This is a genomic window from Xanthobacter aminoxidans, from assembly GCF_023571765.1.
In the GTDB taxonomy this organism is placed as follows: domain Bacteria; phylum Pseudomonadota; class Alphaproteobacteria; order Rhizobiales; family Xanthobacteraceae; genus Xanthobacter; species Xanthobacter aminoxidans.
In genome coordinates, this window is sequence record NZ_JAMJXC010000002.1 from 336,837 (window position 1) to 393,441 (window position 56,605).

49 protein-coding genes and 1 other RNA gene (2 of these 50 only partly in view) are annotated in these 56,605 nt (G+C 69.6%); 23 read left to right on the forward strand and 27 right to left on the reverse strand.

Going from position 1 to position 56,605, the window contains the following annotated elements; genetic code table 11:
- Positions 1-242, forward strand: partial view of a gamma-glutamylcyclotransferase gene (locus EJ105_RS04360; RefSeq protein ID WP_250165421.1) — the 3' end only. It extends 427 nt beyond the left edge of the window; only the last 242 of its 669 coding nucleotides appear in the window; its start codon lies off the left edge, out of view; its stop codon occupies positions 240-242.
- Between the two features lie 11 nt (positions 243-253).
- Here EJ105_RS04360 and EJ105_RS04365 read toward each other — a convergent pair whose 3' ends face one another.
- The 5 genes from EJ105_RS04365 to ftsE form a co-directional block, all read right to left on the reverse strand.
- Positions 254-685: a hypothetical protein gene (locus tag EJ105_RS04365; protein ID WP_156026268.1), complete on the reverse strand. Its 432-nt coding sequence runs from the start codon at positions 683-685 to the stop codon at positions 254-256.
- Between the two features lie 33 nt (positions 686-718).
- A complete protein-coding gene (locus EJ105_RS04370) occupies positions 719-1,525 on the reverse strand; it encodes a lysophospholipid acyltransferase family protein (protein ID WP_250165422.1) in 807 nt (268 codons plus the stop codon).
- A gap of 43 nt (positions 1,526-1,568) precedes the next feature.
- Positions 1,569-2,312, reverse strand: coding sequence for a YdcF family protein (locus tag EJ105_RS04375; protein WP_250165423.1), 744 nt, complete (start codon positions 2,310-2,312; stop codon positions 1,569-1,571).
- 109 nt (positions 2,313-2,421) lie between these two features.
- Positions 2,422-3,399, reverse strand: coding sequence for a cell division protein FtsX (locus EJ105_RS04380; protein WP_250165424.1), 978 nt, complete (start codon positions 3,397-3,399; stop codon positions 2,422-2,424).
- Positions 3,386-4,045: a cell division ATP-binding protein FtsE gene (gene ftsE / locus EJ105_RS04385; RefSeq protein ID WP_024276652.1), complete on the reverse strand. Its 660-nt coding sequence runs from the start codon at positions 4,043-4,045 to the stop codon at positions 3,386-3,388. Before ftsE ends, EJ105_RS04380 begins: the two co-directional genes overlap by 14 nt.
- A 213-nt stretch (positions 4,046-4,258) precedes the next feature.
- Between ftsE and hpt the strand changes: the two genes are divergently transcribed.
- Positions 4,259-4,795 carry a hypoxanthine phosphoribosyltransferase gene (gene hpt, locus EJ105_RS04390; RefSeq protein WP_024276651.1) on the forward strand — a complete coding sequence of 179 codons (537 nt, stop codon included), beginning with the start codon at positions 4,259-4,261 and terminating at the stop codon, positions 4,793-4,795.
- A 35-nt stretch (positions 4,796-4,830) separates the two neighbouring features.
- On the opposite strand, the gene EJ105_RS04395 is transcribed toward hpt, so the two are convergent.
- From EJ105_RS04395 to EJ105_RS04415, 5 genes are all read right to left on the reverse strand, one after another.
- Positions 4,831-5,475: a hypothetical protein gene (locus EJ105_RS04395; protein ID WP_250165425.1), complete on the reverse strand. Its 645-nt coding sequence runs from the start codon at positions 5,473-5,475 to the stop codon at positions 4,831-4,833.
- Positions 5,472-6,353: an ABC transporter permease gene (locus tag EJ105_RS04400; RefSeq protein ID WP_250165426.1), complete on the reverse strand. Its 882-nt coding sequence runs from the start codon at positions 6,351-6,353 to the stop codon at positions 5,472-5,474. The genes EJ105_RS04395 and EJ105_RS04400 overlap by 4 nt, the downstream gene beginning before the upstream one ends.
- The gene (locus EJ105_RS04405) at positions 6,350-7,153 is read right to left on the reverse strand and encodes an ABC transporter ATP-binding protein (protein ID WP_250165427.1); all 804 of its coding nucleotides are present in this window, start codon (positions 7,151-7,153) and stop codon (positions 6,350-6,352) included. Before EJ105_RS04405 ends, EJ105_RS04400 begins: the two co-directional genes overlap by 4 nt.
- Positions 7,150-8,136: a YVTN family beta-propeller repeat protein gene (locus EJ105_RS04410; protein WP_024276647.1), complete on the reverse strand. Its 987-nt coding sequence runs from the start codon at positions 8,134-8,136 to the stop codon at positions 7,150-7,152. The genes EJ105_RS04405 and EJ105_RS04410 overlap by 4 nt, the downstream gene beginning before the upstream one ends.
- A 64-nt stretch (positions 8,137-8,200) precedes the next feature.
- Positions 8,201-9,478: an ABC transporter substrate-binding protein gene (locus EJ105_RS04415; protein WP_250165428.1), complete on the reverse strand. Its 1,278-nt coding sequence runs from the start codon at positions 9,476-9,478 to the stop codon at positions 8,201-8,203.
- A gap of 172 nt (positions 9,479-9,650) precedes the next feature.
- Between EJ105_RS04415 and EJ105_RS04420 the strand changes: the two genes are divergently transcribed.
- Genes EJ105_RS04420 through EJ105_RS04430 form a run of 3 tightly spaced genes read left to right on the forward strand, consistent with a single transcriptional unit; the run spans position 9,651 to position 11,773 of the window.
- On the forward strand, positions 9,651-10,202 hold the full coding sequence (locus EJ105_RS04420) for a DUF3280 domain-containing protein (protein ID WP_250165429.1): 552 nt from the start codon (positions 9,651-9,653) through the stop codon (positions 10,200-10,202).
- A 54-nt stretch (positions 10,203-10,256) separates the two neighbouring features.
- Positions 10,257-10,793 carry an SRPBCC family protein gene (locus EJ105_RS04425; RefSeq protein WP_024276644.1) on the forward strand — a complete coding sequence of 179 codons (537 nt, stop codon included), beginning with the start codon at positions 10,257-10,259 and terminating at the stop codon, positions 10,791-10,793.
- Positions 10,793-11,773: a YVTN family beta-propeller repeat protein gene (locus EJ105_RS04430; protein ID WP_250165430.1), complete on the forward strand. Its 981-nt coding sequence runs from the start codon at positions 10,793-10,795 to the stop codon at positions 11,771-11,773. Before EJ105_RS04425 ends, EJ105_RS04430 begins: the two co-directional genes overlap by 1 nt.
- A 203-nt stretch (positions 11,774-11,976) precedes the next feature.
- Here EJ105_RS04430 and fae read toward each other — a convergent pair whose 3' ends face one another.
- Positions 11,977-12,483: a formaldehyde-activating enzyme gene (gene fae / locus EJ105_RS04435; RefSeq protein WP_024276642.1), complete on the reverse strand. Its 507-nt coding sequence runs from the start codon at positions 12,481-12,483 to the stop codon at positions 11,977-11,979.
- Positions 12,484-13,028: 545 nt separating this feature from the next.
- Between fae and EJ105_RS04440 the strand changes: the two genes are divergently transcribed.
- Both EJ105_RS04440 and htpX read left to right on the forward strand, forming a co-directional pair.
- Positions 13,029-13,235: a hypothetical protein gene (locus tag EJ105_RS04440; RefSeq protein ID WP_024276641.1), complete on the forward strand. Its 207-nt coding sequence runs from the start codon at positions 13,029-13,031 to the stop codon at positions 13,233-13,235.
- Positions 13,236-13,354: 119 nt separating this feature from the next.
- On the forward strand, positions 13,355-14,266 hold the full coding sequence (htpX, locus tag EJ105_RS04445; protein WP_029556229.1) for a zinc metalloprotease HtpX: 912 nt from the start codon (positions 13,355-13,357) through the stop codon (positions 14,264-14,266).
- A 24-nt stretch (positions 14,267-14,290) separates the two neighbouring features.
- Here htpX and EJ105_RS04450 read toward each other — a convergent pair whose 3' ends face one another.
- Entirely contained in the window at positions 14,291-16,129 is a 1,839-nt protein-coding gene (locus EJ105_RS04450; protein WP_081837518.1) for a heparinase II/III family protein, read from the reverse strand.
- 48 nt (positions 16,130-16,177) lie between these two features.
- Positions 16,178-17,548, reverse strand: coding sequence for a 16S rRNA (cytosine(967)-C(5))-methyltransferase RsmB (gene rsmB / locus EJ105_RS04455; RefSeq protein ID WP_250165431.1), 1,371 nt, complete (start codon positions 17,546-17,548; stop codon positions 16,178-16,180).
- 244 nt (positions 17,549-17,792) lie between these two features.
- On the opposite strand from rsmB, the gene EJ105_RS04460 reads away from it, so the two are divergent.
- Positions 17,793-19,088, forward strand: coding sequence for an adenylosuccinate synthase (locus EJ105_RS04460; RefSeq protein ID WP_024276637.1), 1,296 nt, complete (start codon positions 17,793-17,795; stop codon positions 19,086-19,088).
- A gap of 52 nt (positions 19,089-19,140) precedes the next feature.
- The gene (locus EJ105_RS04465) at positions 19,141-20,511 is read left to right on the forward strand and encodes a flagellar basal body-associated FliL family protein (protein WP_250165432.1); all 1,371 of its coding nucleotides are present in this window, start codon (positions 19,141-19,143) and stop codon (positions 20,509-20,511) included.
- Positions 20,512-20,553: 42 nt separating this feature from the next.
- Here the strand turns inward: EJ105_RS04465 and mutS are convergent, their stop codons facing one another.
- Entirely contained in the window at positions 20,554-23,319 is a 2,766-nt protein-coding gene (gene mutS / locus EJ105_RS04470; RefSeq protein ID WP_394041498.1) for a DNA mismatch repair protein MutS, read from the reverse strand.
- Between the two features lie 197 nt (positions 23,320-23,516).
- On the opposite strand from mutS, the gene purH reads away from it, so the two are divergent.
- Entirely contained in the window at positions 23,517-25,106 is a 1,590-nt protein-coding gene (gene purH / locus EJ105_RS04475) for a bifunctional phosphoribosylaminoimidazolecarboxamide formyltransferase/IMP cyclohydrolase (protein ID WP_250165433.1), read from the forward strand.
- A 160-nt stretch (positions 25,107-25,266) separates the two neighbouring features.
- On the opposite strand, the gene EJ105_RS04480 is transcribed toward purH, so the two are convergent.
- From EJ105_RS04480 to tlpA, 5 genes are all read right to left on the reverse strand, one after another.
- Complete coding sequence (locus EJ105_RS04480) at positions 25,267-26,160, reverse strand: alpha-amylase family protein (RefSeq protein ID WP_250165434.1); 894 nt, start codon at positions 26,158-26,160, stop codon at positions 25,267-25,269.
- A 76-nt stretch (positions 26,161-26,236) separates the two neighbouring features.
- Complete coding sequence (locus EJ105_RS04485) at positions 26,237-28,357, reverse strand: glycosyl transferase family protein (protein ID WP_250165435.1); 2,121 nt, start codon at positions 28,355-28,357, stop codon at positions 26,237-26,239.
- A 19-nt stretch (positions 28,358-28,376) separates the two neighbouring features.
- Positions 28,377-30,725, reverse strand: a complete 2,349-nt coding sequence (locus EJ105_RS27750; RefSeq protein WP_051678888.1) for a cellulose biosynthesis cyclic di-GMP-binding regulatory protein BcsB — start codon at positions 30,723-30,725, stop codon at positions 28,377-28,379.
- A gap of 1 nt (position 30,726) precedes the next feature.
- The gene (gene wecB / locus EJ105_RS04495; RefSeq protein ID WP_250165436.1) at positions 30,727-31,929 is read right to left on the reverse strand and encodes a non-hydrolyzing UDP-N-acetylglucosamine 2-epimerase; all 1,203 of its coding nucleotides are present in this window, start codon (positions 31,927-31,929) and stop codon (positions 30,727-30,729) included.
- Positions 31,930-32,206: 277 nt separating this feature from the next.
- On the reverse strand, positions 32,207-33,037 hold the full coding sequence (gene tlpA / locus EJ105_RS04500; protein ID WP_081837520.1) for a thiol:disulfide interchange protein TlpA: 831 nt from the start codon (positions 33,035-33,037) through the stop codon (positions 32,207-32,209).
- Between the two features lie 16 nt (positions 33,038-33,053).
- On the opposite strand from tlpA, the gene argH reads away from it, so the two are divergent.
- From argH to lysA, 3 genes are all read left to right on the forward strand, one after another.
- Positions 33,054-34,451, forward strand: coding sequence for an argininosuccinate lyase (gene argH, locus EJ105_RS04505; RefSeq protein ID WP_029556241.1), 1,398 nt, complete (start codon positions 33,054-33,056; stop codon positions 34,449-34,451).
- A gap of 98 nt (positions 34,452-34,549) precedes the next feature.
- The gene (gene lptM / locus EJ105_RS04510; RefSeq protein WP_250165437.1) at positions 34,550-34,864 is read left to right on the forward strand and encodes an LPS translocon maturation chaperone LptM; all 315 of its coding nucleotides are present in this window, start codon (positions 34,550-34,552) and stop codon (positions 34,862-34,864) included.
- 125 nt (positions 34,865-34,989) lie between these two features.
- Positions 34,990-36,258 carry a diaminopimelate decarboxylase gene (gene lysA, locus EJ105_RS04515; protein WP_250165438.1) on the forward strand — a complete coding sequence of 423 codons (1,269 nt, stop codon included), beginning with the start codon at positions 34,990-34,992 and terminating at the stop codon, positions 36,256-36,258.
- 21 nt (positions 36,259-36,279) lie between these two features.
- On the opposite strand, the gene EJ105_RS04520 is transcribed toward lysA, so the two are convergent.
- The 4 genes from EJ105_RS04520 to EJ105_RS04535 all read right to left on the reverse strand — a co-directional run bounded on the left by EJ105_RS04520 (position 36,280) and on the right by EJ105_RS04535 (position 41,011).
- Positions 36,280-37,293, reverse strand: coding sequence for an esterase-like activity of phytase family protein (locus EJ105_RS04520; RefSeq protein WP_250165439.1), 1,014 nt, complete (start codon positions 37,291-37,293; stop codon positions 36,280-36,282).
- Positions 37,290-39,188: a cobaltochelatase subunit CobT gene (cobT, locus tag EJ105_RS04525; protein WP_250165440.1), complete on the reverse strand. Its 1,899-nt coding sequence runs from the start codon at positions 39,186-39,188 to the stop codon at positions 37,290-37,292. Before cobT ends, EJ105_RS04520 begins: the two co-directional genes overlap by 4 nt.
- Before the next feature lie 124 nt (positions 39,189-39,312).
- A complete protein-coding gene (gene cobS / locus EJ105_RS04530) occupies positions 39,313-40,296 on the reverse strand; it encodes a cobaltochelatase subunit CobS (protein WP_029556246.1) in 984 nt (327 codons plus the stop codon).
- Between the two features lie 103 nt (positions 40,297-40,399).
- A complete protein-coding gene (locus tag EJ105_RS04535; protein WP_024276620.1) occupies positions 40,400-41,011 on the reverse strand; it encodes a J domain-containing protein in 612 nt (203 codons plus the stop codon).
- Positions 41,012-41,252: 241 nt separating this feature from the next.
- On the opposite strand from EJ105_RS04535, the gene EJ105_RS04540 reads away from it, so the two are divergent.
- The 3 genes from EJ105_RS04540 to gyrB all read left to right on the forward strand — a co-directional run bounded on the left by EJ105_RS04540 (position 41,253) and on the right by gyrB (position 44,877).
- Positions 41,253-41,552: a BolA family protein gene (locus EJ105_RS04540; RefSeq protein ID WP_029556247.1), complete on the forward strand. Its 300-nt coding sequence runs from the start codon at positions 41,253-41,255 to the stop codon at positions 41,550-41,552.
- Between the two features lie 48 nt (positions 41,553-41,600).
- Positions 41,601-42,317, forward strand: coding sequence for a 7-cyano-7-deazaguanine synthase QueC (queC, locus tag EJ105_RS04545; protein ID WP_029556248.1), 717 nt, complete (start codon positions 41,601-41,603; stop codon positions 42,315-42,317).
- Positions 42,318-42,450: 133 nt separating this feature from the next.
- Positions 42,451-44,877: a DNA topoisomerase (ATP-hydrolyzing) subunit B gene (gene gyrB, locus EJ105_RS04550; protein ID WP_250165441.1), complete on the forward strand. Its 2,427-nt coding sequence runs from the start codon at positions 42,451-42,453 to the stop codon at positions 44,875-44,877.
- A 45-nt stretch (positions 44,878-44,922) separates the two neighbouring features.
- Here gyrB and rnpB read toward each other — a convergent pair.
- Both rnpB and ligA read right to left on the reverse strand, forming a co-directional pair.
- Positions 44,923-45,291, reverse strand: an RNA gene (gene rnpB, locus EJ105_RS04555) — RNase P RNA component class A.
- Positions 45,292-45,351: 60 nt separating this feature from the next.
- Positions 45,352-47,490 carry an NAD-dependent DNA ligase LigA gene (gene ligA / locus EJ105_RS04560; RefSeq protein ID WP_250165442.1) on the reverse strand — a complete coding sequence of 713 codons (2,139 nt, stop codon included), beginning with the start codon at positions 47,488-47,490 and terminating at the stop codon, positions 45,352-45,354.
- A gap of 135 nt (positions 47,491-47,625) precedes the next feature.
- Here ligA and EJ105_RS04565 point away from each other — a divergent pair, with 135 nt between their 5' ends.
- Positions 47,626-49,620, forward strand: a complete 1,995-nt coding sequence (locus EJ105_RS04565; RefSeq protein WP_250165443.1) for a c-type cytochrome — start codon at positions 47,626-47,628, stop codon at positions 49,618-49,620.
- Between the two features lie 127 nt (positions 49,621-49,747).
- Here EJ105_RS04565 and EJ105_RS04570 read toward each other — a convergent pair whose 3' ends face one another.
- Together EJ105_RS04570 and EJ105_RS04575 are read right to left on the reverse strand one after the other, a co-directional pair.
- Positions 49,748-50,050, reverse strand: a complete 303-nt coding sequence (locus EJ105_RS04570; protein ID WP_029556252.1) for a hypothetical protein — start codon at positions 50,048-50,050, stop codon at positions 49,748-49,750.
- Between the two features lie 163 nt (positions 50,051-50,213).
- Positions 50,214-50,939, reverse strand: coding sequence for an arylesterase (locus EJ105_RS04575; RefSeq protein WP_250165444.1), 726 nt, complete (start codon positions 50,937-50,939; stop codon positions 50,214-50,216).
- On the opposite strand from EJ105_RS04575, the gene EJ105_RS04580 reads away from it, so the two are divergent.
- From EJ105_RS04580 to EJ105_RS04605, 6 genes are all read left to right on the forward strand, one after another.
- Positions 50,938-51,657 carry an ABC transporter ATP-binding protein gene (locus EJ105_RS04580; protein WP_250165445.1) on the forward strand — a complete coding sequence of 240 codons (720 nt, stop codon included), beginning with the start codon at positions 50,938-50,940 and terminating at the stop codon, positions 51,655-51,657. The genes EJ105_RS04575 and EJ105_RS04580 overlap by 2 nt on opposite strands.
- Positions 51,654-54,200: an ABC transporter permease gene (locus tag EJ105_RS04585; RefSeq protein WP_250165446.1), complete on the forward strand. Its 2,547-nt coding sequence runs from the start codon at positions 51,654-51,656 to the stop codon at positions 54,198-54,200. The genes EJ105_RS04580 and EJ105_RS04585 overlap by 4 nt, the downstream gene beginning before the upstream one ends.
- 191 nt (positions 54,201-54,391) lie before the next feature.
- Positions 54,392-54,892 (forward strand): Spy/CpxP family protein refolding chaperone, encoded by a 501-nt coding sequence (locus EJ105_RS04590; RefSeq protein WP_250165447.1) that lies wholly within the window; start codon positions 54,392-54,394, stop codon positions 54,890-54,892.
- Entirely contained in the window at positions 54,892-55,203 is a 312-nt protein-coding gene (locus EJ105_RS04595; RefSeq protein ID WP_038192807.1) for a GCG_CRPN prefix-to-repeats domain-containing protein, read from the forward strand. The genes EJ105_RS04590 and EJ105_RS04595 overlap by 1 nt, the downstream gene beginning before the upstream one ends.
- A gap of 110 nt (positions 55,204-55,313) precedes the next feature.
- Positions 55,314-55,568: a GCG_CRPN prefix-to-repeats domain-containing protein gene (locus tag EJ105_RS04600; protein ID WP_250165448.1), complete on the forward strand. Its 255-nt coding sequence runs from the start codon at positions 55,314-55,316 to the stop codon at positions 55,566-55,568.
- Between the two features lie 130 nt (positions 55,569-55,698).
- A protein-coding gene (locus EJ105_RS04605; RefSeq protein ID WP_250165449.1) for a DUF3422 family protein crosses the window boundary here: on the forward strand, positions 55,699-56,605 show its 5' portion. 437 nt of this gene lie beyond the right edge of the window; only the first 907 of its 1,344 coding nucleotides appear in the window; the start codon lies at positions 55,699-55,701; the stop codon falls past the right edge of the window.

The window sequence follows — 56,605 nt, forward strand, 5'->3', positions numbered from 1 at the left end:
TGGTCAACCGCGCCCATCCCCAATATGCGCCGGGCCTGACCCTCGACGACCAGCTGGCGCTGGTGCGCCGCTCCCACGGCAAGTCGGGGCCGAACACGGATTATGTGGTGGCGACGGTGAAGGCGCTGGAGAGCCTCGGCATCCGCGACCCGGGCCTCGCCTACATCACCCAGCACCTGACGGCGAGCCACGCTCTGCCCGCCGTGCTGCCGGACGATGCGGAGGGCGACGGGTCGCCCTGAGACCGCGCTCCTTACGCCGCGTGGCGGCGGGCTGGCAGGCAGAGCGCCTGGACTGCCGGGCGGGGCAGCGCCGGGACCTCGCCGCGCTCCATCGGATTGCGGCCCATGAGGCTGCGATCCATCAGGCGGCGCAGGGCGGGCGCATTCTCCTCGCCGAACACATGGATGTGGATTTCGTCGCCGCGCATCCTGAGCGCAGCCGTGCGGGCATGGCTCGCCGGCCCCGCCCACATGGCGATGGAGCCCGCGGGCGTGCGCCGCGACACCACCGCGAGGGCGTCCGGATAGTCCGGCGCGGCGTCGGGCCGATAGACCGAGAACACGTGGCGCAGGCCGTCTTCGTCGCGCCAGAAACGGTAGCGCGCACCGAGGGCGGCGTGCTTGAGGCCGTTGAGGCCACCGGCGTCCACAAGGGGGACAAGGAGCGAATCAGTTGCGTTCATGAGAACGAAACTAGAACGATCCCCCGTGATCGATCAAGAGTTTTCCACAGGGGTGGACAACGGGGACGACTCGGCGCTCGCTCGCGCCCTGAGGTCGGCCGGTGCGCGGGGCCCGAGTTCCGCCAGTCCCTCGGCAAGCAGGCGGTCGCTGGCGGCCTCGATGTCGGCCTCGAGCCGGGCCATGATCTTCTGCCGCGGCAGCCCCGGCGGGATGGGCGGGAGGATCTCGACGAGGATGGTTCCGGGCCGCTTCAGGATGCTCCGGCGCGGCCAGTAAAGGCCCGAATTGAGCGCGATGGGCAGGCAGGGCACGCCGAGACTCGAATAGAGGTGCGCCACGCCGAACTTGTAGTCCGGCGGCGCCCCGGCCGGGCGGCGGGTGCCTTCCGGGAAGATCAGGATCTGCCGGCCCTCGGCCATGTCGGCCTGCGCCCGCCGCGTCATGGCCTTGAGCGCCGCCGAGCCGCCCTTGCGATCCACCGGGATCATCCGCGCCCGGGCCGCGAACCAGCCGAACACGGGGATCGACATCAGCTCGCGCTTCAGGATGAAGGCCGGGTCGGAGAACAGCGGCAGCAGCGCCAGCGTCTCCCAGGCCGACTGATGCTTGGAGGCGATCAGGAGGGGACCCTCCGGGATGTTCTCGATGCCGCGGAACTCCGCGCGCGTGCCGACGATCACCCTCAGCAGGAACATGGTGGTGGCCACCCACCACAGGACGCCGGTGCGCCACAGCCCCTGGCGCGACAGGAACGGCAGCGCGGGAAGGAAGGCCAGCAGATAGAGGGTCGTCACCAGATAGAAGGCGATCTGGAAGACGAGCGAACGCAGGAAGGTCAAGGCGGTCTCCCTGCCCCGCGGCCGGGCGGCCGGGAGCGCGTGTTCAGTGCGACGCGGCGGCCGCCCCGGCCGTCGGCGCGGCAACGGTCCCGGAGCCCGCCACCGCCTGGGCGGGACGGATCTTCACCGTGGCCATGATGTACTTCAGATATTCCTTCACCAGCAGCTTCAGCGTCCCGGTATCAGTCCACCAGTTCTCCGGCTCGGTGCGGCTGGTGACGACGGGATAGGCCACCAGCTCCACATCGGGAAGGGCGCGCGACAATTCCATCATGGCGCGGGGCATGTGCCAGGAGGATGTCACCACCACCAGCGAGCGGAACCGCCGCTCCCGCGTCCACTCCGCGGCTTCCAGCGCATTGCCGCGCGTGTTCAGCGCCTTGTGGCCGAGATCGATGCAGCAGTCCATCAGCCGCTCGCCGTCCGGCAGGGCGCGCCGCATCTCGTCGGACGAGGTGGCGGGATTGACGCCGGTGATGAGCAGGCGCTGGCCGAGCCCTTCATTGAGCAGGGAAACGGCATCGATGATGCGCGACGGCCCGCCGGTGAGCACGACGATGGCATCGGCCGGCTTCACGCCCGCGGGCTCGCGTCCGGCGATCTGGGTGGTGAAGGCAACGAAGCCGACGCCGGCGACGACGGCCCCGATCGCGCCAAGCGTCACAGCTGCGACAGCGAGGCGGCGCAACAGGCTGCGGCGCGGTGCCGGCGATGGCCGCGCGTTCGTGGTCGCCCCGCTTCTGGCCGTGCCGGTATCGGACTGCCCGGGACCGATTTGCGCCCTCATCCTGCGCTCGGTGCTCGACATGGTCATGGAGCCGACGATGGCGCCGGAATGCGGCAGAGGCGAGGTGACGCACCCCCGGCCACCGCCGCCCCCATCGCCGCGGCGCGAATCATGTGATCGTCCTCAACGTGCGGTAAACGGTGACACGGGAGGTGAGCGCCGTCGCCAGCGCCACGATCGCCACCGACACGGCGATGCCGAAGAAGCCGAGATAGCCGGGATTGAGCCAGCCGAGCACGGTCGGCAGTTCCGGATCGCCGCCGAGGCCGAGGCGCGGGAGCGCGGCCAGCGCCCCGAACACGGCCGCCGCCGAGAGCCCGCCGATCAGCCCGCCCTCGGCGCCGATCTTGAGGAAGTGGCGCTGGAACTGGGCGGCGATGAAGCCATCCCGCGCGCCGACGAAGTGCAGCACCTCCACCACCGAGCGGTTGGTGGCCACCGCCGCGCGGGTGGCGAACACCACCGAGAGCACGGTGGCGAGCCCCACCAGCACCAGCAGAACCACCGCCACCAGCATCACCCCGTCCGTCACCGCCACCAGGCGGCGCGACCAGCCGCGATGATCGTCCAGCGTGGCGGTGGGGATGCGGTCGGTCAGCGTGCGCTTGAGCTTGGCGAGATCGGGCGGGCTCGCCCCGTCGAGCCGCACCACGATCACCCGCGGCACCGGCAGGTCGCCGAGATCCAGCCCCGAGCCGAGCCACGGCTCCAGCAGCCGGGAGGTCTCCTCGGACGTCAGGACATGCACGTCGGCGATGCCGGGCGTCTTGCGGGCGATGTCGGCGGCGGCCTGCACCTGGGCGTCGGTGGCCTGCTTCTCGCCGGCGCGGATCTGGATGGTGACTTCCTGCGTCACGTCGGAGCGCCACTGGCTGGCGGTCGCCCGCACGGCCACTGCCGTGCCGATGGTGAGGCCGGCAAGGAAGGTCATGATGGCCACCACCGCCACCAGCGCGCGCCCGGCGATGGTGGAGGACGGCACGATGGAAGCCAGCGCCCGCGCCTTGGCGCGCGGCGCCTCGCCCTCGGCCGGCGGCTTCTTGGGCTGCGGGTTCTGGGGTTGGGTGGCGGCGTCAGTCGTAGACATAGAGGCGGCCGTCGGCGATCACGAGGCGGCGGGCGTCGTACTGGTCCATGAGCGCGATGTCATGGGTGGCCAGCAGCACCGACGTGCCGGACTTGTTGAGTTCGATGAACAGGCGAAGCAGGCGGCGGGCGAGGGTGGGGTCCACATTGCCCGTGGGCTCGTCCGCCAGCAGGAATTCCGGCCGCCCGATGAGGGCGCGGGCGATGGCCGCGCGCTGCTTCTCGCCGCCCGAGAGCACCGGCGGCAGCACGTGCATCCGGTCGCCGAGGCCGACCCAGCTCAGAAGCTCCGTCACCTCGCCGCGATAGCTCGCCTCCTCCTTACCGAGCACGCGCAGCGGCAAAGAGACGTTCTCGTAGGTGGTGAGGTGGTCGAGCAGACGGAAATCCTGGAAGACGATGCCGATGCGCCGGCGCAGCACCGCCACCTCGTCCGGATCAAGGGAAGAGACATCCCGCCCGAACAAGGTGATGAGCCCGCGCGTCGGCTTCAGCTGGAGGAAGAGGAGGCGCATGAGCGTCGTCTTGCCGGCCCCCGACGGGCCGGTCAGGAACTGGAACGAATTGGGCTCGATGCCGAAGGACACATCCTTCAGCACCTCCGGGCCCATGCCGTACCTGAGGCCGACGTTCTCGAACCGGACCACGCCCCAACCCTTCGCTCGAATCGCGCCACGGCGCCCCGCCCCACCATAAACGAAGCGGAAGGCGTCGCCACGGGGGCGCGGAAGGCCCGCCCCGTGCGAGTGCCGAAGGGTGGGGAAGGGTTGTCCCGCATTGCGCCCGCCGGGTCCGGCGGCTATCTCGGAAGAGCGCCCGCGGCCCCGACGGCCACGCTCGCGCTCTGGCGAAGAGGGACCATGAACCTGCCGAACGTCAGCGTCCTTTATGACGAGAACCGCATCGCCGCGCGCAACCACGCCCTGGCGGTGGAGATCGCCGCGCATGCGCCCGAGCGGCTGCTCGCCGTGGCGGTGCTGAAGGGCTCCTTCATCTTCGCCGCCGACCTCCTGCGCGCCATGCACACGTCCGGCCTCGCGCCGGAGGTGGAGTTCATGCACCTCTCCTCCTATCGCGAGGCGACCATCTCCTCCGGCCAGGTGGAGATCCTGAAGGACGTGGAGAGCGACGTGCGCGACCGCGACGTGCTGCTCATCGACGACATCCTGGAATCCGGCCGCACCCTCGCCTTCGCCAAGGACCTGCTCATGGCGCGCGGCGCGCGGCGGGTGCTGGTGTGCGTGCTTCTGGAGAAGCCGGGCAAGAGGGCGGTGCAGATCGAGGCCGATTTCGTCGGCTTCACCTGCCCGGACGTGTTCGTGGTCGGCTACGGCATGGACGTCGCCCACGCCTTCCGGCAACTGCCCTTCATCGGGCATGTGGAGGGGCTGGAGTAGCCCTCAGCCCCCTCCCCTTCAGCACCCCATAAGTCTCAGCCGCCCTTGGCCTTCAGCCGGGACTGGATCTGCTGGCCGATGTCGAAGGCTCGCTGCTCCAGCAGCACCGGCGTCTCGCAGACATAGATGAGGGACTTGGCACGTTCGTCGAAGATGCGGGTGTCCCAGTTGAGCTGCTCGTCGAGCTTGCGGCTCTCGGCGGTCTCGGGCGCGGTGATGGAGGTCTGCGCCTTGCTCAGCTCGTCGGCCTCCTCGCGGATGCGGTCGGTGAGGCGCTGCTGGCCGTGGGCGTAGCGCACGATGCCGTGGATGATCTTGCTGCGCTGGTCGTTGATGATCTCGTAGACCCCCGCCATCACCCGGAGCAGGCCCTTGTCCGCCTCGGCGCCGGCCTCCTTCACGAAGCCATCGAGCAACGGGCCGAACTCCTTCGCCGGCGTGCGGCGGGAGGCGAGCTTCACTGCGAGGGAAGCGGCATCCTGGTCGTCGGTCCATTTGCCGGCGGAGGCCGGGTCCGGGCCGCTCCACACCTGCGCGAGGTCGATCTCCGGCGTCCTGCGCTGCGGGCAGGGCCAGTCGGGATCGCTCTTCGGCTGGGCGGCCAGCGGCCCCGCGCTCAGGACAGCGGCGACCCAAAGGAGCGATACCTGGGCCGAGGCGGCGGCAAGCGAACGGATCACGCGGCTTCTCCTTTTGGCCCGCCCCGCCGCCCCATGATACCGCGGCCCGGATCGTAGGCGACGACGGCGAGGGCGAAGAAGACGATGGTGGTGCCGAGCACGACGGCGAAGGCCTGAGGCTCGAACGCGCCGTAGAGCGCGTTGCGCACCAGTTCCACGGCATGGGTGAAGGGGTTGAGAAGGCAGACGATGTACAGCGTCTCGCTGGCATCGCGGATGCGCCACAGCGGGTAGAGCGCCGAGGAGGCGAAGAACATCGGGAAGATCACGAAGTTCATCACGCTGGCGAAATTCTCCAGCTGCCGGATCAGCGAGGAGATGACGAGCCCGATGGCCCCCAGCATCAGCCCGGTGAGGATGAAGGCGGGCAGCGCGGTGAGATAGCCCATGGGCGGGATGTCCACCTCCCACAGCCGGGCGATGGCGAGGAAGACATAGACTTGCGCCAGCGACACGCTGACCCCCGCCACCAGCTTGGAGAACAGCAGATACCAGCGCGGGAACGGGCTCGTCAGCAGCACCCGCATGGAGCCCACCTCCCGGTCGTAGACCATGGAGAGGGAGGACTGCATGCCGTTGAACAATTGGATCATCACCGCGAGGCCCGGCGTCACGTAGACCTCGTAGAGCACGTAGGTCTCGTAAGGCGGGATGATGGAGACGCCGAGGGTCGAGCGGAAGCCGGCGGCGAAGATGAAGAGCCACACCAGCGGCCGCACCAGCGCCGAGAGGAAGCGCTCCTTCTGCTGCACGAAGCGCAGCAGCTCGCGGCCGACGATGCCGGACATGCACACCAGATAGCCGGCCGGGCCGAGGTGGCGCGCGGGCGCGGCGGGGGTCTTGCCGACGCTGGCCTCGCGAAGATTCCCCTCGCTCATGCCGCGTCCTCCGCCCGCGCCGCCGTCATGGCCCGAAACGCGGCCTCCAAAGCCGCCGTGGGGCCATCGGGCGCACGCTCTTCCGCCGGCCGCAGATGCGCGCCGGTCACCTCGCGCGCGGTGCCGTGGGCGATGATGCGGCCCTTGTCGAGCACATAGATGAGATCGTCGGCCCGCACCTCGTCGAAGATGTGGGTGGCCCACAGCACCGCGAGCCCCTCTTCCGCCACGAGGCGCCGCACGATCTCGACGATGGCGGAGCGCGACGGCAGATCGAGCCCCACCGTCGCCTCGTCCAGCAGCAGCAGGCGGGGGCGGTGGATGAGCGCGCGGGCGATCTCCACCCGCCGCGACTGGCCGCCCGAGAGGGTGCGCACCTTGTCGTCGACGCGGTCGGCGAGGCCCACCAGCGCCAGCAATTCGGCGATGCGGGCCTTCACCTCGCGTCCCGCCATGCCGTGCAGGGCGCCGTGATAGGCGAGGTTCTGCCGCACCGACAGGTCGAGGTCGAGCGTGCGGCTCTGGAACACCACGCCCAGCTCGGCCAAAGCGGCGGAGGGCGCGCGGGAGAGGTCATGGCCGAAGATGCGCACCCGCCCCTCGCGCGTCGCATAGAGCCGCGTCGCCAGCGAGAACAACGTGGTCTTGCCCGCGCCGTTCGGCCCCAGCAGCGCGACGAAGCAGCCGGCCGGCACGGTGAGCGAGACGCCATCCAGCGCGCGGCGCGCGCCGAAGGCGTGGCTCACCGCCTCGATCGCGAGCGCCGGAACGTGCGCCGGACCTTGCGCAGCATCACTCATTGCGGCGAGACCACCACGCCCCACGGCGCGCCGCCGACCTTGATGGACTTCACCACCTTGAGGTCCTGCACATCGATCACCGACACGTCGTTGGAATTGCCGTTGGTGGTGAAGAGCAGCTTCTCGTCCGGGGTGAAGGCGAGCTGCCAGACCCGCTGGCCGACGAGGAGATACTTCTGCACCTCGAACGTCTCGGCATTCACCACCGCCACCCGGTTCGCCGGGCCCAGCGCGACGAAGGCGGTCTTGCCGTCCTTCGTCAGGCGCACGCCCACGGGCTGGATCGCCTCCTTGGACACGCCGGGGATCTGGAACGTGACCTTGTGGATGATCTTGCGCGTCTCGGGATCGATGACGGACACCGTGCCGCCGACCTCGGCGGAGACCCACAGGCGCTTGCCGTCCTTGGAGAATTCGGCGAAGCGCGGGCGCGCATCCACCAGCACGTTGGCGAAAATCTTGTTGGTCTTGGTGTCGATGAAGTGGGCCATACTGGTGGTTTCGGAGGTGGCCACCAGCGTCGCCCCGTCCGGGCTCACCGCCATGCCTTCCGGCTCGGTGCCCACCGGCACCTGCGCCACCACCTTGTTCTGCTCCACGTCGAGGACCGTGACCTGGTTGTCGTCCTCGTTGGCGATGTAGAGCGGATTACCCGAGGGGTGCAGCGCGAACAGTTCCGGGTCGGGGCCGGACTTCAGCTTGCGCATGACCTTGAGCGTGGCGGGATCGATGGCCAGCACCGCATGGTCGTCGCTGGCGCACAGGAACAGCACCTTGCCGTCCGGGCTCATGGTGATGCCGCGCGGCCGGCGGCCGATCTTCACCGTCTGCTTGGCTTCCAGCGTGGTCGAATCGATGACGGTGATGGAATTGCCGCGCTCGTTGGAGACGTAGACCGTATAGGCCGAAGCCGCATCCGCCGCCGTCAGCGCGGCGGCTCCGGCGAGAAGGGCAACGAGCCGGCGCAGGGCGGTCGGGGTCATCGGGTTTCCTCCAGAATTCGGGCGTGTGTGGCGCGATTCGCGTCGCGCGCTTTGTCCCGGCATTTCAGTTCAGCCGGCATTTGGATTCGCGCTCGTCCATGCCGAGGGTATCGAGCGGGGTGCGCTGGTGCAGAAAGCCCTCCTCCGGCGCCACCGAGACGATGCCGAGGGGCTGGGCGATGAGGAGGGGTTGGCGCACCTGCTGGTCCCACGGCCGCACGCTCACCGGCACGCCCTTGAAGGCGGCGAGGCTGAAGTCGGGCGAGCGCATGAACTTCGCCAGCGCCACCGGGTCCGCCGTCTTGGCGCGGGTCGCGGCCTCGCCGACCATGCGCACGGCGAGCCACGCCTGATAGTCGGTCGCGCGCATGGGGCGGCCCGTGGCGCGCAGGAAGCGGTTCTGCAATTGGGCCGAGCCCCATGCATCCTGCGCCGGATGCCAGGTGCCCGCGGTCAGGCCCTGCGTACCCACCACAAGGCGGGGCTCGAAGGTGCGGAAGGGGATGTAATTGCCGAAATCGTTGGCCTCGTCCGCCACCACCAGCACGTCCGCATCCACGCCCCGGCTGAACACCAGCGCGTCGGAGCGGGTGATGCTGTCCGAGCGGTCGCGCCCCAGCGGGCCGAAGGTCCACGGCTTGTCGGCGACGATCTTGAGCCCGAACTTCTTCGCCGATTTGCGCAGCGCGTCGGCATAGAGCTGATCCGCCGGGTTCGGCCCGACGATGAGGAACAGCTTGGTCCAGCGCTTCATGGCGAGGAACTGCATCAGCGCGTCCGCCAGCATCGCCCGGCTGGGCGCGACGTGGAAGACATCGGCCCGGCACTGCTCGGCGCGCAGCGCATCGTCGGTGGCGCCGATGTTGAACAGGGTGACACCCTTGCCCTTCACCGCATCGTCCACCTTGAGAAGGTCCGCCGCCGGCAAATTGACGACCAGAAGCTTGATGCCACCGTCCGCCAGCTTGCGCGCCGCCTCGCCCGCATCCTCGTCCTCGGCCAGAGTGACCGGCTCCAGCGCATAGCTCTGGCCGGTGAACTGGCCGGTCGTGTTGTTGTCCTTGATGGCGAGTTCGGCGCCGGCCACCGCATCATCCGCCGGCACGGCGAGAAGATCGTAGAGCGGCGGCGGAGGAACCTCGCGGGTGAGAAGGCCGAGCCGCAGCTCCACGGGAGCGGGCGTTTGGACGGCTTCGGCAGACTGGGGCGCCCCACCTCCAGGTTGCTGCGCCAGCGCCGTCCCGACACCGCCCGCGGCGCCCAGCAGCACGGCGCAGGCCGCGGCGAGGAGCAGGCGGGGCCAGCCAGGACCCGGCCAGTCGAGGCGCCAAGAAAGGCTCATGGGAAGGCTCATGGGCAATCGGGGCTCAGTCGATCCGGGTCGTCGGGAGGGGAAGATGTAGCCATCATCAGCCAAAAACGGCAACCGAATAGACATAAGAAAACAATAAGATGATCTCTCCTTGCCAGCGCCGGGCCGGCTGTGACACGCTCCCGACTGCCAAAGGTTCCCGATGATGTCCGGCGCTCGTTTCGTCTTTGCCCTTCTTTTCGCAGGCGCAACATTTTTCAGCGTGACAGGCCGCAGCTTTGCCGCGCCCGTCCCTATGGCCATCTTCGGCTTCGAGTTATTTGACGATACGGCAGACCAGCGCAACAGCATCCGTGCGGAACAGGATGCGCGGCTCAAACTCATCAATGCCGAACTCGTGCGCCTGCTCGTCGAAACTGGGCAGGTGACACCGGTCGATCTCAAGCCCTTCGCCGCGCGCATCGAGGAGGCCTCCCCCTTCTTCAAGTGCAATGCCTGCGAGAACGAGATCGCCGCCGATGCCGGAGCGCGGTTCGAGGCGGTGGGCGTGGTGCGCAAGGTGTCCAATCTCATCCTGTCCATCGAGCTGCAGGTGCGCGAAGTCGACCTGAAGGGCGTCGAAAGCAGCGCGAAGGTCGTGCGCGCGGGGCAGGTCGATATCCGTGGCAACACCGACGATTCCTGGATGCGCGGCGTGCGCTATTTGATGAAGAACCGCATTTTCGCCCCGGGTCTGCCCGAGCTTTCCCAATGACGCGGCCGTCCGGCCCGTTCACCATCGACCAAACACTGTTGGAGGAACGTTTCCATGAGGCAGATGATTGCCGCCGCGGCGGCGCTGGCGGTCGCGATGATCCCGCTCGCCGCTGACGCGCACGGCCCCACCCGCAAGAAGGTGACGGAGAGCGTCGAGATCAACGCGCCGGCCGACAAGGTCTGGGCCGTGATCTCCAATTTCCAGGACATGAGCTGGCATCCCGCCGTCGACAAGCAGGAAGGCAAGGGCGGCAACGCCGTGGATGCCACGCGCCTGCTCACCCTCAAGGGCGGCGGCACCCTCGACGAGGTGCTGGTGAAGTACGAGCCGGAGCAGAAGACCTATTCCTACCGCATCAACGCGGTGGACGTGAAAGTGCTGCCGGTGACCAACTATTCCTCCACCATCGCGGTCATTCCCGTCGACGCCACCCACACCAAGGTGGAGTGGCGCGGCGCCTTCTATCGCGGCTACCCCAACAACGACCCGCCGCCGGAACTGAGCGACGAGGCCGCAGTCGCCGCCGTGACCGCGGTCTATCGCGGCGGGCTCGACGCCCTGAAGGCCAAGGTCGAAAAGGGCTCCTGATGGCCCTTGTGCGGCGCGCGGCGGCTCCGGCGATCCTCGCCGCGGCGGCCGCGCTCCTCGTCGCGCCCCGGCCTTCGGTCGCGGCGGAGGCCTTCATCACCAACCAGCCCGGCAATGAGGTGGCGGTGGTGGCGCTCGACGGCGCCGCCGCCCCGCCGAAGCTTGTCGGGCGCATTCCCGTGCCCGGCGAGCCGGCCGGCATCGCCGTGTCGCGGGACGGAAGCCGCGCCTTCGTCACCAGCCCCGAGGGCAAGGCCCTGTCGGTGATCGACACGGCGACCCGCACGGTCGAGAAGCGCATCCATGTGGATGGCGGCCCGCTGGGCGTGGCGGTCGCGCCCTCCGGCAAGCCGGTCTATGTGGCGGACTGGTATGCGGCGCGGCTCCTGGTGGTCGATCCCGACACGCCCGACGCACAGCGCGTCGCCCACACCGGCGCCTCCCCCTCCGGCGTGGCGGTGACGCCCGACGGCGCCCTCGTGCTCAGCGCCGATCGCGACGACGATCAGGTCTCCATCATCGATGCCGCGACGCTGGAGCGTCTCGCCGTGGTCAAGGTGGGCACGCGCCCCTTCGGCATCACGTTGTCCGAGGATGGGCGCACCGCCTACACCGCCAATGTGGGCTCGAACGACGTGAGCATCATCGATGTCGCCGCGCGCAAGGTGGTCGGCACGGTAAAGGTGGGCAACAGGCCCTATGCGGTGGCGCTCGCTGGCACGCTCGCCTTCGTCACCAACCAGTATGCGGGGACGGTGAGCGTGTTCGACACCACGACCCTTGCGCCCCGCACCACCATTTCCGTGGGCGAATATCCCGAAGGCATCGCCGCCTCGGACGACGGGCGCGCGGTCTATGTGGTGAACTGGTTCGACAATTCCATGAGCGTGATCGACACGCAGACGCTGAAGGTGGTCTCGACCCTCGAGGTGGGCGACGGCCCCCGCGCCTTCGGCATCTTCCTGCGCCGGACGCCCTGACGCGCGTTCGACAGCAAGCCCACCTGAAAACGAAACTGATCGGCGGGGGGCCGCCGCAAAATCCCCGAAACGAAAACGACCGGCGGGAAACCCGCCGGTCGTCGTTCTTTTGGCCTCTATCGCAGAAAGATGGCGGCCAACCGCTGGAGCAGACCCTTCGGCATTGGCGGAGGGTTTCCGCTCTGTCCAGGGTGGTTTCCGCTCTAGGCCGCGAAGGGGTGCTTGGCTTCGTTGCGCTTGTCGGTCGCTTCCTTGGCGGTGGGGGTACCGGCCACGGCGCGAGCGATCGAGAGCTTGGTCGCCTCGTAGTTGAACTGCTGGATCTTGGCGTCGTCGGCCGCTTCCCAGTGGATGAACACACCCACGCAGATGAAGAGGTCGTCGGCTTCCTCGACCGGGATCACGCCTTCGGCCACGGAGTCCTGCACCGCCTTGGCGACGCCGTACTGCGCGGGGCCGAACATCTGCACGGCCTGCCGGGCGTCCTTGATGGTCACCTTGTTGAACATCACGGTGTTGGGCTTGCAGGGCAGGTTCGGCGCGAGCACCGCGAGGAGGGACGTGAAGCCATCCTTGTTGTTCGTCAGGCTGGTGACGAACGCCGTCTCGGCCGCGCTGCCGCGCGGGCCGATGATAAGGTCGATGTGGGCGACCTCGTTACCGTCACCGACGAGCGCCTCACCAACCAGAACCTTGCTGATCTTAGCCACCTTCTGTCCTCCCTCGTAGATCGACTAGGGATGACCGCCCCCGAAGACAGTTCCGGACGGCGGTCCTATGCCGCCTACCCTTGTTGTCAGCGCTCGGCGCGGAATGCCGAACCGGTTCACCAGATAGCGCGCGGAGCCTAGCCGCGCCGAGGCTCGCCTGCAAGCCGCCGCGACAGCGAATCCATGCCGCGGCGCAGCGTGAAAAATTGGCCGGCAAAACGCCTGGTAGCGACCTTGCGAACGGCCTTGCGAGAGGCTCGCAGGACCGGGCCGCGACCTGCCCCTGCGGCGGCAGCGCCGGCCAGGTGCTGGGATTGATGGGCAGAACGTGACGGGAAGTATTGCGGTTGTTCAATACCAATCTTCCCGAGAAGCCTTGCCGAACATTCCTGTTGGCACTCAGCTTGCTTCTTAATTTTTGCACAGATTGCCCGTGAGAAGGCAGCCTGCCGGTCAGTACAGCTTGAATGGCTAGCGAAGGTTTGTCGCAGAGGGACGGAAGCAGGGGAGTGGCACACGCAGCGCCGGTCTCAGGAACCCTGGTCATGTTCATTGTTCTATACGCCTGCCTCATCAGCGCTCCGGCCACCTGCCGGGAGGAGAAGCTCAGCTTCTCCATGGAAGCGAGCGCGCCCATGACCTGCATGATGTCCTCCCAGCAGGCCATCGCGCAGTGGAGCGAGAGTCATCCCCAGTGGCAGATCGGCCGCTGGAAGTGCGTGGCCGCCGACCGCCTCATGCGCGACATCTGAACCGCGCGGCGGACAGCACCACACTGCCGCAACGGCAAGCTCGCCCTTGAACGGGGCGCGGTGCCTTCCCATCCTCTAGTCCAAGGTCCGCGTCCTGTGCGCGGCACCGGGAGGGATGGATGAATCACCTGAAAACGGCGATCCTGCTCGCCGGCATGACCGCCTTGTTCATGGCCGTAGGCTTCGCCCTCGGCGGACGCGGCGGGATGATGATCGCATTCGTGGTGGCGGCAGGCATGAACCTGTTCAGCTACTGGAATGCGGACAAGATGGTCCTGCGCATGTACGGCGCGCGGGAGGTGGATGATCGTACCGCGCCCGAGTTCGTGGGCATGGTGCGGGAGCTGGCGCGGCGGGCGGACCTGCCCATGCCGCGGGTGTTCATCATGGACAACCCCCAGCCCAACGCCTTCGCCACCGGCCGCAATCCGCAGAACGCCGCGGTCGCCGCCACCACCGGCCTGTTGCAGACGCTGACGCCCGAAGAGGTGGCGGGCGTGATGGCGCACGAGCTGGCGCACATCAAGCACTACGATACCCTCACCATGACCATTACCGCGACCATCGCCGGCGCCATCTCCATGCTGGCGAACTTCGGCCTGCTGTTCGGTGGGGGCAATCGGGAGAACAACAATCCCTTCGGCTTCATCGGCACCATATTGATGGTGGTCCTCGCCCCGATGGCCGCCATGCTGGTGCAGATGGCCATCTCCCGCTCGCGCGAATACGAGGCCGACCGGGGCGGTGCGGAGATACTGGGGCGGCCCATGGCGCTCGCCTCGGCGCTGGCGAAGATCTCCGGCGAGGCCCATCAGGTGCCGAACTATGAGGCAGAAGCGAACCCCGCGACTGCCCACATGTTCATCATCAATCCCCTCTCCGGGGCGCGGATGGACAATCTCTTCTCCACCCATCCGGCGGTGGAGAACCGCATCGCGGCCTTGCGCGATCTGTCGCAGCGGATGGGCGGCGGAGGTTTCACAGCACCCGCTTCGGCCCCGGCGCAGCCGCGCCGCGGGCCGTGGGGGTGATGCCGAAGGTGATCGGTCGGGGCCTCAGCCCCGGCCCGGCCGCACCGGCGGCACGCTCTGCGCTTCCCGGGTGCGCACGAAGGTCCAGATGACGCGCGGCGTGCGCGCCACCTCGCCCGTGAGCACCAGTTGCGAGGTGCGGCGCGGCCCGCCGGTCGCGGCGAGGTCCACGCTCTCCTCCACCACCAGCGGCAGATGGGGCGCGGCGAAGGCCCAGGCCTCGCCGTTGGGCAGGCTGAGCAAGGCCGTATGGGGATCGTCCAGCCGTTCCACCGTCACCGAGGGGTGCAGGTGGAAGCGGATGGCGAAGGTCTCCGCCGGCAGCGCCCCGCCCTCCTCCACCGGCCGGAAGATGTCCTCGCCGTCGAGCCGGTTGCCCTCCAGCGCCAGCCGCCACGAGCGTTGGTGCAGCAGATTGAACGCCTCGGCATAGCCGTCATGGCTGGCGCGCAGCAGCAGTGCATTGTTCCGCGTGCCGCGCTGCACCTCCACATGCTTCGGTCCGGCGACGATGGGCGCGCCGAAGATGCGCGTCATGGAGCCGCCCTGCAGGAAGCGGCAGGAAGAGGTGTCGGCGATCACCGCGGTGGAATGGGCCGCCGTGGAGCGGGCCACCTGCCGCCACATTTCCCGGTGCACCTCTGGCACGCCGCAATTGATGACGATGCGCTGGCGGGCGGAGGAGAATTCGAAGGCGAGGCAGCTCGCATGCGCTTCCCAGCTCGCCACGGTGGGCGGCGGCGGGCCGGTGTCGGCGATCAGCATCAGCGAGCGGGCGTCGAGCCGCTGGTAGCCGGAATAGGGCGCATTCGCCACCGGCGCACCGCGCGCGTCGTCGAAGGCGAGGATGGTGGCGAGCTGGTCCGCCGCCGTATGCCCCATGCCGTGGAAATGCGCGAAGGCGCCGTCGCCGTGCCGGAAGAAGCGCAGCATGGGCATCATCCGGTCCACCGCATTCATCAGCGCGGCGGGAGCCTGCTGGTTGCGGGCGGTGAAGGCCTGGCGCAACGGCAGAAGGTCCAGCAGCAGCTCGATGAGCATGCCGGGATTGCGGGTCAGCGGGCCGCCGTCCGGCAGGATCTGCCGGTCCAGCTCCTCGGCGAGGCGCTTCTGCGCGGCCTTGAGGAGACGCGGCTGGTCGGACATGCACAGCCCGGCGAACACCAGCGCGACGATGGCGATGAGGCGGGGATAGCCGTCCGGCGCGTCGCTCGCCATCCGGCGCAGCTGGCGCACCTGCTTCGCCAGCGAGCGCATGAAGCGGCGGTAGAAATCGTGGTCGGCGTCCTGCAGCAGGAAGGTCGCCTGGGTGAGCCAGGAGATGATGCGCCGCGCCGCCACGTCGGGGCGCGCCGCCACCGCCTTGGCCTTGCCGGGATCGCGGATGAAATCGCCGACGAGGGCGCGGGCATTGGCTCGGGCGATGGTGGTGTTGGCGGCCTTCAGGTGCCGCAGCCAGCCGAAGCCGTGCAGCGCCTCGGCCCATTCCACCGAGGGCGGCACCAGCTCGAACGCGGTGCGGCCGTCGAGCGCCATCACCTTTCCGGCGAAGGCGAATCGGCCGGAATAGATTTCGCTGGCGACAGTGGCGTCGCCGGTCCTCAGGTCCTGCGGGGCGATGAGAAGGCGCTCCGGCACCGGCACCGGCACGTAGCCGAGCGGCACGGCGCGGCCGCCGATGCGTGCGAGCACCGTCTGCGACCAAAGCTCCAGCAGGAGGGTCGCCAGTTGCGTGCGCTCTCGCAGCCCGCCTCGGCTCACGGCGCCTCCCGGCGTGTGGGCGTGGCCCTTCCCGGCCAGCGTGCCGACCAGATTTCTGGCCACGGCCTGCAGCGGGCCCGCCGATCCATTCCAGATACCCATGCGCCTGTCTTCACCAGCCTCTAGCCCTTGCGGGAGGCTAGGCGCGGGTCAGCCTGCCGGGCTTCCCTTGCGCCGCAGCCGGGCGGCGAAGAAGCCGTCGAGTCCCGACCGCTCCGCCTCCCCCCGCATCCAGTGACTTGGAAGAGTGCGCACATCCCCTTGAGGAGTTATGAACAAATCGAGGCCTTCCACCTCTCCGACACCAAGGGGCGCCCGTTCCACGTCGGTGCGGGCGGCCAGAAGCCGCTCCACCTGCGCCTCACCCTCCTCCGGCTCCAGCGAGCAAGTGGAATAGACGACGAGGCCGCCGGGCTTCACGAGGTCTATGGCGTGGTCGAGCAGCCGTGCCTGCAAGGTGGCGAGGGTCGGAATGTCCGCCGGCCGCTTGGACACCGCGATGTCCGGATGCCGGCGCAGGGTGCCGGTGGCCGAGCAGGGCGCATCGAGCAGAACCGCGTCGAACGGACCGCCGGCGAAGGTCGCGGCGTCGCCCTCCACCACGGTCGCGGCGAGGCCGAGCCGTGCCAGATTGTCCCTGAGGCGGGTGAGGCGGGCGCCGGAACGGTCCACCGCCGTCACCTGCGCCCCCGCGGCGACCAGCTGCGCCGTCTTGCCGCCGGGGGCGGCGCACAGGTCCGCCACCTTCAGCCCGTCCACTTTCCCGAGCAGCCGGGCAGGAAGGGCGGCGGCGGCGTCCTGCACCCACCATTCCCCTTCCGCGAAACCGGGCAGCGCGCGCACCGGACCGGCCTGGAGGATGCGCACCGTGCCGGTGGGCAGCACCTCGCCCGAAAGTTTCTCCGCCCAGCCGGCCGGGTCGGCCTTCACGGTGATGTCGAGGGGCGGCTCCACCCGGTGCATGGCGGCCATGGCGCGCGCGGTGTCGGCGCCATAGGCCTTGGTCCAGCGCTGGCGCAGCCAGTCGGGCGTATCGGCGAAATCGGGATCGACCCCGGCCATCAGCGCCTCGCCCTCCCGCGCCAGACGGCGCAGCACGGCGTTGACGAGGCCGGCGAAACCCACGGTGGAGCGGTCGGCGCGGGCGAGGTCCACGCTGAGACCCACCGCCGCATGGCTCGGCACATCCATGAACAGGATCTGCGTCGCCCCGGCGAGCAGCACCGATTCCAGCCGCGGCGCCGACTTGGGAAAGCCGCGCTCCATCAGCTTGCCGAGCACGGCGCGGAGCGTCCCGAGCCGCCGCAAAGCGGTGGCGACGATGCGATAGGCGAGCGCCCGGTCGCGCGGCTCCAGCTCCGGGCCGTCGAGCGCCTCTTCCAGCGCGGCGCCCTGCCGCAGCACGGCTTCCAGCGCGTCGACGGCGACGGCGCGGGCGGACAATCCGGGGGTGGCGGCAACGGGCTTTGGGCTGCCGCCGGGGCGGCGGGAGGAGGCGGGAGCGCTGCGGGGAGTCTTCATCGGGGAAGGTAGAGCACGAACCGGGGCCGGTCGCCAACGCCCCCAAAGGGCGGCACCTCCGGCACCTTCCGCCGCTACCGTTGACGGAAGGTCGCCCGCCGGCCGGCCCGCCGCGCAAACCTTGCCTCGCCAGCCCCGATCCCGTAAGACGCTTTGGTAACGCCCCGGACCAGAGCCGGGGCTTTCCTTTGTGCGCGCGGTCGAGGTCCGAACCACCCGCGCTGGGTTCAGGAGGCACCACCGCGTGGCCAATGTGGTCGTGGTCGGCTCTCAGTGGGGCGACGAAGGCAAGGGCAAGATCGTCGATTGGCTCTCCGAGCAGGCGGACGTCGTCGTCCGCTTCCAGGGAGGCCACAATGCCGGCCATACGCTGGTCGTCGGCGGCGTCACCTATAAACTGTCCCTCCTGCCGTCCGGCGTGGTGCGTCCCGGCAAGCTGTCGGTGATCGGCAACGGCGTCGTGCTCGACCCGCAGGCGCTGGTGGACGAGCTGGCGCGCCTTGCCGCGCAGGGCATCGAAATCGGTCCCGACCGGCTCCGCATCGCCGAGACCGTGCCGCTGATCCTGCCGCTGCACCGCGAGCTGGACGCCCTGCGTGAAAGCGCCACGGCGGAAGGTGCCCGCATCGGCACCACCAAGCGCGGCATCGGGCCGGCCTATGAGGACAAGGTGGGCCGCCGCGCCATCCGCCTCGTGGACCTGACCGACCCGGCGACCCTGCCGGCCAAGGTGGATCGCCTGCTCACCCATCACAATCTCATCCGCCGCGGCCTCGGCATGGCGGAAGTGGATGGCGCGGCGCTGGTCGCCGAGCTGATGGCGCTCGCCCCCAAGGTCCTGCCCTTCATGGACCGGGTGTGGGAGCTCTTGGACAAGGCGCGCCGCGAGGGCCGCAAGATCCTGTTCGAGGGCGCGCAGGGCGCGCTGCTCGACATCGACCACGGCACCTATCCCTACGTCACCTCGTCCAACACGGTGGCGGGCTCGGCGGCGAGCGGCACCGGCATCGGGCCGGGCGCGCTGGATTACGTGCTGGGCATCACCAAGGCCTACACCACCCGCGTGGGCGAAGGCCCCTTCCCCACCGAGCTTCTCGACGAAGTGGGCAAGACGCTGGGCACCAAGGGCCACGAGTTCGGTGTCGTCACCGGCCGCGCCCGCCGCTGCGGCTGGTTCGATGCGGTGCTGGTGCGCCAGACGGTGCGCACCTGCGGCATCCACGGCATCGCCCTCACCAAGCTCGACGTGCTGGACGGCTTTAACGAGTTGAAAGTCTGCGTCGGCTACAAGGTTGACGGTAAGGAAATCGACTATCTGCCGGCGGAAAGCGGCGCGCAGGCCCGGGCCGAGCCCATCTACGAGACCATGGAAGGCTGGCAGGATTCCACCGCCGGCGCCCGCTCGTGGGCCGATCTGCCGGCGGAGGCCGTGAAATACGTGCGGCGCGTGGAAGAGCTGATCGGCTGCCCGGTGGCGGTGCTGTCGACCAGCCCGGAACGCGACGACACGATCCTTGTTCACAACCCGTTTCAGGCATAATGCCGATCTGACGGCTCCGATCTGACGGCACAAGGGGAACCTCACCGCTCCGATGGCTGACTACTATCCCCTCCTGGTCCGCGCGATCTCCAGTCTGCCCCAGAAGACCGGGGAGAGCCGGCGCGCCGTCTACGATCGTGCCCGCACCGCCCTGATGCGTCAGCTGCGCGGGGTGGACCCGCCGCTGCCGGAAGGCGAGATCACCCGCGAGCGGATGGGCCTCGAAGAGGCGATCCGCCGTGTGGAGGCGGAGTTCGCCCAGCAGGACAACACGCCCGAGCCCCAGCCCGAAGACGAGGTGTTCGAGGACGAGGCGGAAGAGGCCGCGCCCCCACCGCCCCCCGCCCGGTTCGAACCGCCGAAGAGCTCGGCCGCCCCGGCTGCCCCGGACGAGGAGCCCGAGCCTCCCGCGGACGAAGCCGAAGGCCGTGCGTCCGCCGAGCCCCCCGCCCGGCCCGACCGCCGCCTGCCGCCGCGCCAGCGCAGCGAGGACGAGACCGAGGGCGACCGCCGCCCGCCGCACCGGCGGGGCGAAGTGCGGAGCCGCGGCGCGGCCGCCAATGGTGGCCGGCGCGGTGCGTCGGAAGGCGGCGCCTCCTGGAAGAAATTCATCCTGATCGCGATTCTCGCGCTCGTGGTGCTGGGCGGCATCGCCTTCGCCGTGGTCAACCGCGATCGCCTCTTCGGCGGCAGCGAGGGCGAGCAGCAGGCGGCGGCACCGGCCACCTCCGGCGCCAGCGCATCCGACCAGGCGAAGTCGGCCGACCGGATGACCAAAACGTCCGGTGATGCCGCGCGCCGCGCCCCGGCCCAGCGCCCCGGCAACGCCTCGGGCAGCGCCCGTGCCGTGCTGATCGAGGAATCCACCGGTAGCGCCCAGCCGCAGACGTTCGAAGGCACCATCACCTGGCGCACGGAAACCGTGAACGCCGGGCCGGGCCTGCCGCCCGATATCGGCCTGCGCGGCGACCTCGTGATTCCCGAGCGCAAGATCGCGATGAGTTTCGTGCTCCGGCGCAACACCGACCAGACGCTGCCGGCATCCCACACCATCGAGATCGGCTTCAAGCTGCCGGAAGACTTCCCCTTCGGCGGCGTCGCCAACGTGGACGCGGTGCGGGCGAAGCCGAACCAGCAGGCGCTGGGCACGCCGCTTGCCGGCCTCGCCGTGCGCGTCAACCCGACCCTGTTCCTGGTGGGCCTCTCGGAAAAGACCGCCGACCGCCAGCGCAACGTTGCCCTGCTGCAGGCCTATCCCTGGCTCGACGTGCTCCTGACCTACACCAACAACAAGAAGGCCGTGCTCGCCTTCGAGAAGGGTGTGGCCGGCGAGCAGGCATTCAACGACGCCTTCTCCGCCTGGGGCGAGCTGCTCCAGCGCCCGCAGGCGGCGCCCGCGTCGTCCGACGGCGGCAGCAACTGACGGCAGGGCGGGAACGCCCTCCCGTTTCGGCCCTGGCCCTCGTCAGCCGTCGCGCCGCAACCCCTTGAGCCGATAGAGCGCGTCCAGCGCCTCGCGCGGGCTCAGCGCATCCGGATCGAGATCATCGAGCGCGCCGAGCACCGCCTCGGCGGCGGGATCGGCTTGCGCCGCCTTCTCCGCCGGCTTGGGCCGCACGGCAAACAGCGGCAGATCGTCGATCAGCTTCTGCGCGGGTGACGCGCGCTCGGCCGCCTCCAGCTCCGCCAGCACGGCCTTCGCCCGCGCGATCACCGCCTCCGGCAGGCCGGCCAGCTTCGCCACCTGGATGCCGTAGGAGCGATCCGCCGCGCCCGGCACCACCTCGTGCAGGAAGATCACGTCGCCATGCCATTCCGTCACCTTCACGGTGGCGTTGGAGAGACGCCGGCAGCGCTGGGACAGCGCGGTCAGCTCATGGAAATGGGTCGCGAACAGCGCGCGGCAGCGGTTCACCTCGTGCAGGTGTTCGAGACTCGCCCAGGCGATGGACATGCCGTCGAAAGTTGCCGTGCCACGGCCGATCTCGTCGAGGATGACGAGGGAGCGCGGCGTCGCCTGATTGAGGATGGCCGCCGTCTCCACCATCTCCACCATGAAGGTGGAGCGCCCGCGCGCCAGATCGTCCGCCGCGCCGACGCGGGAGAACAGCCGGTCCACCACGCCGATGCGCGCCGACCGGGCCGGCACGAAGGCCCCCGCCTGCGCCAACACGGCGATGAGGGCGTTCTGGCGGAGGAAGGTGGATTTACCGGCCATGTTCGGGCCGGTGACAAGGACGATGCGGCCGTCCTTGTCCCCCTCCGGCGGGGAGAGGTCGCAATCGTTGGGCACGAACGGCCCGCCATCCCGGGCAAGCGCCTGTTCCACCACCGGGTGGCGCCCGCCCGCGATGGCGAAGGCGACGCCCTCTTCCATGTGCGGGCGCACATGGGCCTCGGTGGCCGCTAGCTCCGCAAGGCCCGAGGCCACATCCAGCTCGGCCAGCGCATCGGCGGCGGCGCGGATGGCGTCGGTCTCGGCGACCACGGCGGCGGACAGGCGCTCGAAGATGGCCTGCTCCAGCGCCAGAGCCCGCTCGCCGGCACTGGAGATGCGGCTTTCGAGATCGCCCAGCTCCACGGAGGAGAAGCGCATCGCCCCCGCCATGGTCTGGCGGTGGACGAAGACGGCATCGTGCGGCGGCTCGCGCAGGCGGTCCGCATTCTGCTGCGTCACCTCCACATAATAGCCGAGCACCGCATTGTGCCGGATCTTCAGGGAGCGGACGCCCGTCTCCTCCACATAGCGCCGCTCCAGCGCGGCGACGACGCGGCGGCTCTCGTCGCGCAGGGCGCGGGTGGCGTCGAGTTCGCCGTCGCAGCCCTCGCGCACGAAACCGCCGTCGCGGCGGTGGACGGGCAGGTTCTCGGCGAGGGCCGAAGCGAGGTCCAGCGCCACCGCATGGGGCGCGCGGGACAGGGCGCGGGCGGCGCGGGACAGATCGTCCGGCGCATCCGGGCCGATCAGGCCGGCGATGGCCAGCGCGCCGTCGAGGCCGTCGCGCACCGCCGCGAGATCACGCGGACCGCCCCGCTGCAAGGCGAGGCGAGTGACGGCGCGGGCCATGTCGGGGGCGCGGGCGAGCGCCTCCCTGAGCGCACGGCGCAGGGCGCCGTCCTCGACAAGATGCCCCACCGCATCATGCCGGGCGCGGATGGCGGCAAGGTCGGTCAAAGGCTCGGCGATGCGGCGGGCGAGGAGCCGCGCGCCGGCCGCCGTCACCGTGCGGTCCACGGCGGCGAGCAAGGAACCGCGCCGGTCGCCGGAGGTGGTGCGCACCAGCTCCAGATTGGCGCGCGTGCCGGCATCGATGGCCATGATGCCGCCTTCCGCCTCCCGCACCGGGCGGGTGAGGAGCGGCTTCGCGCCGAGCTGGGTGCGGTCCACATAGGCGACCACGGCCGCGGCCGCGATCAACTCGGCGCGGGCGAAGGCACCGAAGGCGTCGAGGGCGGCGACGCCGTAGAAGTCCGCGAGCCTCTTCTCCGCCCCCGCCCCGTCGAAGGACTGGCGCGGCAGCGGCGTCACCGCCGGCAGATCGCGCAGCATGGCGCGCAGCTCGGCATCGTCCAGGAGCGCGTCGGAGACCAGCAGTTCCGCCGGGTCCACCCGCGCCAGATCGCCGGAAAGCGCGGCGCGCGTGGTGCCGGCCACCCGGAAGGCGCCGGTGGACATGTCGGTGAAGGCGATCGCATAGGCGAAATCCTCCGCCCCCGAGCCGGCGCGCACCCGGGCCAAAGCGGCCAGCACGTTCTCGCGCCGGGCATCGAGCAGCGAGTCCTCGGTGATCGTGCCGGGGGTGACGAGGCGGGTGACGTCGCGCCGCACCACCGACTTGCCACCGCGCTTCTTCGCCTCGGCCGGGTCTTCCAATTGCTCGCAGACGGCGACGCGGAAGCCGAGGGCGATGAGCTTGTGCAGATATTCCTCGGCCCGGTCGATGGGCACCCCGCACATGGGGATGTCCTCGCCGAGGTGCTTGCCGCGCTTGGTGAGGACGATGCCCAGCGCCTGCGAGGCCTGCTCCGCGTCGGCGAAGAACAGCTCGTAGAAGTCGCCCATGCGGTAGAACAGGAGGCTGTCCGGGTTCGCCGCCTTGATCTCCATGTACTGCGCCATCATGGGCGTCACGCGCGTGTCGTCGGCCTTCGCGGCTGGAGCCTTGGCGGGCGCGGACGCCTCCTCGGGAGGCGTTTCTTCGGCGGCGGTCTGGGTGGCGGTCGGGCGCATGGCCGCACGGTATCGGGCGGGGCCGCGCCTGTCAGCGCGCCGGAGCCGCGCATCGACAGGAAAAGCGGGGCCGGCGACGCCTTCCCCCCGCTCATGCCCCCCGCCGATACCGGCCATGCATGCACGACGGCCCGCGCAGCTGGCGATGTGCGGTCATTGGTGCTAGGCGAGCGACAATCTTTTCCCGGAGCCAATCGATGACCGCCGACATCCGTCCCGTGACCCGCGCCCTCCTCTCGGTGTCCGACAAGACGGGGCTGGTGCCGTTCGCGACCAAGCTCGTCGCCCATGGCGTGGAGCTGGTCTCCACCGGCGGCACCGCCAAGGCCATCGCCGATGCCTGCCTGCCGGTGAAGGATGTCAGCGAGCTGACCGGCTTCCCCGAGATGATGGACGGGCGGGTGAAGACGCTCCACCCCAAGGTCCACGGCGGCATCCTCGCCATCCGCGCCGATGCCGGCCATCAGGCGTCCCTCGCCGAGCACGCCATCGCCCCCATCGATCTGGTGGTGGTGAACCTCTATCCGTTCGAGGCGACCGTCGCCCGCAAGGCGGATTTCGAGGAGACCATCGAGAACATCGACATCGGCGGCCCCTCCATGATCCGTGGCGCGGCCAAGAACCACAACGACGTGGCGGTGGTGGTCGAGGCCGTGGACTATGAGGCGGTCCTGAAAGAGATCGCCGAGCACGGCGGCACCACCCTCGCTTTGCGCCGCAAGCTGGCGCAGAAGGCCTATGCTCGCACCGCCGCCTATGACGCGGCCATCTCCAACTGGTTCGCCCGCGAGCTGAAGGAGGACGCCCCGTCCTTCCGCGCCTTCGGCGGCAAGCTCATCGAGGCGCTGCGCTACGGCGAGAACCCGCACCAGTCGGCCGCCTTCTACGCCTCCGACGAGATCCGTCCCGGCGTCGCCACCGCGCGGCAGGTGCAGGGCAAGCAGCTCTCCTACAACAACATCAACGACACCGACGCCGCCTTCGAGGCGGTGGCCGAGTTCCATCCCGCCCGCACGGCGGCGGTGGTGATCGTCAAGCACGCCAATCCCTGCGGCGTGGCCGAGGGCGCGGACCTCGCCGCCGCCTACAAGAAGGCGCTGGCCTGTGATCCCGTGTCGGCCTTCGGCGGCATCATCGCCGTGAACCGGACGCTGGATGCCGAGGCCGCCCGCGCCATGGTGGAAATCTTCACCGAGGTGATCGTCGCCCCCGACGCCACCGAGGAAGCCATCGCCGTGGTGGCCGCCAAGAAGAATCTGCGCCTGCTCCTCACCGGCGGCCTGCCCGACCCGCGCGCGCCCGGCCTGACCGTGAAGACCGTCGCCGGCGGCCTGCTGGTGCAGGGCCGCGACAATGCCAGCGCCGATGACCTCGACCTGAAGGTCGTCACCAAGCGCGCGCCCACCGAGCAGGAACTCACCGACATGCGCTTCGCGTTCCGCGTGGCGAAGCATGTGAAGTCCAACACCATTATCTACGCCAAGGACCTCGCCACCGTGGGCATCGGTGCCGGCCAGATGAGCCGGGTGGACAGTGCCCGCATCGCCGCCCGCAAGGCGCTGGACGCGGCCGAGGCGGCGGGCCTTTCGGTGCCGCTCACCAAGGGCTCGGTGGTCGCCTCCGACGCCTTCTTCCCCTTCGCCGACGGCCTGCTGGCGGCGGTGGAGGCGGGCGCCACGGCGGTGATCCAGCCGGGCGGCTCCATGCGCGACGCCGAGGTGATCGCCGCCGCCGACGAGGCCGGCCTCGCCATGGTCTTCACCGGCGTGCGCCACTTCCGGCACTGATACGGGGCTTTCGCTCAATCACCGCGCGAGAGTTTTTGGGGTTTACGCTCAATCGCCGCGCGGGCTTGGCGGGGCAACGCTCAGGCGCCGCGCGGGCTTTTTGGGGGGCTGACGCTCAAACGCCGCGCGGGCTCTGGTGGCCCCCTCGCCTGCGGCGCGGTCAGCCCGCCATCAGCTGCTGCACGATGAGGCGGTCCACATAATGCGGGCCGTCGAAGACGAACACCTCGAACCCCTCATAGGCCTTGAGCTGCGGCAGCAGCTCCGCCGCGGTGGCCGCGCGGAACGAGCCGTCACCGGACGGCCGGAACGCCTCGGCGATGATCTTGAAGCGGTGGGCGCCGAGGCGCTGGGAGATCACCTCCGCATAGCGGCGGGCCGCTCCCGGCGCGCGGGTGTAGATGCCGCAGCCGTCCTGGAAGAACAGCCCCACGTCGCGCGGCAGCCAGAGTTCGATCCAGTCGGCGAGCGCCTCCGGGCCGACGTTTGAATTGTCGTAGCAGCTCACCCAGAGCGGGCGCGGGATCGGCGCGAGCGCCTCGCGCATCCGCGCCACGTCCTTCCAGGTCGGGTCGGCTTCCACGGGAAAATAGAAACCGGCCGGACGGAACGGCAGCTTCTGCCGCGCCACCTTGGCCGACAAGGCGCCCAGCTCCACCACGTTGGCGCGGGCCCGAGGCTCGGAGAAGTCGCCGGCGAGCCCGGCGATGATCTGGCTGGCCCACGGCTCGCGGGTGATGCGCTTCCAGTTGGGCGCATCGGGAATGAGCTTGAGGCCGAGCTTCGGCAGCGGCACGAAGGCGGTGCCGTCGGCCACCAGCCATTGCACCAGCAGGCTGCGCGCGCCGATGAAGTCCCAGTCGCCGCGGGGATCAAGCGCGCCGCCGTGGACCTGCCAGACGATGCCGTCGATGAGGGCCCCCGGCGGGCGGGAGCGGGCGCCGAGGGCGAGATCGAGGCCGATGAGGCCCGTTCCGGCCGCGGCGGCACCAAGGCCGAGCGCGGCGCGCCGGCTCAGCCGCGCCATGGCGTGCCTGGAGGGGAAGGCCGGCACGAATATCTCGCTGTTGCTGGGGTTGCCCGGCCGGGACTGGCCGGGCCGGACTTGACCACGCCGGACTTGCCGAGGCTCATACCGGCGCGAGCGACGCGGCGACGCGGCGCTCCTGCTCGCGGATGGTGGCGCGCAGGGCTTCTTCCGTCACCACGCCGCAGCGCACGAGATATTCGCCGATGCGACCGTCCTCGTCGGGGCGGTAGTTCTCCATGGCGGCCTCGAAGGCCTCGCGGCGCATGAGCCCCTTCTCCAGCAGCAGGTCGCCGAGCAGCGGCGGCGACTTCTGACCGTCCGCATTGCCGGTCACGCCACGCAGCAGGCGCAGGCCGTCATTGATCTCGCTCTCGCGGGCGATGCGCTGGAGCGGCTCGTCGCCCACCGCGCGGCGCAGTTCCTCCAGCGCCTTGTCCCCCAGCGGCGAAGGCACCGCGACGATGAGGCGGCCGCCCGGATCGCGCCCGATGGGCAGCACGCGCCGCCGCACCATCAGGTCGATGGGCAGGAGATCGTTGAACTGCCGCACCATCTGCTCGGTGACGACGGTGCGGGGCAGGTTGGACTGGAAGGCCATGGCTTCGGCCAGCGTCTCCTCGTCGAGCCAGCCGCGGGAGACGAGGATGCGCCCGAGCGGCTGCTGCCGCTCCGCCTGCAGCGACAGCGCCTCCTCCACGTGCTCCGGCAGCACCGCCTGCCAGGTGAGCAGAAGCTCGCCCAGGCGCTGGCGCTGCTGGCCCAGCTCCGCCTGGTCGGGGAAGTCGTGGGTGGTCTTGTCCCACACGATCTTCCGGCCGAGGAAGATGTTGCCGAGGAACAGCTTCCACGCGCGCACGGTGGCGGCGAAGTTGACGAAATTCGCCATCACCACGCGAGGAACGGACATCAGCCCCTGTTCCCAGCCATAGACCTTGGCGACGAAATAATAGCGCTGCAACAGCCGCAGCCCGAACGCGACGGCGTTGCCGGTCAAGACGGCCAGCAACCAGGTCTCGGTGGCGAAGATGGAGGGGTAGCGGGCCGGCAGCAGGCCGAGCTTCTCCGCACCCATGAAAATGAGGAAGTGCGCCGCGACCACATAGGCCAGCACCGCCACCAGCGAGGTCACGATGCCCTTGCGGTCACGGAACAGGAAGTACTTGGTCGCCCAGTTGCCGCGCCAGCCCATGGATCGCCAGCCCTGGAAGGCGATGCCCAGCGACCAGCGCGCCTTCTGCCGGTAGGAGGTGCGGAACGTGTCGGGGAAGAACTCGCGCACGCACAGCGGCATGGAGAGGAGGATTTCCTTCTCCTGGCCGAAGCCAAACAGGCTCTCGCGCTTGACGATGTATTCCACCGGCAGGCGGGCGATGATGGACTGCATGTGCGCCGCGGAGAGCCGGGCGCTGATGTCGTAGTCCTCGGTCAGGCTCGAGGTGTTGAACACCTCGCCCGTTCCGTCCGACAGAAGGTGCAGCATGGCCTTGCGCGAGAAGCAGGTGCCCACGCCCGCGGACGGCACCGAACCGGCGACGCTCTCGCGGACCACGAGGTCCTTGGCGTGCCATTCGGCGAACTCGTCCATGTAGATGCCGGCCACCAGCTCCGACCAGTGGCGCTCCAGCGAGAGCACCGGCACCTGGATCAGATCCTTGCGCGGCAGGAGATAGCTGAAATAGCGCAGCTCGAGCGGATGCAGCACGTCCTCGGCGTCGTGCAGCACCAGGCCGGCGAATTCCACGCCGGTCATCTGCTCGTGCTGGAAGATGGCGCGCACCACCGTGTTGAGGCAGTCCGCCTTGTTGGTGGGGCCGGGATTGCGCGTCTCCACCCGCACCAGCTGCTTGTAGCGCCGGCGCATGCGCTCGACCTCGGCAATGGTGTCGGGGTCGTTGGGATAGGTGCCGACGAAGATCACGTAGCGCCGGTAGTCCAGCACGCTCACCATGTTCTCGATCATGGCCGCGATCACGGGGGATTCGAGCCAGGCGGGAATCATGATGGCCAGCGGCTGCTCATCCTTCTGGTAGAGCGCGGCCGGGGTGAGCGGGCGGATGAACGGCTCGATGACGAAGCGGCGGTAGATCCGCCGCCCCCAGTACCAGGCATCGACGAACAGGTCGTCGAGGGACGAGATCAGGATGATGACCGCCACCCCGGCCGCCACGTATTCGACGAAGCGGATGTAATCGGCCAGGAGATAGGGCCAATAGAGTTCCATGGGGGCGGTCCCGATCCGATCAGTTGCCGCGGCGGCGCACTTGCGAGGCGCGGATCAGCAGCAGGAAGAACAGGGCGGCGGCGCCGATGCCGAGCGGCAGGCCCCAGTCCGACGAATTCTGCCACAGCCGCTGCAGGGTGCCAGCCGGGCCGTCCGTGTCGGCGACACGCACCGTGCCCGGGGCGGCGCCGGAGGCGGCGAGCTCGGTCAGGGTGCCGTCGACGCCCACCAGGGCCACGTCGCCCTTCGACAGGCGCACGGCCTTCGCCGGGGTCATGGCCACGGGTCCGATGCTTTGCCACAGGATGCCGCGGGCGTCGTCGCCGCGCACCGCCTGCACCAGGGCCACGTTCTTCAGGCCGGTGATGTCCAGCATGCGGGCCTTCTCGTCGGCGCCGACGATCAGACGGTCGCCGTCCACCTTGGCCTTCACCGCGACGCCCTGCACCGGCACGTCGAGGGCGAGGAAGCCGCCGGTGGCGCGGAACGGCGTGCCCACGGAGGACACGTCGAAGGTGCTGGTGCCGGCCGGCATGCCGGCGGCGGCGGCAGCGCGCACCACGCGCGGCAGGCTGGCCTTGGCGGTGGCGAGATAGCTGTCGGGAACCAGCAGCTTGCCGCCCGAGGCCATGGCCGAGATCACGCCCAGGAAGTCGCCGCCCGGCGCCGCGCCGCCCAGCTCGAAATGGCTGGTGGGCAGAACCGAGACCGGGAAGGCCTGGGGCGTCTCGCGGCAGCGGTCGCTCACCGGCTGGCGCTGGAAGGTCACGCGCAGCACGTTGCGGGCCGCGAGCGCATAGGGCGGCACGGCGGCCGTCACATGCTCGGGGTGGCCGGTGGCGTCGAGGCGCTTGGCGGCCAGCAGCACGTCGTTGAGGAACACCGCCACCACCGGTTCGGAGGAGGAGGCGCCGGGCGCGGCCGCGACATCGAGGTTCAGCCGGCTCGGCAGGCTGCGGCCACCGGTGGCGGCGGCGAGATCAAACGTCACCACCCAGTCGCCGCGGGCGAGCACATCGAGGTTGCCGTCGGTCGGGCCGAGGCTGGACAGCGGCACGGAGGAAGGCTTCTCCGGCCCCACATCCACCGCGCGGATGGTCACGGTGCCGGTGGCCAGCGAGGTCCGCCAGAAGCTGTCGAACAGCTGGGTGGCCTTGCCGCCGGCGGCGCCGCCGACCGCGATGATCGGACGTCCGGCGAGGAACTGCAGGCTCACCTCGTCCGGGGCGATGCTGGATGAACCGAGGCTCGCCGCCTTGGCCCGCCATTCCATGAAGGCACCGGAGGCGGTGCCCAGGCGGGCGCCGAGGGCGTCGAGCGCGCCGCGGATGCCGGACAGAAGGGAGACATCCGCCACCGCCACGTCGGCACCGAGCGGGGAGCCGGGCATCACCAGAAGCGCGCCGATCTCGGACGCGTCGCGGATGCGGTAGCTCTTCACGCCGACGAAGCTGGAGAAGGGGGCGACCGCGCGCAGCGAGGCCGGCACGTCGACGTTGGTCAGGTCCACCTCGTCGCCGATGGAGGGCAGCGTCTTCACGACAAGGCGCTTGCCGGCGGTCTCGAGCGCAAGGCCGAGCCGCCAGGCGGTGTCGTAGGTGTCCTTGGAGAGGGTGCCGCCGGCCACCAGCAGCGCGCCGGAACCGGGCATGCCGCTCCAGGCGGTGGCGAGGCTGCGCACCTGCCCGGCATCATAGCTGTAGGTGAAGCGGGTGGACGGGCGCAGCTTCAGCACGTTGCCGATGCCGCGTTCGTCGGCGCACAGCGCCTCGCCGATCACCGACGACCAGGCGGTGCCGAAGCGCACGAAGCCGGTCTCCCGCGGCCGATTATCCACCGAGATGGTGGCACTGGCGCTGCCGTTGTCGCCTTCGAGGCGCCGCGAGAACACCGGCGTGCTGTCCACCGAGAGCACCATGGTGGTGCGCCCGCCGTCGCCCCGCAGATACTCGCCGTCGACGGCGATGCTGGCATTCTCCAGCGGCACGCCGGCCGGCACCGGCAGATAGATGTCGCGGCGCGCATCCATGCCCTGCAGCACCACCGGCCCCTCGATGCCGAGATCGCCGAGGGTGAAGGACCGCGTGACGCGGGTGTCCGCCGCCCGCTCCTGGATGGCCGAGAGGATCGGGTCCACCGGCGGCACATAGGCCGGCGCCACATAAGCCGGCTGCTGGGCAACGGGGGCCTGGGCGACAGGGGCCTGGGCGACCACCGGCGGCGCCGGGTTGCGCGACTGCGCTGCCGCCGGCCAGGCCGAAAGCAGGCTCACCGGCAGCACGAGGGCGGCGGCCAGTGTGGAAAAGCGCCGGGGAGTGAAGCCCCGGGCGGCCCGGCCGGGGGCGATGGAAGAGGCAAGGTGTCGCATGTCAGTCTCTCACGAGCAGGGCGTCGAGGCCGGCGGGACGCCGAGGAGCGGACGCGGCAGGCGGGGATTGGAGGGAGGAAAATTCCTGCATCGGCCGCCCGCAGATGCAGTCCACGATCCGGCGGCAGGCCTGCCCGTCGCCGTAGGGGTTGATGCGTCCGGCGTAGGCCGCATAGGCCACCGGATCGTCGAGAAGGCGGGACACCGCGTTGACGATGGCGGCGCGGCTTGTGCCGACGAGCTGGACCGTGCCGGCATGCACCGCCTCCGGCCGCTCCGTCATCTCGCGCATGACGAGGACGGGCTTGCCCAGCGCGGGCGCCTCTTCCTGTACGCCGCCGGAATCGGTGAGCACGATGTGCGAGCGCTGCATCAGCCGCTGGAACGGCAGATAGTCGAGCGGCGGCACGAGATGCACATTGGGCCGGCCGGCGAGCGCCGCCGTCACCGGACCCTTGACGTTGGGATTGAGGTGAACCGGATAGACGATCTCCACATCGCCGCGGTCGGCGATCTGGTCCAGCGCCTCGCAAATGTTGCGGAACCCCTCGCCGAAATTCTCGCGCCGGTGCCCCGTCACCAGAAGGATGGGCCGGCGCGGATCGAGCTGCGGAAGTTCGGCGTCGAGGGCGGCACGCAGGTCCGGATCGGCGTCGAGGCGACGCTGGACCGACTGGAGCGCGTCGATCACCGTGTTGCCGGTCACGAAGACCTGCCCCTCGAGCTGCTCCGACAGAAGATTGTCGCGCGAGCCGGGGGTGGGCGCGAACAGGAGGTCGCTGCACAGATCGGCGACGCGGCGGTTCATCTCCTCGGGAAAGGGCTGGCCGAGGTGGTAGGTGCGCAGGCCCGCCTCCACATGCCCCACTGGAATGCGGCGGTGGAAGGCGGCAATGGCTGCGGCCATGGCGGTGGTGGTGTCGCCATGGACCAGCACGCGATCCGGCTTCACATCCTCAAGCACGCTGTCGATCGCACAAAGCGCGCCGCCGGCAAGACGGTTCAACCCCTGATTGTGGGACATCAGACCAAGATCGAAGTCGGGCGTCAGGTCGAAGAGGCGGAGAACCTGATCCAGCATCTCCCGGTGCTGGCCGGTGACACAGACGAGCGACTGGATGGCCGGCTCCCGCGCCAGCGCCTGGACCACCGGCGCCATCTTGATCGCCTCAGGGCGCGTTCCGAAAATCGACAATATTTTCAATGGTCGCCACCGGTGATTCGACTTCGAATTAACGCGCACAGGCGTGCTGTCAAGAGCAAGATATACCAGCTCTTTTCGCGCAAATGAAAAAGGAGTGAAAGAAAGGTAAACGGCAGCGCCGCACCGTCGCCCTGGCAGCGCCTAGCTTCCCCATCCCCCTGGTTGCAGAGAACTCTGCCACCTGAAGGTTGCAAGAGCTTTAAGCGAGACGATATTTTCGCAGATTGGAACGCAGCGACCCAGTCGTGGCAGGTATCTTATTCCGCCGAGCGTCAGCTCAGCGGGAAGCTGCCGAGTTGGAACTTGCCGAGCTGGAACCTGCCGCATCCGCCCGGCCGGCGCCGATGGCGGCCTTCACCAGCGCTTCCGCATCGGCACCGCCCCACTCCGCCGGACCCGCCAGATAGGCCATCTCGCAGCCGTCCCGATCGACGAGGAGGGTGGTGGGCAGGCCGAAGCCGCGGCCCACCCCGCGCAGGGCCTGGAAGGTCTTGGTCGCCGGATCGCTATAGAAGGCGAGGCTGTTCACGCCGATCTCGGAGAGGAAGGCGCGCGGCTTGTCCGGGTCGCGCGTATCGAGATTGACCGCCACCACCGCGAAATCCGGGCCTCCGAGTCGCTTTTCCAGATGGTCGAGGGCCGGCATCTCCTTGCGGCAGGGCACACACCAGGTGGCCCAGAGATTGAGCAGCACCACGCGGCCCTTGAAATCCGCCAGCGTCACCGGCTTGCCGGAGGCGTCGGTGAAGGTGAGCGGCGGCAGGCGGCGCGGCTCGCTCGCCAGCGCGATCGCGGCCAGCTCGCCCTTGGCGAGGGGCGCGAAGGCCCGCACCCGCTCCACCGTACCGGCGCAGGCGGGGTCTGCGGCCGCCCCGGAGGGGGCTGCGGCCGGCACACTCGCCACGCTCTGGCCCTGCGGTGCATTGCCGGGGAGGCGGTTCATCCCGTATAGGGCGAGCGCGCCGGCCACGGCGCCCGCCAGCGTCGCCAGCGCGACCACGCCGATCGTCCTCACCGCGGAAGAGCGCCTCGCCACCGGCGCGCCCGGCGCGGGGCCGGTTGCCGTGTCCTGAGGGTCAGTCGCGCGGTTGTCGTCGGCAGTGGTCATCACCGGAGGGTCCGTCATGAGCAACAAGATGTGGGGCGGGCGCTTCAGCACTGCCCCCGACGCCATCATGGAGGAGATCAACGCCTCCATCGGCTTCGACCAGCGTCTTTATGCGCAGGATATCGCCGGTTCAAAGGCGCATGCGGCCATGCTGGCCGCCCAGGGCATCGTGGCGGCGAAAGATGCCCAGAAGATCACCAAGGGTCTAGACACGATCCTGTCAGAGATCGAGGCGGGCAAGTTCTCCTTCCGGCGCGAGCTGGAGGACATCCACATGAACGTGGAATCGCGCCTCGCCGAGCTGATCGGCGCCCCGGCCGGGCGCCTGCACACCGCCCGCTCGCGCAACGATCAGGTCGCCACCGACTTCCGCCTCTACGTGCGCGACACGGTGGACGCCCTCGACGCCCAGCTCGCCGATCTCCAGCGGGCGCTGGCCGAGAAGGCGCTGGCCCACGCCGCCACCGTCATGCCCGGCTTCACCCATCTGCAGACCGCCCAGCCGGTGACCTTCGGCCACCATCTGATGGCCTATGTGGAAATGATGGCGCGCGACCGCAGCCGCTTCGCCGACGCGCGGGCGCGCCTCAACGAATGCCCGCTGGGCTCGGCGGCGCTGGCCGGCACCTCCTTCCCCATCGACCGCGAGGCGACGGCGGCGGCGCTCGGCTTCGACCGGCCCACCGCCAACTCGCTCGATGCCGTCTCCGACCGCGATTTCGTGATGGAGACGCTCTCGGCCGCGTCCATCTGCGCCATCCACCTCTCGCGCTTCGCCGAAGAGGTGGTGATCTGGACCTCGCCGTCCTTCGCGCTGGTGAAGCTGTCGGATGCCTTCACCACCGGCTCGTCCATCATGCCGCAGAAGCGCAATCCCGACGCCGCCGAGCTGGTGCGCGCCAAGGCCGGGCGTATCATCGGCGCGCTCACCGGCATTCTCGTGGTGATGAAGGGGCTGCCTTTGGCCTATGCCAAGGACATGCAGGAGGACAAGGAAGGCGCGTTCGATGCCTTCTCGGCCCTCTCCCTGGTGATCGCCGCCACCGCCGGCATGGTCCGCGACCTGTCGCCGGACGAGAAGCGCATGGCCACAGCCGCCGGCCAGGGCTATTCCACCGCCACCGACCTCGCCGACTGGCTGGTCCGAGCGCTGAACATCCCGTTCCGCGAGGCGCACCACATTACCGGCCGCATCGTGGCGCTGGCCTCCGACCGCGGCATTGCGCTGCACAAGGTGCCGCTCGAGGACATGCAGGCGGTGGACAAGCGCATCACCGGCGACGTCTTCTCCGTGCTGTCCGTGGTGCGCTCAGTGCGCAGCCGCACCAGCTATGGCGGCACCGCGCCGCAGCGCGTGCGCGCCCAGGCGCGGCGCTGGCTGAAGCGCCTCGGGGCGGCCCCGGACGCGACCTGATGCCGGCCGGATGGAGCCCCCGGCCGGCCCGGGGGCTCGCCTTTGCCGCAGCGCGGGCTATAGTGGCGCCGACCTTGATGCCAATGGCACGGACGAAGATGCGAACCCTTGCGACCCTGATGGCCCTCTGCGGCACCCTCGCCCTCGCGGCGTGCGGCGTGAAGGGTCCGTTGGAGCCCCCGCCCGGCGCCCATGCGGCGCCCCCCCCGCCGAAGCCCGCCACGGCCACGGCTGCGGCGGATTCCAGCAGTTCCTACACACCACCCAAGACGGCGGCGGAGTTCAACGAGAGCGCGGTTCCGCACGCCTCCTGGGAGAAGAAAAAGACCTCCGGCTCCTCCAGCAGCTCGGACAAGCTGCTGAAGGGCATCGACCGCCCCGACCAGCCGCTCCTCATCGACGGCCTGCTCTGATCCGCAGGCCCGAAGGCCGCGCTGAACGGCCTTCCGTACAAGAACCCCTTCCTCGCTCCCCGGCGCCCGCCTGACGGCGCCACCCCGGCCGGGCGCGCAGAACGAGCCTCCGACAAGCCGCCCCGATGCATCATTTCGACTATCGCAACGGCCGCCTCCATGCCGAGGACGTGGACCTCACGTCCCTCGCCGCCGAGGTGGGCACGCCCTTCTATTGCTACGCCACCGCCACGCTGGAGCGGCACTATCGCGTGTTCATGGAGGCGTTCGCCGGCCGCGACGTGCTGCTATGCTACGCGCTGAAGGCCAATTCCAACCAGTCGGTCATCTCCACCCTCGCCCGCCTCGGCGCGGGGGCGGACATCGTTTCTTCCGGCGAGCTGATGCGCGCCCGCGCCGCCGGCGTGCCGGGCGAGCGCATCGTCTTCTCCGGCGTCGGCAAGACGCGGGAGGAAATGGGCGAGGCGCTCGACGCCGGCATCCTCTGCTTCAATGTGGAGAGCGAGCCGGAACTGGATGCCCTGTCGCAGGTCGCGCTCTCCAAGGGCGTGACGGCGCCGGTCTCCATTCGCGTCAATCCGGACGTGGACGCGAAGACCCACAAGAAGATCTCCACCGGCAAGTCGGCCACCAAGTTCGGCATCCCGATCTCCCGCGCGCGGGACGTGTACGATTACGCCGCGCGCCTGCCCGGCCTCGCCATATCCGGCGTGGACATGCACATCGGCAGCCAGATCACCGACATGGCGCCGTTCGAGAACGCGGTGACGCTGCTCGCCGAGCTGGCGCGTGACCTCATGGCCGCCGGCCACAGGCTGCACCACATGGACCTCGGCGGCGGGCTCGGCGTGCCCTATGCCGCCTCCGACCCGGTACCGCCCTCCCCCGCCGCTTATGCCGAAGTCATCGGGCGGGCGCTCGGCGACCTGAAGCTGCCGCTGGTGTTCGAGATGGGACGGATGCTGGTGGCCAATGCCGGCATCCTCGTCACCCGCGTGATCTATGTGAAGAAGGGCGAGGGCAAGACCTTCGTGGTGGTAGACGCCGCCATGAACGACCTCATCCGCCCCACCCTCTACGAGGCTCACCACGACATCGTGCCGGTGGCCGAGCCGGCGGCCGGCGCCGCCCTGGTGATCGCCGACGTGGTCGGCCCGGTATGCGAGACGGGCGATTTCCTCGCCCTCGACCGGCCGCTGCCGGAGGTGAAGCCCGGCGACCTGCTGGCGGTGATGACGGCGGGCGCCTATGGCGCCGTGCAGTCCGGCACCTACAACACCCGCGCCCTGGTGCCCGAGGTGCTGGTGCGTGGACCCCAAGCGGCGGTGGTGCGCCCACGGGTCGATCCCGCGGCGCTGATCGCCCTCGACCGGCCGGCGCCCTGGCTGGATTGAGCCGGCGCGATCAGCCGCGCCTCAGTCCCCCGACACCGCGAAGCGCAGCAGGATGGTGCGCTGGAGCGGGCTGAAATTGTCGTCGGAAATCAGGGTCAGCAGGATCCCGCCGGCGCCGCCGCGGGTGACGCCGAGGCCTTCCATATTGTCGATCTCGTAGCCCATGTCGAAGCGGCCCAGCACCTCGCCGGTGATGCGCGCGCCCGGCTTCACCTCGCTGGCCGGGAAGCGGCGGAGCTGCATGTTGACGCCTTCGAGCGGCGTGTAGTGGCGCTCCAGAAGGTAGAAATTGCCGTCCGGCCCCAGCGCGAGGTCGGTGGCATCGAACGGACCGCTCTTGGTCACGGTGAAGGTGCCGGGCGCGGGGCCACCGATGATGAAGCCGGGCAGGTCGTCCGCCTTCTTCGCCCCCTCTTCCCCGATGGCGATGAGCGCGCCCTTGAGCGGGCCGGAGGGCATGAAGGCGAGGCTTTCGAGGCCGGTGTTGCGCCTCAGCCCCTTGATGGCCGGCGCCGGCACCAGCGTGCCGCGCTTGCCGAGGGCATCGCGCGGATAGCGCCAGATCTCGTTGATGGTCTCCATCGCCACATAGGCGGCATCGGGCGCGAGGGTGACGGATTCCACATCCTCGCGCGCGTTTTCGGCCTGCACCTTGCCATCGGCATCGAGCAGCGCCGCGGCCTTGACGTCGGCGAGGCCGGTGGGGCGGTCATTCTCGGTGACGAGGCGGCCGGAGAGGAACAGGCCGGCATCGGTGATGGCGAGGAAGTGCCCGTCCTGCTCCAGCGCGAAGCCGGAGATGCCGCCGAAGCCGGGAAAGGGCGAGGTCAGCACCAGCCCGCCGAGGAACCGCAACGGGCCGAACTGGGTCAGCTCGTCCCCGCGCTTGAAGGTAACGACCGGCTGTGCCGTGACCGTGATGGCCACCGGCTCGGGCGGCAGCGCGCCCGGCTTGGAAAAGGCGAGATTGAACAGAAGCGCGCCGCCGAGGACCCCGGCGGCGACAATGCCTAAAGCGCGCAGGCCCCGCTTCAATGCAGGCGGCCGCCCCGCGACGCCCCCTTGCCGCCGCCACCGGGGGTTTCCTCGAACAGCTCGGCGAGCTTCTCGGTCATCACCCCGCCCAGCTCCTCGGCGTCCACGATGGTGACGGCGCGACGGTAGTAGCGCGTCACGTCATGGCCGATGCCGATGGCGATCAGCTCCACCGGCGAGCGGGTCTCGATCTCGGTGATGATGTGGCGGAGGTGCCGCTCCAGATAATTGCCGGCGTTCACCGACAGCGTGGAATCGTCCACCGGCGCGCCGTCGGAAATCATCATCAGGATGCGCCGCGCCTCGGTGCGGGCCAGCAGGCGCTTGTGCGCCCAGTCCAGCGCCTCGCCGTCGATGTTTTCCTTGAGGAGGCCCTCGCGCATCATCAGGCCGAGGTTGCGGCGCGCCCGGCGCCACGGGGCGTCGGCCGATTTGTAGATGATGTGCCTGAGATCGTTGAGGCGGCCGGGGGCGGCGGGCTTGCCGGCGGCGAGCCAGGCCTCGCGGGACTGGCCGCCCTTCCAGGCGCGCGTGGTGAAGCCCAGCACCTCCACCTTCACGCCGCAGCGCTCCAGCGTGCGGGCGAGGATGTCGGCGCAGGTGGCGGCCACCGTGATGGGCCGGCCGCGCATGGAGCCGGAATTGTCGATGAGCAGCGTCACCACCGTGTCGCGGAAGTCGGTGTCTCGCTCGCGCTTGAAGGACAGCGCCGCCATGGGGTCCATGATGACCCGCGGCAGGCGCGCGGGATCGAGCACGCCCTCTTCGAGGTCGAATTCCCAGGCGCGGTTCTGCTGCGCCAGCAGCTTGCGCTGGAGGCGGTTGGCAAGACGCGCCACCACGCCCTGGAGATGGGCCAGCTGCTTGTCGAGATAGGAGCGGAGGCGCGTCAGCTCCTCGGGATCGCAGAGATCCTCGGCCGAGGTCTCCTCGTCGAACTTGGTGGTGAAGGCGTGGTATTCCGGCCCGCGATTGTCGTGCGTCATCGGCGGACGCGGCGACCACGGCTCGGCCGGCTCCTCGCTGTCGCCCATCTCGGTGCCGTCGGGCACGTCGGCGGGGGGCGCGGCCTCGCTCTGGGCGGCAGAGTCGGGCATCTCCTCCTCGGAGAGCTCGGCCTCCATCTCGGTGGCGCCCTGCTGGCTGTCGTCCTCACGGCTTTCGCCGTTTTCGCCGCCCTGCTCGTCGGCGCCACCCTCGTTCTCGTTCTCCTCGGGCTCCTGCTCGGTGTCGAGGCCGCTTTCCTCGCCCATGTCGAGGGAGGCGAGGAGATCGCGGGCGATCTCGCCGAACTTCTTCTGGTTCTCGATGCTGTCGATGAGCCGCGCGAGGTCGCCCTCGGCCCGCTCCTCGATGAAGGGGCGCCAGAGGTCCACCACGCGCCGGGCATCGGGGGGCGGGGGCTCGCCGGTCAGGCGCTCGCGCACCATCAGCGCCACCGCGTCGGCGATGGGGGCCTCGGAGCGCTCGGTGATGTCGGCGAAATTGGCGCGGTGGTAGCGGTCCTGCAGCATGGCCGCGAGATTGCGCTTCACGCCCGGCATGCGGTTGCCGCCGATGGCCTCCACCCGCGCCTGCTCCACCGCCTCGAACACGCCGCGGGCGACTTCGCCCTGGGGCAGCATCTTGCGATGCACGCCCGGATCATGACAGGCGCGGCGCAAGGCGAGGGAATCCGCATGGCCGCGCACGATGGCGGCGTCCTGAAGGGTGAAGCGGCGCGGCGGCTCGGGCAGGCGCACCCGGTCCGGGCCGAGCGCCGGACGCTCGGAGGCGAAGGACACCTCGAACTCGGAGACGCCGGCGATGGCCTTGAAGCAGCCGGTGACGGCGCGCTTGAACGGCTCGGACGGCGCTTCCTTGGGGGCCTTGCCGGTGGTGCGGTTGGTGGCCATGGCGCGTGCTTCTTCGGCTCTTGCGTCTTTGAGAAGCGCTTCGCGAAGAGGCGCCTCCTGCGGGGAAACAGGCCACGCCGTGGCGCAGCCCGTTCAATGCAAGGCGCGGCTGAGCCGCACCGGTTCAGGACAGAGCGACGTTCACCGTGCTCTCGGCCAGCTCCTGGCCGAAGCAGCGCTGGTAGAACTCTGCCACCAGCGGGCGCTCCAGCTCGTCGCACTTGTTGAGGAAGGTCACGCGCAGGGCGAAGGCGATATCGCGGAAGATGTCCGCGTTCTCGGCCCAGGTGATGACCGTGCGCGGGCTCATGACGGTGGAGAGATCGCCGTTCATGAACGCCTGCCGGGTGAGGTCCGCGAGGCGGACCATGCGGTTCACCGTGTCGCGGCCTTCCACGTTCTGGAAGTGCTTCGCCTTGGCGAGGACGATGTCCACTTCCTTGTCGTGGGCGAGATAGTTCAGCGAGGTGACGATGGACCAGCGGTCCATCTGCGCCTGGTTGATCTGCTGGGTGCCGTGATAGAGGCCGGTGGTGTCGCCGAGGCCGATGGTGTTGGCGGTGGCGAACAGGCGGAACGCGGGGTGGGGGCGGATCACCCGGCTCTGGTCGAGCAGGGTCAGGCGGCCGGAGGATTCCAGCACGCGCTGGATCACGAACATCACGTCCGGGCGGCCGGCGTCATATTCGTCGAACACGAGGGCGACGTTGTTCTGGTAGGCCCAGGGCAGGATGCCGTCGCGGAATTCGGTGACCTGCAGGCCGTCCTTCACCACGATCGCATCCTTGCCGATGAGGTCGATGCGCGAGATGTGGCTGTCGAGGTTGATGCGCACGCACGGCCAGTTCAGCCGCGCCGCCACCTGCTCGATATGGGTGGACTTGCCGGTGCCGTGGTATCCGGTAACCATCACGCGACGGTTGCGCGCAAAGCCGGCCAGGATGGCCAGGGTGGTCGGCCGGTCGAACAGGTAATCCGGGTCCAGCTCGGGGACGTGGGAGTCGGCTTCGGAGTAGGCCGGAACCTCCATGTCGATATCGATGCCGAACGTCTGGCGAACCGACACCTTCATGTCCGGCATCGGGGCAGTGGTCTCCAAACCGCTCATAACTCCTCCGTCGGCGCGCCCCGCGCGCCCCATTTCGTGTCCGTATCCATCACGGCGCGGTCCGAGGAGCCGCCTCCGCGTCGCCGGCGATCCTGAGGACCGCTCAGCAGAAACCTGCCTGCTTGAGGCTGTTGTAGGCCTGGATGACGCTGCGCAGGCGGTCCTCCGAGGAACGGTCGCCGCCGTTCGCGTCGGGGTGGTGCAGCTTCACCAGTTCCTTGTAGCGGGCCTTGATCTCGACCGCGCTGGCCGACATTTCGAGGCCCATCACCTCCAGCGCCCGCCGCTCCGCGGTGCGCACGATCTTGCCGTCCGGCTCCGGCCGGTCGGCCCGGAAGGTGCCGCCCATCTCGGCGGTGAAGCCGAAGGGATCGCGCATGCCGTCGCCGGTGTCCGCGCCCGGCCGGCGGCCGCTGGCGCCCTTCATGCCCATCTTCCAGGTGGGGCGATGGCCGGTCAGCGCGTCCTTCTGGTAGGCATACACCGCGTCGTCGGTCATGCCCGAGAAATAGTTGTAGGACTGGTTGTACGCCTTCACATGGTCAAGGCAGTAGGACCAGTACTGGCCTTCCTGATGCCGTCCCTTGGGCGCCTTGTGCGTGCCCTCCGCCGTGCAGCCCGGCCACTGGCAGCCCGTCAGCGACAGCCGGGGGCGATGCCGGTCGTCGGCGGGCTTGACCCGGATGCGGTCGAAAAGGGGGGAGTCGAATTTCATGGCCGATCGATTATGTGCGTCGTTCCGCGGCGCGGCAAGGAATTGCGGTGCAGCGCGTGGAGAAAGCGCCATGCCACAGGGGTAGCGGGGGATGTGACGTCGGGAGCGGAAGCGGCTAAGCCGGCCTCATCGTGACCGAGGGTGGCAGGCCGCGACAAGCCCCATATAATGCCGCCCACGCGGGAGCGCCATAACCGGCCGCTTTCTTCGGTCCATTCCTTTTCACAGAAGCCTTTTCATCATGTCCCACTCTTCCCTTTCCGACATCCGCCAGACGCTCGAAGCCGGCCTCAGCCCCCTCGCCCTCGAGCTTGAGGACGAGAGCCACAAGCATGCCGGCCACGCCGGCGTGATGCATGATCACAAGGGCGCCAATCGCGGCGATGGCGGCATCACCCACCTCAGGGTGCGGGTGGTCTCCCCGAGCTTCACCGGCAAGAGCCGGGTGGAGCGGCACCGCATCGTCAACGGCCTGCTGGAAGGCGAGATCGCGCGCGGTCTGCACGCCCTCGCCATCGAGGCCAAGGCGCCGGGTGAATGAACCGCCCCCGGCGAATGAGCCTGACTTCGGTAAAGGGGTCGCCTGCGCATGGCTGAGGCCGCGTTGCATCGGGAAGAGGGCGCGCTGGTCCTCTTTTCCGGCGGGCAGGATTCCGCCACCTGCCTCGCCTATGCGCTGGAGCGCTTCGGCCGGGTGGAGACCCTGGGCTTCGACTACGGCCAGCGCCACGCGGTGGAGCTGGAGCGCCGCCCGGTGCTGCGCGCCGCCTTCCGCGCCCTCAACCCGCTGTGGGCCGCCCGGCTCGATGCTGACCACGTGCTGGACCTGCCCGTGCTCGGCCAGATCTCCGACACGGCCCTGACCCGCGACGTCGCTGTCCACATGGAGGCTAACGGCCTGCCGAACACCTTCGTGCCCGGCCGCAACCTCGTCTTCCTCACCTTCGCCGCCGCCCTCGCCTATCGCCGGGGGCTCCGCCACATCGTCGGCGGCATGTGCGAGACGGACTTCTCCGGCTATCCCGACTGCCGGGACGACACCATCAAGGCCATGCAGGTGGCCCTGAACCTCGGCATGGAGAAGCGCTTCGTCCTTCACACGCCGCTCATGTGGATCGACAAGGCCGAGACCTGGCGCCTCGCCGAGCATCTGGGGGGCCGTCCGCTGGTGGATCTCATCGTCGAGGAGACCCACACCTGCTATCTCGGCGACCGCGGCCACCGCCACGCCTGGGGCTATGGCTGCGGCGAATGCCCCGCCTGCAGGTTGCGTGCGGATGGATTTGCACGCTACAGCGCCGGCTGAATGGCCTCTAAATGGCCGCCGAGCCTTGGAAAACGCAGGAAAACAAGCCGAGCCGCCACCAAATAGCCGCCGCGTTGCGTTAGATTTGCTACACCTCAAATCGCTAAGTCGCAGAATCGAATCGGAAGTCCCCATGGCCGAACCCGTGCCCGCCGAGTCCCCCGACGACTACGGCGCCCAGTCCATCCAGGTGCTCAAGGGCCTCGATGCGGTCCGCAAGCGTCCCGGCATGTACATCGGTGACACGGACGACGGCTCGGGCCTGCACCACATGGTCTACGAGGTGGTGGACAACGCCATCGACGAGGCGCTGGCCGGCTGGGCCAAGGAAGTCACAGTCACGCTCGAGGCTGACGGCTCGGTGACAGTGACCGACGACGGCCGCGGCATCCCCACCGACCTGCACCCCGAGGAAGGGGTTTCCGCCGCCGAGGTCATCATGACCCAGCTGCACGCGGGCGGTAAGTTCAACCAGAATTCCTACAAGGTCTCCGGCGGCCTGCACGGCGTGGGCGTCTCGGTCGTGAACGCCTTGTCCACGACGCTCGACCTCACCATCTGGCGCGACGGCAAGGAGCACTTCATGCGCTTCCGCCACGGCGACGCAGAGGCGCCGCTGAAGGTGGTGGGCGCGGCGCCGGCCGGCAAGCGCGGCACCAAGGTGACGTTCACGCCTTCGCCCCAGACCTTCACCCGCATCGAGTTCGACTACGCGACGCTGGAGCATCGCCTGCGCGAGCTGGCCTTCCTCAACTCCGGCGTGCTCATCGTGCTCACCGACGCGCGCGGCGCCGAGCCGAAGCGCGAGGAGCTGCATTACGAGGGCGGCGTCGAGGCCTTCGTGAAGTATCTCGACCGCAACAAGGCCGCGCTCATCGCCAAGCCCGTGGTGATCCGCGCCGAGAAGGACGGCATCACGGTGGAGGCCGCGCTTTCGTGGAACGACGGTTACCACGAGAACGTGCTCTGCTTCACCAACAACATCCCCCAGCGCGACCGCGGCACCCACTTCACCGGCTTTGCCGCCGCGCTGACCCGGCAGGTGCTGGGTTATGCCAACTCGTCCGGCATCTCCAAGAAGGAGAAGGTGGACCCCACCGGCGAGGATTGCCGCGAGGGCCTCACCGCCGTGCTCTCGGTGAAGGTGCCGGACCCGAAATTCTCCTCCCAGACCAAGGACAAGCTCGTGTCCTCGGAAGTCCGCCCGGTGGTGGAGAACCTGGTCGGCGAGGCGCTCGGCAACTGGTTCGAGGAGAACCCGGTCGAGGCGAAGAGCGTGATCGGCAAGGTGGTGGAAGCCGCCGCCGCCCGCGAAGCCGCCCGCAAGGCGCGCGACCTCACCCGGCGCAAGAGCCCGCTGGATGTCGCCTCCCTGCCCGGCAAGCTCGCCGACTGCCAGGAGAAGGACCCGGCCAAGTCCGAGATCTTCATCGTCGAGGGTGACTCGGCCGGTGGTTCCGCCAAGCAGGGCCGCGACCGTGCCTTCCAGGCCGTGCTGCCGCTCCGCGGCAAGATCCTCAACGTGGAGCGCGCCCGCTTCGACAAGATGCTGTCGTCCGAGCAGATCGGCACGCTCATCACCGCGCTCGGCACCGGCATCGGCCGGGACGATTTCGACATCGCCAAGCTGCGCTACCACAAGATCATCATCATGACGGACGCCGACGTGGACGGCGCCCATATCCGCACCCTACTGCTCACCTTCTTCTTCCGGCAGATGCCGGAGATCGTGGATGCAGGCCACCTCTTCATCGCCCAGCCGCCGCTCTACAAGGTCGCGCGCGGCAAGTCCGAGACCTACCTCAAGGACGAGAAGGCGCTGGAGGACTACCTCATCACCACCGGGCTGGAGGAAGCCTCCCTCCATCTCGCCACGGGCGAGGTGCGCACCGGCGCCGACCTCGCCCATGTGGTGGACGTGTCGCGCCAGCTGCGCAGCGCGCTCGGCGGCCTTCATCCCCGCTACAACCGCGCGGTGGCCGAGCAGGCGGCTCTCGCGGGCGCCTTTGCTCCGGCGGCTCTGGAAGACGAGGCCACCGGCTCCGCCGCGGCCGCCGAGGTGGCCCGCCGCCTCGATGCGCTGGCGGACGAGACCGAGCGCGGCTGGGCCGGCATCTGCGATGAGACCGGCTATGCCTTCTCCCGCACCGTGCGCGGCGTCGCCGAAGTTGCGCGGCTCGATCACGCCTTCATCGCCTCCCCCGAGGCACGCCGGCTCGACACCCTCGCCCGCGACCTCGACGGCGTGTTCGCCGCCGCCGCGACCCTCAAGCGCCGCAGCGACGAGCAGGTGCTGTTCGGCGCCGTGGACCTGTTCGACGCCGTCACCGATTCCGGCCGCAAGGGCCTCTCGCTCCAGCGCTACAAAGGCCTCGGCGAGATGAACCCCGAGCAGCTGTGGGAGACGACGCTGGACATCAACGCCCGCTCCCTCCTCCAGGTGCGCGTGAAGGAAGTGGACGCCGCCGACGACCTCTTCAGCCGCCTGATGGGCGACACGGTGGAGCCCCGCCGCGAGTTCATCCAGGAGAATGCACTGCGCGCCAGCGTGGACGTGTGAGGGGACGCGGCCGGGCGCCGCGTCACGCTTCCGATTTCCGAGGGAAACACCAGCCGGCCTGTAAGCCGGGTTCTGTACGGCGGGCTTGCGCCCGCGTGGCGACCATTCCTCTGGGACGCCGGTTGCCCGGCGCCTCTAGCAGTCAACCCGGACGGCGCCCCGTAGACAGGGGTGGTTGCCCGTGCCGTCCCTATTCGACTTTGCTCCCGGTGGGGTTTGCCGTGCCGCTTCCGTTGCCGGTCGCGCGGTGGGCTCTTACCCCACCGTTTCACCCTGGCCCGTGCACGCACGGGTGGTTTGATTTCTGTGGCACTTTCCCTGGGGTCGCCCCCGCCGGACGTTATCCGGCACCGTGTCTGCGTGGAGCCCGGACTTTCCTCGACACCGAAATGCCGCGGCCGCCCGGCCGGCTGGTGGGGGAGGAATGGGGGTTTCAGGCGGGGGCGTCAAGGGGCGTGAGCCGGCGAAACGCCTTCACCCCACGAGTTCGAACCACGCGTCCTCGGTAATCACCTTCACTCCCAGCGCCTGCGCCTTCTCCAGCTTCGAGCCCGCGCCGGGGCCGGCGACGACCAGATCGGTCTTGGCCGAAACGGAGCCGGCGACCTTGGCGCCCAGCCGCTCGGCCATGGCCTTCGCCTCATCTCGGGTCATCTTCTCCAGCGAGCCGGTGAAGACGACGGTTTTACCGGCCACCGGGCTTTCGGCGGCGACGCGCTCCATGGGAGCCGGCGTCACCTCTGCCAGCAGGGCCGCGACCACCTCGCGGTTGCGCGGCTCGTGGAAAAATTCGATGACGGCTTCCGCCACCACGTCGCCCACGCCGTCGATGGCCAGCATCTCCTGCCAGGCGTCATTGCCCTTGGGGTGCTCCTCGCCCGGAATGACGGCGGCCAGCGCGCCGGCTTCCAGCGCTTCCACCGTGCCGTAATGGCGCATGAGGCGCTTGGCGTTGGTCTCACCCACATGGCGGATGCCGAGGGCGAAGACGAAGCGATCCACCGCCACGTTCCGCCGCGACTGGATGGCCGCGAACAGGTTCGCCGCCGAGGTCTTGCCCCAGCCCTCCCGGTTCTCCAGCCGCTGGAGGCCCTCCTTGTTGCGCGCCTCCAGCGTGAAGATATCGGCCGGGGAGGCGATCAGCCCCCAGTCGTAGAAGGCGCGCACCTGCTTCTCGCCCAGCCCCTCGATGTCGAAGGCGTTGCGCGACACGAAGTGCCTGAGCCGCTCCACCATCTGCGCCGGGCAGATGAGACCACCGGTGCAGCGGCGCACCACGTCCATCTTGCCCGTCTTCGTGTCCACCTCGCGCACGGCGTGGGAGCCGCAGGCGGGGCAAACATGGGGAAATTCGTAAGGCTTCGACTCCGCCGGCCGCTTCTCCTCGATCACCCGCACCACCTGCGGGATCACGTCGCCGGCGCGCTGCACCACCACCGTGTCGCCGACGCGGATGTCCTTGCGGGCGATCTCGTCCTCGTTGTGCAGGGTGGCGTTGGCGACCACCACACCGCCCACCGTCACGGGCAGCAGCTTCGCAACCGGGGTGAGGGCACCGGTGCGGCCCACCTGGATGTCGATGGCCTCCAGCACGGTGGTCGCCTGCTCGGCCGGGAATTTGTGGGCGATGGCCCAGCGCGGCGAGCGGGAGACGAAGCCGAGGCGCCGTTGCAGATCGAGCCGGTCCACCTTGTAGACCACGCCGTCGATGTCATAGGGCAGGCTCGCCCGCTGCGCCTCGATGGAACGGTAATGGGCGATCAGCTCCGCCGCGCTGGTCACACGCACCATGAGCGGATTGGTGGAGAAGCCCCAGCGGGCAAACGCTTCCACCATGCCGTGCTGGGTTTCGGCCGGAAGCGGCGTCGCCTCGCCCCAGGCATAGGCGAAGAATTTCAGCGGCCGCGACGCGGTGATGGCGGGGTCGAGCTGGCGCAGGGAGCCGGCGGCGGCGTTGCGCGGGTTCGCGAACACCTTCTCTTCCGCCGCCGCCTGCCGGGCGTTCAGCGCCTCGAAATCGGCCTTCGCCATGTAGATCTCGCCGCGCACGTCGATGACGTCGGGCACGCCGCGGCCATGGAGCCGGTCGGGGATATCGGCGATGGTGCGCACATTGGCGGTGACGTCCTCGCCCTCGGCGCCATCGCCGCGGGTGGCGGCCACCTCGAGGCGTCCCTCCACGTAGCGCAGCGAGCAGGAGAGGCCGTCGATCTTCGGCTCGGAGGTGAAGGCCACCTCCTCCTCCGCCCCGAGCCCGAGGAAGCGCTTCACCCGCGCCACGAACTCCTCGACCTCATCGTCGGAAAAGGCGTTCTGCAGCGAGAGCATGGGCACGCCATGCACCACCTTGCCGAACTTCTCCGACGGCGCGGCGCCCACCTTGGCGGAAAGGCTGTCCTCGCCCACGAGGCCGGGAAAGCGCGCCTCTATGGCCTCGTAGCGGCGGCGCAGGGCGTCGTATTCGGCATCGGAGACGACCGGCGCGTCCTCGCGATAATAGGCCGCGTCGTGGCCCTTGATCTCCTCGGCGAGGGCCGCGTGCTCGGCGGCGGCGTCGGAGGGCGAGAGGTCCTCCACGGTCAGGGAGCGCAGGGGCAAAGCGGGCTTGGTCATCGTCGGCGGTTCCCGGCAGGCGTCCGCCGTCGCCGGCGGGGGCAGCAGCTATATCCCCTCCGTCTGGTTTTCGATCAATGTCGCGTTCTTGAAAAATGTCTAAGGTACGCCGACGCGAATCTCATGGGGGATGAAATGGTCAGGGTGTCCCGATACACGCGCCGGCTTGCGGCGCTTGCCGCCGCCACTTTTCTCGGCGCCGCAACGCCGGCTCTGGCGCAGTTCGCCCCCGACCCGTCAGCCGATCCGGCCCTCGTGGCGCGCGGCGAGTACATCGCCAAGGCGGCGGACTGCATGCCCTGCCACACCGGGGACAAGTCCAAGCCCTTCGCCGGCGGCCTCGCGCTGAACACGCCCTTCGGCGCCATCTACTCACCCAACATCACCTCCGACCGCACCACCGGCATCGGCCTGTGGACCTATGATCAGTTCGTGAACGCGGTGCGCAACGGCATCCGCAAGGACGGGGCCTATCTCTACCCGGCCATGCCGTTCGACGCGTACACGGAGATCACCGACGACGACATGAAGGCCCTGTGGGCCTATGCGCGCGCCATCCCGCCGATCCCGAACACGCCGCCGGACAACCAGCTGGAATTCCCGTTCAACATCCGCCTCGGGATGCTGGCGTGGCGCGAGCTGTTCTTCGATCAGGGCCGCTTCCACCCGACCGCGGGCAAGAGCGCCGAGTGGAACCGCGGCGCCTACCTCGTCAACGCGCTCGGCCATTGCGGCGATTGCCACACCCCGCGCAACCTGATGGGCGCGACCAAGGCCAAGGCCGCCTTCCTCGGCGCCGACATCGACGGCTTCTGGGCACCCGACATCGACACCGCCTCGCTCAAGAAGACCTGGACGCCGGAGACGCTGACCACTTTCTTCGCCACCGGCTCCGTGCCGGGCAAGACCTCGGTGTTCGGCCCCATGGCCGAGGTGATCCATGATTCCGTGAGCAAGATGACCGCGCAGGACCGTGCCGCGCTCGTCACCTACCTGTTCGATGCGCCGCCCCCAGCCGACAAGCCGGCGGTGCAGAAGGCGTCCCCGCTTTCCGCCGACGTCTATGCGCGGGCGTCCAAGCTCTACATCGACAATTGCGCCGTCTGCCACATGGACAAGGGCGCCGGCCGCACCGACACCATCCCCGCGCTCGCCGGCAACCCGGCCGTGATCGCGGCCGAGCCCTACAACATCATCATGGCGGTGCTGGGCGGCCTGCCGGCGGGCGGCACCTACGGTGCCATGCCCTCCTTCGCCGGCCGGCTCAACGACCAGCAGGTGGCGGACCTCGCCAATTACGTGCGCACCTCGTGGGGCAATGCGGCCGCGCCGAACGTGACCCCCTCCATGGTCGCGGCATGGCGCGCCGCCGCGGCGCCGGACTACGGCACGCAGGCGGCCTCCGCCTTCACCTGCCCCGACGTGGGCGGTGCCCCCGGCTCGGATGGCCCGGACGCGAAGGCGGTGGCCGCGCTCTCGGCCATGATGGCCGGCGGCCAGCGCTCCATTCCCATGATGGTGGACACCTACAAGGCCGCCTCCGGCTCGTCCGGCTCGGGCACGATCGTGGATGCGCTCACCGCCGCCTATTGCCCCGTTGTGGCCAAGAGCAACGCGCCCGACTGGCAGAAGACCGCCGAGCTGCGCCGCTTCACCCTTCAGGCCGCCATGGAAGTGTCGCGCCGCACGATCTCCGGTCCGGTGGACAGCCAGCCCATCGCCTGGGCGCTGCCGGTGGGTCCCGGCCTCGTGCTGAAGGAGCCGGCGAGCCTCGCCGACAAGCTGGCCTGCCCGGCCGATGACGGCAAGGCGGTGCCGACCGACCTCTCGGCGGGGGCGGCCAAGCTGCTCACCGGCGTGAAGCCCCCCATGCAGGGCGCGGCCATCGCCTCCGCGGCGACCACGCTCTACCAGCAGAACCCGAAGGCCCGGCCGTCCGACGTCGCCAATGCCCTCATCGCCTCCTATTGCCGGATCGTGACGGGGGTGAAGACCTCGGTGGCGGAGCAGAACGCGCTGCTCAACCAGTTCGCCGGCCAGGCGGTGCAGACGCTCCAGCTGCTGCCCCCGCGCAAGACGGTGGTGGAGGCTGCCCCGGCCGCGACGCCGGCTCCCGCCAAGAAGAAGTGAGGTGCCGGCCGCCCTCGGCGAGGGCGGCCATTAACCCTGTTTCATGTGAAACGGCCGCTCCGGAAACCGGGGCGGCCGTTCGCTTTTGTGCCGGAAAATCGGAGAGGGGCGGCGCCCCCGGGGGGCGTCAGTCGTGGCTCTGAAGGCCGTCGTGGACGTCGAACACCACGTTGCCCTGCCGCCAGGCGAACGGCGCGCCGGGGGTCTGCACCTTGATCTCGCTCTGGGGAATGAGCTTGTCGCAGAGCATCACCAGGATGTCCTCGAGCGGGGCGGTGGTGTCGTTCTCCTCGGTCATGCGATCGATGGAGATCTCGCCACCTTCCACGCCGTCGTCCTCGATGTGGACGATGAAAATCTCTTCGTGGCCGTGGATGCCGTGGGCGGTGACGCGGAACGTTTCTCCCTGATACTCAAATTCCCGGACCATTGTTCATTCTCACTGCTGTCATTGAAAAATACGCTGGGACGCAACGGTACTGGCGGGGCAACCCCCAAAAAACGGCGAAATCTAGAATCGTGACTATGGATTGGTCAAGGCCTGATCGGCCCGGGTCAAATTGATGAAATAATAAGCAAAAGATCGGTGCCCGTTATCGCGCCGCCGTTTCCCGGGCACGCACCACCAGTTGCTCCGCCGTGGGCAGGATGCCGGCGACGATGCGGTCCACGCCCTCGGGCGTGGGATGGAGCCCGTCCGGCAGGTTCAGCGCCCGGTCGCCGGCGATGCCTTCGAGGAAGAAGGGATAGAGCAGCACGCCCTCGGCTTCGGCGATGTCCGGGAAGATCCTGTCGAACGCCTCGCGGTAGGGCCGGCCCATGTTGGGCGCCGCCTTCATGCCGGCGAGGAGCACGGTGATGCCGCGCTTGCGCAGCCGCTGGACGATCTCCGTGAGCGCCTTGCGCGTCACGGCGGGATCGAGCCCGCGCAGCATGTCGTTGGCGCCCAGTTCCACGATCACCGCGTCCGTGCCCTGGGGCACCGACCAGTCGAGGCGGGCGAGGCCCTGGCTCGCCGTCTCGCCGGAGACGCCGGCATTCTCCACCTTCACGTCCAGCCCCTTCGCCCTCAGCGCGGCTTCCAGCCGGGCGGGAAAGGCGGCGGTGCGCGGAATGCCGTAGCCGGCGGTCAGGCTGTCGCCGAAGGCGACGATGCGCAGCGGTGCCGCCGCCGCCCCTGACGCGAACGTGAAGACGAGGAAAGCGGCGATCAGCCCCGTCACCGCCTTAAATGACAGGTCCCATGGGTCAACCGGCAGGTCTCTCTTTCCTCCCTGCCCGACCCCACGCAGCACCGGACGCACGGCAAACCCTGGCATGGACGATATTTCCTCTCCGCTTCGCACCATCGCGCTGAAGCATGTGGACCTTTCCCTCGGTACGGGGGCGGCCCGGGTTCATGTCCTGAAGGACATCTCTGTCGAGATCGGGGCAGGCGAGGCGGTGGGCCTCGTCGGGCCGTCGGGGTCCGGCAAGTCGACGCTGCTCATGGTGATGGCCGGACTGGAGCGGGTGGATTCGGGGCAGGTGAACGTCGCCGGCACGGACATCACGCGCCTCGGCGAGGATCCGCTGGCGCGCTTCCGTGGCCGGCATGTGGGCATCGTCTTCCAGTCCTTCCACCTCATCCCGACCATGACCGCGCTGGAAAACGTCGCGGTGCCGCTGGAGCTCGCCGGCCGCGCCGACGCCTTCGACCGCGCGCGGCAGGAACTCGCCAATGTCGGCCTCGCCGAGCGGGCGCAGCATTATCCGGGCCAGCTCTCCGGCGGCGAGCAGCAGCGCGTGGCGCTGGCCCGCGCCCTCGCCCCCGAGCCGCCCATCCTCGTCGCCGACGAGCCCACCGGCAATCTGGACGAGGCCACCGGCCGGCAGGTCATGGACCTCATCTTCTCCGTCCACCGGGCGCGCGGCACAACGCTGGTGCTCGTCACCCACGATGCGGCGCTCGCCCGCCGGTGCAGCCGCGTGCTGCGCCTGCGCTCGGGGGTGATCGAGGAGGACACCAGGTCCGGCCTTGAGGTGGCCGCCCGATGAGCCTTGCTTCTTCGCGGCTCCCCGTGCCGCTGCGTCTCGCCCTGCGTGAACTGCGCGGCGCGCGGCGGGGCTTCGGCATCTTCCTCGGCTGCCTCGTGCTGGGCGTGACCGCCATCGCCGGCATCGGCTCCTTTGCTGGCGCCCTCACCCAGGGGCTGGAGCGGGAGGGCCGCGCCATCCTCGGCGGCGACGCCGGCTTCAGCGTCGTGCAGCGGGAGATGACGGCGGAAGAACGCTCCAGCCTCGACCGCCACGGCACCCTCGGCTCCGTCGCCTTGCTGCGCGCCATGGCCCGGACCGAGGCGGGCGATGCCTCCCTCGCCGAAGTGAAGGCGGTGGACGGCACCTATCCCCTCGTCGGCACGGTCGGGCTCGACCCGCCCATGCCCGTTGCGGACGCATTGAAGGAAAAGAACGGCGTGTTCGGCGCCGCCGCCGATCCGGTGCTGCTCGGCCGGCTCGGCGTGAAGACCGGGGACCGCATCCGGCTGGGCGATGCCACCTTCGAGGTTCGCGCCACGCTCACCAGCGAGCCGGACAAGCTCTCCTCAGGCGTCGGCCTCGGCGCCCGTCTCCTCGTCTCCCAGGCCGCGCTCCCGGCCACCGGCCTCATCCAGCCCGGCAGTCTGGTGCGCTGGAGCTATCGCCTGCTGCTGGACAATCCCGCCCCGGAAAACCTGAAGGCGGTGATGGGGGAGGTGCGCGAGCCCATGGGCCGCGCCGGATTCGAGGTGCGCACCCGCGACGGCGCGACGCCCCAGCTGGCGCGCAATGTGGGGCGCATCAGCCAGTTCCTCACTCTCGTGGCCCTCACTGCGCTGCTGGTGGGCGGGGTGGGCGTCGCCAATGCGGTGTCGAGCCATCTCGCCGGCAAGCTGGAGGTCATCGCCACCCTGAAGGCGGTGGGCGCGACCCGCCGCGACGTGTTCCTAACCTATGGCGCGGAGATCGGCCTCATCTCCGCCTTCGGCATCGTGCTCGGCCTGATTCTGGGTGCGGCGCTGCCCTTCGCCGCCACCGCTGCCATCGGCGCGCTCGTGCCGTTTCCCCTCGATCCGCAGCTTGATTGGGCGGCGCTGGCGCGGGCGGCGCTCTACGGGCTGGTGGTTGCCGCCGTGTTTTCGGTGATCCCGCTGGCGCGGGCGCAGGAAGCGCGGGTTTCGGCGCTGTTCCGGGATGGCATCGGCGAGATGCGGCGGCGCATTTCCCTGCCCTATCTGCTGCTCGTCGGCGGCCTCGGGACGGCGCTGGTGGTGCTCGCCCTTCTCACCTCCGACGACAAAAGGGCCGCCGCGATCTTCCTCGCCGCGGCTGCCGCCGTGTTCGTGCTGCTGCGGCTGGTCGCCTCCGGCCTCATGGCCCTCGCCCGGCGGGCGCCCCGGCCACGCGGCGCGGCAGCGCGCCTCGCCCTCGGCAACATCCACCGGCCCGGCGCACTCACGCCTTCGGTCGTGCTCTCGCTGGGGCTGGGCCTGTCGCTGCTGGTGGGCATCTCGCTGGTGGATGCGAGCCTCAACCGCGAGCTGAACGGACCCGTGCGGGAGAATGCGCCGAGCTTCTTCTTCGTCGACGTGCCGAACAGCGAGGAGGCCGAATTCCGTACCTTCCTCGCCGAGCAGGCGCCGGGGGCGGTGGTGAAGTCCGTGCCCATGCTGCGCGGGCGCATCACCCATGTGAAAGACATCCCCGCGGAAGAAGTGAAGCCCCGCCCCGATGCCGCCTGGGTGTTGCAGAGCGACCGCGGCATCTCCTCCTCCGCCACCGTGCCCGAGGGCTCCACCGTGGTGGCCGGGAAGTGGTGGACGGGAGACGAGACCGAACCCCTCGTTTCCTTCGACAGCGAACTGGCCGCCGGCCTCGGCCTCAAGCTCGGTGACACGGTGACGGTGAGCGTGCTGGGCCGCAGCGTCACCGCCCGCATCGCCAACCTGCGACAGGTGAAGTGGGAGCGGCTCGGCATCAATTTCGTCATGGTGTTCTCGCCCGCGACCTTCGCCGGCGCGCCTTATACGGTGCTCGCCACCCTCGCCTTCCCGGATGGCGGCGACACGGCGCGGGAGATCGCGCTGCTGAAAGCCATGGCGGCGCGCTTCCCTGCCATCACCACGGTGCGGGTGAAGGAGACGCTGGAGGAAGCACAGCGGATGCTGGACAACCTCTCCCTCGGCATCCGCGCGGCCAGCCTCGTCACCCTCATCACATCGGTCCTGGTGCTCGCCGGAGCGCTCGCCGCCGGGCGCGAGCGGCGCATCTATGATGCGGTGATCCTCAAGACGCTGGGCGCCACCCGTGGCCGGCTGACCCTCGCCTATGGCCTCGAATACGCCGGCCTCGGCCTCGCCACCGCCATCGTCGCGGCTGCGGCGGGCACGGCGGCGGCCTGGGGTGTGGTGACGCAGGTGATGGACATCCCCTTCACCTTCGCCCCCCTTCCCGCCTTCGGGGCGGTGGTGGCGGCGCTGGCGGTGACGCTGGTGGTCGGGCTGCTGGGTACCCTTCGGGCACTTTCGGCGCCCCCTGCGCGGGTGCTTCGACACCTTTAGCCAAGTATTTGACGGTACGTTATTCTTCGCCGGCTCCACGAAATATTTACCGGCATTCGTGGAGGAATGGTACCAAACTGCACCGCGCCGACGCCTCGCGAATCGGCGCGGCCCCGGATGCGCGCCGCTTCCGGCACGATCCCGGACAGACCGGCCGGCACTCCGCCGGACCGCACAGGGAGCAAAAGAACATGCGCTCTTTCCGTCAGTTCGCCCTCGCCTCGGCGACGGCCGTGGCCCTCGGCACGGTCTTCGCGGGCGGCATCGCGGCCGCCCAGCCGGCGCCCGCCGCTCCCACCGACGCCGCGCCCTACACGGCCGAAGACGCCGCGGCCGTGCTCGACGCCCGCCTCGCCGCACTCAAGACCGTGCTGCGCCTGACCCCCGACCAGGAGAAGCTCTGGCCGCCGGTGGAAGCCTCCATCCGCGACGCGGTGAAGGGCGCCATCGAACGCCGCGAGAAGCGCCTCTCCGCCCCGCCGCCGGCCACCGTGCTGGACGTGCTCGCCAACGTCGCCACCGCCGAACAGGCCCGCGGCAAGGCGCTCGCCAACTTCGTCGAGGCGGCCAAGCCCTTCGTCGCCTCGCTGACCCCGGCCCAGCGCAACCGCATCCCCACCTTCCTCGGGGTGCATGACAACGGCCAGCAGCCCAACACCTCCGAGCTGTGGATCTTTGAGGAGGAGGAGTGATGCGCGCGCTGACCCTTCTCGCCCTCGCCGCCCCGGCGCTCGGCGCGCTCGCCGCTCCGGCGGCCGCCTTCCCGCTGCCGCAGGCACCTGAGGTCGCGACCGTCCAGACCGTGGCTGGCGGCTGCGGCGTCGGCTTCCATCGCGGCCCGTGGGGCGGCTGTCGCGGCAATGGCGCGGTGTATGTGGCCCCGCACGCGGTCGTCGTGGCGCCCCGTCCGGTCGTCGTCGCGCCCGGTCCGGCAGTGGTCGTGCCCGCGCGTCACTGCTGGTGGCGTGCCGGCCCCTACGGCTCGGTCCGCGTCTGCAACTGAAGCGCGGCTGAAGCGTTTCCCCAGGGCGGCGGCTGGACCGCCGCCCTGTCTATTGCGTCGTAAAACGGCGGCGGGCACGCCGCTTCGCTCTCGGCAACAGGAGAGACATCATGCGCAAACAGATCCTGATCGCCGCCGCCGCGGCGGGCTTTCTCGGGCTCGGCACCGGCGTCGCCGCCGCCTTCCCGGCGCCCCAGCCGCTCGATCGGCTCGCGACGGTCCAGACGGTCGCCGGCGGCTGCGGCATCGGCTGGCACCGTGGCCCCTGGGGTGGCTGTCGTCCGAACTACTGGCGGCCGTATTGGGGGCCGCGCTATTGCTGGTGGCGTCCCGGCCCGTGGGGCCCCGTGCGCGTCTGCCGCTGAGGCAGACCCGCTCCTCACTTCGGTGCAAGTGCACCTCTTCCGGCCCGGTGCGACCACAGGGCGGCCGCCGAACGCTTGATCGGACGGCGCCGCCGTGCAAGCACGGAAAAAACGGCAGGGGAGCGCCATCATGACCAAAGGCGAGGCGGATCTCGTCATCGGCGAAGGGCGGGCGCTCGGCGCCCACCCGTTGCGCGCGGCCATCCTGAGGGAACTGCATGCGCGCCCCTTCGTGCCGGTCTCGGCACCGCGCCGCATGCTCCATGCCGCCTTCCTGCTGGATGCGGCGGGCGCCCAGTCCGACCGCGCCGCGCTCGCGGCGCTGTGCAACGCCCGCGGGCTGCCGGCCCCGGCGCCGGGGGCGAAATATCATCACGTCTCCTTCGGCGGCGCCGAGCTGCGCTGGGAAAGCCACGCGGAATTCTGCACCTACACCTGGGACCTGCCCTCCCTTGACCTCGCGGAGGGGGGGCTGCCGTTTCAGCCGCCGGCGACCACCCTCGCCAGCCCCTTCGGCGAAGTGCCGCAGCCCGGTCCGCTGCTGGTGGCGGTGGATCTGCACCTCCTGCGGGACACCGCCGAGGACTTCTTCCTCGAAAAGGTGTTCGACCGCTCCAGCCTCGCCCGCGCGGACGTGAGCGACGGCTTCGCCGAGATCGCCACCGACTTCATGGCCGACCCCTCCGGCTTCGTGCGCATCCTGGTGCGCGACCGCGGCCTCGGCGCCGATGCGTGTGGCGCGCTGGTGCAGCGGGTGCTGGAGATCGAGACCTACCGCACCCTCGCCCTTCTCGGCCTCCCGGAGGCGCAGCGCCTCGCGCCCGAGGTGGCCCGCATTGAGCAGCGGCTCGCCGGATCGGCCACCGAAATGATGTCGGCCAAGGGCCTGTCCGACAACAACCGCCTGCTGGACGAACTGGTGGCGCTCGCCGCCGAGCTTGAGGCGGGGGCCACCGCCTCCCTGTTCCGGTTCGGCGCCAGCCGCGCCTACATGGAGATCGTGCGGCTGCGCCTCGCCACCATCCGCGAGATGTCGG

Excerpts from the sequence above, each read along its gene's own strand:
- EJ105_RS04375 (WP_250165423.1), bottom strand. The coding sequence starts at position 2,312 with ATGAGGGCGCAAATCGGTCCCGGGCAGTCCGATACCGGCACGGCCAGA.
- ligA (WP_250165442.1), bottom strand. The coding sequence starts at position 47,490 with ATGACCAAGCCCGCTTTGCCCCTGCGCTCCCTGACCGTGGAGGACCTC.
- EJ105_RS04565 (WP_250165443.1), top strand. The coding sequence starts at position 47,626 with ATGGTCAGGGTGTCCCGATACACGCGCCGGCTTGCGGCGCTTGCCGCC.
- gyrB (WP_250165441.1), top strand. The coding sequence starts at position 42,451 with ATGGCCGAACCCGTGCCCGCCGAGTCCCCCGACGACTACGGCGCCCAG.
- cobT (WP_250165440.1), bottom strand. The coding sequence starts at position 39,188 with ATGGCCACCAACCGCACCACCGGCAAGGCCCCCAAGGAAGCGCCGTCC.
- EJ105_RS04485 (WP_250165435.1), bottom strand. The coding sequence starts at position 28,357 with ATGGAACTCTATTGGCCCTATCTCCTGGCCGATTACATCCGCTTCGTC.
- EJ105_RS04580 (WP_250165445.1), top strand. The coding sequence starts at position 50,938 with ATGGACGATATTTCCTCTCCGCTTCGCACCATCGCGCTGAAGCATGTG.
- EJ105_RS04590 (WP_250165447.1), top strand. The coding sequence starts at position 54,392 with ATGCGCTCTTTCCGTCAGTTCGCCCTCGCCTCGGCGACGGCCGTGGCC.
- EJ105_RS04570 (WP_029556252.1), bottom strand. The coding sequence starts at position 50,050 with ATGGTCCGGGAATTTGAGTATCAGGGAGAAACGTTCCGCGTCACCGCC.
- EJ105_RS04440 (WP_024276641.1), top strand. The coding sequence starts at position 13,029 with ATGTTCATTGTTCTATACGCCTGCCTCATCAGCGCTCCGGCCACCTGC.
- lysA (WP_250165438.1), top strand. The coding sequence starts at position 34,990 with ATGCATCATTTCGACTATCGCAACGGCCGCCTCCATGCCGAGGACGTG.
- EJ105_RS04465 (WP_250165432.1), top strand. The coding sequence starts at position 19,141 with ATGGCTGACTACTATCCCCTCCTGGTCCGCGCGATCTCCAGTCTGCCC.
- queC (WP_029556248.1), top strand. The coding sequence starts at position 41,601 with ATGGCTGAGGCCGCGTTGCATCGGGAAGAGGGCGCGCTGGTCCTCTTT.
- EJ105_RS04585 (WP_250165446.1), top strand. The coding sequence starts at position 51,654 with ATGAGCCTTGCTTCTTCGCGGCTCCCCGTGCCGCTGCGTCTCGCCCTG.
- EJ105_RS04410 (WP_024276647.1), bottom strand. The coding sequence starts at position 8,136 with ATGACCCCGACCGCCCTGCGCCGGCTCGTTGCCCTTCTCGCCGGAGCC.
- argH (WP_029556241.1), top strand. The coding sequence starts at position 33,054 with ATGAGCAACAAGATGTGGGGCGGGCGCTTCAGCACTGCCCCCGACGCC.
- EJ105_RS04600 (WP_250165448.1), top strand. The coding sequence starts at position 55,314 with ATGCGCAAACAGATCCTGATCGCCGCCGCCGCGGCGGGCTTTCTCGGG.
- lptM (WP_250165437.1), top strand. The coding sequence starts at position 34,550 with ATGCGAACCCTTGCGACCCTGATGGCCCTCTGCGGCACCCTCGCCCTC.
- EJ105_RS04450 (WP_081837518.1), bottom strand. The coding sequence starts at position 16,129 with ATGGGTATCTGGAATGGATCGGCGGGCCCGCTGCAGGCCGTGGCCAGA.
- EJ105_RS04420 (WP_250165429.1), top strand. The coding sequence starts at position 9,651 with ATGATGTCCGGCGCTCGTTTCGTCTTTGCCCTTCTTTTCGCAGGCGCA.
- hpt (WP_024276651.1), top strand. The coding sequence starts at position 4,259 with ATGAACCTGCCGAACGTCAGCGTCCTTTATGACGAGAACCGCATCGCC.
- EJ105_RS04415 (WP_250165428.1), bottom strand. The coding sequence starts at position 9,478 with ATGAGCCTTTCTTGGCGCCTCGACTGGCCGGGTCCTGGCTGGCCCCGC.
- rsmB (WP_250165431.1), bottom strand. The coding sequence starts at position 17,548 with ATGAAGACTCCCCGCAGCGCTCCCGCCTCCTCCCGCCGCCCCGGCGGC.
- purH (WP_250165433.1), top strand. The coding sequence starts at position 23,517 with ATGACCGCCGACATCCGTCCCGTGACCCGCGCCCTCCTCTCGGTGTCC.
- EJ105_RS04540 (WP_029556247.1), top strand. The coding sequence starts at position 41,253 with ATGTCCCACTCTTCCCTTTCCGACATCCGCCAGACGCTCGAAGCCGGC.
- EJ105_RS04365 (WP_156026268.1), bottom strand. The coding sequence starts at position 685 with ATGAACGCAACTGATTCGCTCCTTGTCCCCCTTGTGGACGCCGGTGGC.
- EJ105_RS04430 (WP_250165430.1), top strand. The coding sequence starts at position 10,793 with ATGGCCCTTGTGCGGCGCGCGGCGGCTCCGGCGATCCTCGCCGCGGCG.
- cobS (WP_029556246.1), bottom strand. The coding sequence starts at position 40,296 with ATGAGCGGTTTGGAGACCACTGCCCCGATGCCGGACATGAAGGTGTCG.
- EJ105_RS04595 (WP_038192807.1), top strand. The coding sequence starts at position 54,892 with ATGCGCGCGCTGACCCTTCTCGCCCTCGCCGCCCCGGCGCTCGGCGCG.
- tlpA (WP_081837520.1), bottom strand. The coding sequence starts at position 33,037 with ATGACCACTGCCGACGACAACCGCGCGACTGACCCTCAGGACACGGCA.
- EJ105_RS04425 (WP_024276644.1), top strand. The coding sequence starts at position 10,257 with ATGAGGCAGATGATTGCCGCCGCGGCGGCGCTGGCGGTCGCGATGATC.
- EJ105_RS04535 (WP_024276620.1), bottom strand. The coding sequence starts at position 41,011 with ATGAAATTCGACTCCCCCCTTTTCGACCGCATCCGGGTCAAGCCCGCC.
- EJ105_RS04380 (WP_250165424.1), bottom strand. The coding sequence starts at position 3,399 with ATGTCTACGACTGACGCCGCCACCCAACCCCAGAACCCGCAGCCCAAG.
- htpX (WP_029556229.1), top strand. The coding sequence starts at position 13,355 with ATGAATCACCTGAAAACGGCGATCCTGCTCGCCGGCATGACCGCCTTG.
- EJ105_RS04400 (WP_250165426.1), bottom strand. The coding sequence starts at position 6,353 with ATGAGCGAGGGGAATCTTCGCGAGGCCAGCGTCGGCAAGACCCCCGCC.
- EJ105_RS04405 (WP_250165427.1), bottom strand. The coding sequence starts at position 7,153 with ATGAGTGATGCTGCGCAAGGTCCGGCGCACGTTCCGGCGCTCGCGATC.
- EJ105_RS27750 (WP_051678888.1), bottom strand. The coding sequence starts at position 30,725 with ATGCGACACCTTGCCTCTTCCATCGCCCCCGGCCGGGCCGCCCGGGGC.
- EJ105_RS04575 (WP_250165444.1), bottom strand. The coding sequence starts at position 50,939 with ATGCCAGGGTTTGCCGTGCGTCCGGTGCTGCGTGGGGTCGGGCAGGGA.
- mutS (WP_394041498.1), bottom strand. The coding sequence starts at position 23,319 with ATGCGCCCGACCGCCACCCAGACCGCCGCCGAAGAAACGCCTCCCGAG.